The organism is Pseudokineococcus basanitobsidens (assembly GCF_037482545.1).
Classification (GTDB): Bacteria; Actinomycetota; Actinomycetes; order Actinomycetales; family Quadrisphaeraceae; genus Pseudokineococcus; species Pseudokineococcus basanitobsidens.
The window spans coordinates 1-56,086 of record NZ_JBBIAA010000013.1; the positions used below are offsets into that span (position 1 = coordinate 1).

54 protein-coding genes, 2 tRNA genes and 1 pseudogene (1 of these 57 cut by a window edge) are annotated in these 56,086 nt (G+C 76.5%); 37 read left to right on the top strand and 20 right to left on the bottom strand.

Annotated elements, in window-relative coordinates:
- Positions 1–424: 424 nt before the first annotated feature.
- A complete protein-coding gene (clpB, locus tag WDZ17_RS11345; RefSeq protein WP_422631964.1) occupies positions 425–3,193 on the top strand; it encodes an ATP-dependent chaperone ClpB in 2,769 nt (922 codons plus the stop codon).
- Between the two features lie 202 nt (positions 3,194–3,395).
- Here clpB and WDZ17_RS11350 read toward each other — a convergent pair whose 3' ends face one another.
- A complete protein-coding gene (locus WDZ17_RS11350) occupies positions 3,396–4,160 on the bottom strand; it encodes an SDR family NAD(P)-dependent oxidoreductase (RefSeq protein WP_339575270.1) in 765 nt (254 codons plus the stop codon).
- A 236-nt stretch (positions 4,161–4,396) separates the two neighbouring features.
- On the opposite strand from WDZ17_RS11350, the gene WDZ17_RS11355 reads away from it, so the two are divergent.
- Complete coding sequence (locus WDZ17_RS11355) at positions 4,397–5,185, top strand: exodeoxyribonuclease III (protein ID WP_339575271.1); 789 nt, start codon at positions 4,397–4,399, stop codon at positions 5,183–5,185.
- 181 nt (positions 5,186–5,366) lie between these two features.
- Here the strand turns inward: WDZ17_RS11355 and WDZ17_RS11360 are convergent, their stop codons facing one another.
- Positions 5,367–6,389, bottom strand: a complete 1,023-nt coding sequence (locus WDZ17_RS11360) for a DUF8548 family protein (protein ID WP_339575272.1) — start codon at positions 6,387–6,389, stop codon at positions 5,367–5,369.
- Between the two features lie 80 nt (positions 6,390–6,469).
- On the opposite strand from WDZ17_RS11360, the gene pyrE reads away from it, so the two are divergent.
- Together pyrE and WDZ17_RS11370 are read left to right on the top strand one after the other, a co-directional pair.
- Positions 6,470–7,111 carry an orotate phosphoribosyltransferase gene (pyrE, locus tag WDZ17_RS11365; protein WP_339575273.1) on the top strand — a complete coding sequence of 214 codons (642 nt, stop codon included), beginning with the start codon at positions 6,470–6,472 and terminating at the stop codon, positions 7,109–7,111.
- Positions 7,112–7,114: 3 nt separating this feature from the next.
- Positions 7,115–7,798 (top strand): ThuA domain-containing protein, encoded by a 684-nt coding sequence (locus WDZ17_RS11370; protein ID WP_339575274.1) that lies wholly within the window; start codon positions 7,115–7,117, stop codon positions 7,796–7,798.
- An 85-nt stretch (positions 7,799–7,883) separates the two neighbouring features.
- On the opposite strand, the gene WDZ17_RS11375 is transcribed toward WDZ17_RS11370, so the two are convergent.
- Together WDZ17_RS11375 and WDZ17_RS11380 are read right to left on the bottom strand one after the other, a co-directional pair.
- On the bottom strand, positions 7,884–8,615 hold the full coding sequence (locus WDZ17_RS11375) for a DUF8692 domain-containing protein (RefSeq protein WP_339575275.1): 732 nt from the start codon (positions 8,613–8,615) through the stop codon (positions 7,884–7,886).
- A gap of 151 nt (positions 8,616–8,766) precedes the next feature.
- On the bottom strand, positions 8,767–9,507 hold the full coding sequence (locus tag WDZ17_RS11380) for an HAD-IIA family hydrolase (RefSeq protein WP_422631965.1): 741 nt from the start codon (positions 9,505–9,507) through the stop codon (positions 8,767–8,769).
- Positions 9,508–9,699: 192 nt separating this feature from the next.
- On the opposite strand from WDZ17_RS11380, the gene WDZ17_RS11385 reads away from it, so the two are divergent.
- The 3 genes from WDZ17_RS11385 to fbaA all read left to right on the top strand — a co-directional run bounded on the left by WDZ17_RS11385 (position 9,700) and on the right by fbaA (position 11,627).
- On the top strand, positions 9,700–9,846 hold the full coding sequence (locus WDZ17_RS11385; protein ID WP_339575277.1) for a GPGG-motif small membrane protein: 147 nt from the start codon (positions 9,700–9,702) through the stop codon (positions 9,844–9,846).
- Position 9,847: 1 nt separating this feature from the next.
- A complete protein-coding gene (locus WDZ17_RS11390; protein WP_339575278.1) occupies positions 9,848–10,495 on the top strand; it encodes a TrmH family RNA methyltransferase in 648 nt (215 codons plus the stop codon).
- 100 nt (positions 10,496–10,595) lie between these two features.
- Complete coding sequence (gene fbaA / locus WDZ17_RS11395; protein WP_339575279.1) at positions 10,596–11,627, top strand: class II fructose-bisphosphate aldolase; 1,032 nt, start codon at positions 10,596–10,598, stop codon at positions 11,625–11,627.
- Positions 11,628–11,775: 148 nt separating this feature from the next.
- Here fbaA and WDZ17_RS11400 read toward each other — a convergent pair whose 3' ends face one another.
- A complete protein-coding gene (locus WDZ17_RS11400) occupies positions 11,776–12,165 on the bottom strand; it encodes an STAS domain-containing protein (protein WP_339575280.1) in 390 nt (129 codons plus the stop codon).
- A 125-nt stretch (positions 12,166–12,290) separates the two neighbouring features.
- Between WDZ17_RS11400 and WDZ17_RS11405 the strand changes: the two genes are divergently transcribed.
- Positions 12,291–14,570, top strand: coding sequence for a SpoIIE family protein phosphatase (locus tag WDZ17_RS11405; protein ID WP_339575281.1), 2,280 nt, complete (start codon positions 12,291–12,293; stop codon positions 14,568–14,570).
- Positions 14,571–14,641: 71 nt separating this feature from the next.
- Here the strand turns inward: WDZ17_RS11405 and WDZ17_RS11410 are convergent, their stop codons facing one another.
- A complete protein-coding gene (locus WDZ17_RS11410) occupies positions 14,642–14,998 on the bottom strand; it encodes an STAS domain-containing protein (protein WP_339575282.1) in 357 nt (118 codons plus the stop codon).
- A gap of 177 nt (positions 14,999–15,175) precedes the next feature.
- On the opposite strand from WDZ17_RS11410, the gene WDZ17_RS11415 reads away from it, so the two are divergent.
- The 9 genes from WDZ17_RS11415 (at position 15,176) to WDZ17_RS11455 (ending at position 24,995) form a co-directional block, all read left to right on the top strand.
- Positions 15,176–15,625: a DUF3151 domain-containing protein gene (locus tag WDZ17_RS11415; RefSeq protein ID WP_339575283.1), complete on the top strand. Its 450-nt coding sequence runs from the start codon at positions 15,176–15,178 to the stop codon at positions 15,623–15,625.
- A 161-nt stretch (positions 15,626–15,786) separates the two neighbouring features.
- A complete protein-coding gene (locus tag WDZ17_RS11420) occupies positions 15,787–17,073 on the top strand; it encodes an adenylosuccinate synthase (protein WP_339575284.1) in 1,287 nt (428 codons plus the stop codon).
- Between the two features lie 325 nt (positions 17,074–17,398).
- A complete protein-coding gene (locus tag WDZ17_RS11425) occupies positions 17,399–18,913 on the top strand; it encodes a hemolysin family protein (RefSeq protein WP_339575285.1) in 1,515 nt (504 codons plus the stop codon).
- On the top strand, positions 18,910–19,965 hold the full coding sequence (locus tag WDZ17_RS11430) for a hemolysin family protein (RefSeq protein ID WP_339575286.1): 1,056 nt from the start codon (positions 18,910–18,912) through the stop codon (positions 19,963–19,965). Before WDZ17_RS11425 ends, WDZ17_RS11430 begins: the two co-directional genes overlap by 4 nt.
- A 194-nt stretch (positions 19,966–20,159) precedes the next feature.
- Complete coding sequence (locus WDZ17_RS11435; protein ID WP_339575287.1) at positions 20,160–20,636, top strand: MarR family winged helix-turn-helix transcriptional regulator; 477 nt, start codon at positions 20,160–20,162, stop codon at positions 20,634–20,636.
- 141 nt (positions 20,637–20,777) lie between these two features.
- Positions 20,778–22,106 (top strand): MFS transporter, encoded by a 1,329-nt coding sequence (locus WDZ17_RS11440; RefSeq protein ID WP_339575288.1) that lies wholly within the window; start codon positions 20,778–20,780, stop codon positions 22,104–22,106.
- A gap of 231 nt (positions 22,107–22,337) precedes the next feature.
- Entirely contained in the window at positions 22,338–23,576 is a 1,239-nt protein-coding gene (gene ilvA, locus WDZ17_RS11445) for a threonine ammonia-lyase IlvA (RefSeq protein ID WP_339575289.1), read from the top strand.
- Positions 23,573–24,292, top strand: coding sequence for an HNH endonuclease family protein (locus WDZ17_RS11450; protein WP_339575290.1), 720 nt, complete (start codon positions 23,573–23,575; stop codon positions 24,290–24,292). The genes ilvA and WDZ17_RS11450 overlap by 4 nt, the downstream gene beginning before the upstream one ends.
- A gap of 187 nt (positions 24,293–24,479) precedes the next feature.
- Positions 24,480–24,995 carry an AMIN-like domain-containing (lipo)protein gene (locus WDZ17_RS11455; protein WP_422631966.1) on the top strand — a complete coding sequence of 172 codons (516 nt, stop codon included), beginning with the start codon at positions 24,480–24,482 and terminating at the stop codon, positions 24,993–24,995.
- Positions 24,996–25,053: 58 nt separating this feature from the next.
- Here WDZ17_RS11455 and WDZ17_RS11460 read toward each other — a convergent pair whose 3' ends face one another.
- The 6 genes from WDZ17_RS11460 to WDZ17_RS11485 form a co-directional block, all read right to left on the bottom strand.
- Positions 25,054–25,395, bottom strand: coding sequence for an HNH endonuclease (locus WDZ17_RS11460; protein ID WP_339575292.1), 342 nt, complete (start codon positions 25,393–25,395; stop codon positions 25,054–25,056).
- Between the two features lie 47 nt (positions 25,396–25,442).
- A complete protein-coding gene (locus WDZ17_RS11465; RefSeq protein ID WP_339575293.1) occupies positions 25,443–26,624 on the bottom strand; it encodes a glycerate kinase in 1,182 nt (393 codons plus the stop codon).
- A gap of 45 nt (positions 26,625–26,669) precedes the next feature.
- The gene (locus WDZ17_RS11470) at positions 26,670–28,169 is read right to left on the bottom strand and encodes a mannitol dehydrogenase family protein (RefSeq protein WP_339575294.1); all 1,500 of its coding nucleotides are present in this window, start codon (positions 28,167–28,169) and stop codon (positions 26,670–26,672) included.
- 106 nt (positions 28,170–28,275) lie between these two features.
- Entirely contained in the window at positions 28,276–29,190 is a 915-nt protein-coding gene (locus WDZ17_RS11475; protein WP_339575295.1) for a carbohydrate ABC transporter permease, read from the bottom strand.
- The gene (locus tag WDZ17_RS11480; protein WP_339575296.1) at positions 29,190–30,152 is read right to left on the bottom strand and encodes a carbohydrate ABC transporter permease; all 963 of its coding nucleotides are present in this window, start codon (positions 30,150–30,152) and stop codon (positions 29,190–29,192) included. Before WDZ17_RS11480 ends, WDZ17_RS11475 begins: the two co-directional genes overlap by 1 nt.
- A gap of 162 nt (positions 30,153–30,314) precedes the next feature.
- Positions 30,315–31,691 (bottom strand): ABC transporter substrate-binding protein, encoded by a 1,377-nt coding sequence (locus WDZ17_RS11485; protein ID WP_339575297.1) that lies wholly within the window; start codon positions 31,689–31,691, stop codon positions 30,315–30,317.
- Positions 31,692–31,926: 235 nt separating this feature from the next.
- Between WDZ17_RS11485 and purD the strand changes: the two genes are divergently transcribed.
- The 4 genes from purD (at position 31,927) to WDZ17_RS11505 (ending at position 36,951) form a co-directional block, all read left to right on the top strand.
- On the top strand, positions 31,927–33,300 hold the full coding sequence (gene purD, locus WDZ17_RS11490) for a phosphoribosylamine--glycine ligase (RefSeq protein ID WP_339575298.1): 1,374 nt from the start codon (positions 31,927–31,929) through the stop codon (positions 33,298–33,300).
- The gene (locus WDZ17_RS11495) at positions 33,297–34,256 is read left to right on the top strand and encodes a phosphoribosylaminoimidazolesuccinocarboxamide synthase (protein ID WP_339575299.1); all 960 of its coding nucleotides are present in this window, start codon (positions 33,297–33,299) and stop codon (positions 34,254–34,256) included. Before purD ends, WDZ17_RS11495 begins: the two co-directional genes overlap by 4 nt.
- 57 nt (positions 34,257–34,313) lie before the next feature.
- A complete protein-coding gene (locus WDZ17_RS11500; RefSeq protein WP_339575300.1) occupies positions 34,314–35,432 on the top strand; it encodes a DUF3500 domain-containing protein in 1,119 nt (372 codons plus the stop codon).
- Between the two features lie 61 nt (positions 35,433–35,493).
- Entirely contained in the window at positions 35,494–36,951 is a 1,458-nt protein-coding gene (locus WDZ17_RS11505; protein WP_339575301.1) for a dihydrolipoyl dehydrogenase family protein, read from the top strand.
- A 164-nt stretch (positions 36,952–37,115) separates the two neighbouring features.
- Here WDZ17_RS11505 and WDZ17_RS11510 read toward each other — a convergent pair whose 3' ends face one another.
- Both WDZ17_RS11510 and WDZ17_RS11515 read right to left on the bottom strand, forming a co-directional pair.
- A complete protein-coding gene (locus WDZ17_RS11510; RefSeq protein WP_339575302.1) occupies positions 37,116–37,679 on the bottom strand; it encodes a DUF1990 domain-containing protein in 564 nt (187 codons plus the stop codon).
- Positions 37,676–38,332, bottom strand: coding sequence for an MBL fold metallo-hydrolase (locus WDZ17_RS11515; protein ID WP_339575303.1), 657 nt, complete (start codon positions 38,330–38,332; stop codon positions 37,676–37,678). The genes WDZ17_RS11510 and WDZ17_RS11515 overlap by 4 nt, the downstream gene beginning before the upstream one ends.
- Positions 38,333–38,484: 152 nt before the next feature.
- Between WDZ17_RS11515 and WDZ17_RS11520 the strand changes: the two genes are divergently transcribed.
- From WDZ17_RS11520 to WDZ17_RS11540, 5 genes are all read left to right on the top strand, one after another.
- The gene (locus WDZ17_RS11520; RefSeq protein WP_339575304.1) at positions 38,485–39,129 is read left to right on the top strand and encodes a thioredoxin-like domain-containing protein; all 645 of its coding nucleotides are present in this window, start codon (positions 38,485–38,487) and stop codon (positions 39,127–39,129) included.
- Between the two features lie 2 nt (positions 39,130–39,131).
- Entirely contained in the window at positions 39,132–39,812 is a 681-nt protein-coding gene (locus WDZ17_RS11525) for a DUF305 domain-containing protein (protein WP_339575305.1), read from the top strand.
- Positions 39,813–39,975: 163 nt separating this feature from the next.
- Complete coding sequence (purS, locus tag WDZ17_RS11530; protein WP_339575306.1) at positions 39,976–40,263, top strand: phosphoribosylformylglycinamidine synthase subunit PurS; 288 nt, start codon at positions 39,976–39,978, stop codon at positions 40,261–40,263.
- Complete coding sequence (gene purQ, locus WDZ17_RS11535; RefSeq protein WP_422631967.1) at positions 40,260–40,967, top strand: phosphoribosylformylglycinamidine synthase subunit PurQ; 708 nt, start codon at positions 40,260–40,262, stop codon at positions 40,965–40,967. Before purS ends, purQ begins: the two co-directional genes overlap by 4 nt.
- A gap of 65 nt (positions 40,968–41,032) precedes the next feature.
- On the top strand, positions 41,033–42,247 hold the full coding sequence (locus WDZ17_RS11540; protein WP_339575308.1) for a glycoside hydrolase family 15 protein: 1,215 nt from the start codon (positions 41,033–41,035) through the stop codon (positions 42,245–42,247).
- 27 nt (positions 42,248–42,274) lie between these two features.
- Here WDZ17_RS11540 and WDZ17_RS11545 read toward each other — a convergent pair whose 3' ends face one another.
- The gene (locus tag WDZ17_RS11545; protein ID WP_339575309.1) at positions 42,275–43,213 is read right to left on the bottom strand and encodes a M15 family metallopeptidase; all 939 of its coding nucleotides are present in this window, start codon (positions 43,211–43,213) and stop codon (positions 42,275–42,277) included.
- Between the two features lie 159 nt (positions 43,214–43,372).
- On the opposite strand from WDZ17_RS11545, the gene purL reads away from it, so the two are divergent.
- From purL to purM, 5 genes and pseudogenes are all read left to right on the top strand, one after another.
- A complete protein-coding gene (gene purL, locus WDZ17_RS11550) occupies positions 43,373–45,730 on the top strand; it encodes a phosphoribosylformylglycinamidine synthase subunit PurL (RefSeq protein WP_339575310.1) in 2,358 nt (785 codons plus the stop codon).
- A 2-nt stretch (positions 45,731–45,732) separates the two neighbouring features.
- On the top strand, positions 45,733–46,113 hold the full coding sequence (locus tag WDZ17_RS11555) for a sterol carrier family protein (RefSeq protein ID WP_339575311.1): 381 nt from the start codon (positions 45,733–45,735) through the stop codon (positions 46,111–46,113).
- Between the two features lie 53 nt (positions 46,114–46,166).
- Positions 46,167–46,454 carry a hypothetical protein gene (locus tag WDZ17_RS11560; RefSeq protein ID WP_339575312.1) on the top strand — a complete coding sequence of 96 codons (288 nt, stop codon included), beginning with the start codon at positions 46,167–46,169 and terminating at the stop codon, positions 46,452–46,454.
- A 198-nt stretch (positions 46,455–46,652) separates the two neighbouring features.
- Positions 46,653–48,119, top strand: a pseudogene (purF, locus tag WDZ17_RS17505) (amidophosphoribosyltransferase); the annotation flags it as partial.
- Between the two features lie 222 nt (positions 48,120–48,341).
- Positions 48,342–49,460, top strand: a complete 1,119-nt coding sequence (purM, locus tag WDZ17_RS17510) for a phosphoribosylformylglycinamidine cyclo-ligase (protein ID WP_422631968.1) — start codon at positions 48,342–48,344, stop codon at positions 49,458–49,460.
- Positions 49,461–49,542: 82 nt separating this feature from the next.
- Here the strand turns inward: purM and WDZ17_RS11570 are convergent, their stop codons facing one another.
- Positions 49,543–49,737, bottom strand: a complete 195-nt coding sequence (locus WDZ17_RS11570; protein WP_339575314.1) for a DUF3073 domain-containing protein — start codon at positions 49,735–49,737, stop codon at positions 49,543–49,545.
- Between the two features lie 471 nt (positions 49,738–50,208).
- Here WDZ17_RS11570 and WDZ17_RS11575 point away from each other — a divergent pair, with 471 nt between their 5' ends.
- From WDZ17_RS11575 to WDZ17_RS11595, 5 genes are all read left to right on the top strand, one after another.
- Positions 50,209–50,418 carry a BldC family transcriptional regulator gene (locus WDZ17_RS11575; protein WP_339575315.1) on the top strand — a complete coding sequence of 70 codons (210 nt, stop codon included), beginning with the start codon at positions 50,209–50,211 and terminating at the stop codon, positions 50,416–50,418.
- A gap of 100 nt (positions 50,419–50,518) precedes the next feature.
- Positions 50,519–51,169 carry a peptide deformylase gene (gene def, locus WDZ17_RS11580; RefSeq protein ID WP_339575316.1) on the top strand — a complete coding sequence of 217 codons (651 nt, stop codon included), beginning with the start codon at positions 50,519–50,521 and terminating at the stop codon, positions 51,167–51,169.
- A gap of 149 nt (positions 51,170–51,318) precedes the next feature.
- Positions 51,319–52,695 (top strand): ATP-dependent 6-phosphofructokinase, encoded by a 1,377-nt coding sequence (locus WDZ17_RS11585; RefSeq protein WP_339575317.1) that lies wholly within the window; start codon positions 51,319–51,321, stop codon positions 52,693–52,695.
- 96 nt (positions 52,696–52,791) lie between these two features.
- Entirely contained in the window at positions 52,792–53,031 is a 240-nt protein-coding gene (locus tag WDZ17_RS11590) for an antitoxin (RefSeq protein WP_339575318.1), read from the top strand.
- A 130-nt stretch (positions 53,032–53,161) separates the two neighbouring features.
- Entirely contained in the window at positions 53,162–53,992 is an 831-nt protein-coding gene (locus WDZ17_RS11595; RefSeq protein ID WP_339575319.1) for a precorrin-6A/cobalt-precorrin-6A reductase, read from the top strand.
- Here WDZ17_RS11595 and WDZ17_RS11600 read toward each other — a convergent pair.
- Positions 53,931–54,617: a haloacid dehalogenase type II gene (locus WDZ17_RS11600; protein WP_339575320.1), complete on the bottom strand. Its 687-nt coding sequence runs from the start codon at positions 54,615–54,617 to the stop codon at positions 53,931–53,933. The genes WDZ17_RS11595 and WDZ17_RS11600 overlap by 62 nt on opposite strands.
- 2 nt (positions 54,618–54,619) lie before the next feature.
- Positions 54,620–54,952, bottom strand: coding sequence for a hypothetical protein (locus tag WDZ17_RS11605; RefSeq protein ID WP_339575321.1), 333 nt, complete (start codon positions 54,950–54,952; stop codon positions 54,620–54,622).
- 351 nt (positions 54,953–55,303) lie between these two features.
- On the opposite strand from WDZ17_RS11605, the gene WDZ17_RS11610 reads away from it, so the two are divergent.
- The gene (locus WDZ17_RS11610) at positions 55,304–55,774 is read left to right on the top strand and encodes a C40 family peptidase (protein ID WP_339575322.1); all 471 of its coding nucleotides are present in this window, start codon (positions 55,304–55,306) and stop codon (positions 55,772–55,774) included.
- Positions 55,775–55,943: 169 nt separating this feature from the next.
- Here the strand turns inward: WDZ17_RS11610 and WDZ17_RS11615 are convergent.
- Both WDZ17_RS11615 and WDZ17_RS11620 read right to left on the bottom strand, forming a co-directional pair.
- A tRNA-Phe gene (locus WDZ17_RS11615) sits at positions 55,944–56,016 on the bottom strand.
- A 60-nt stretch (positions 56,017–56,076) separates the two neighbouring features.
- Positions 56,077–56,086, bottom strand: a tRNA-Asp gene (locus WDZ17_RS11620) (it continues 67 nt past the right edge of the window).

The window sequence follows — 56,086 nt, forward strand, 5'->3', positions numbered from 1 at the left end:
CGCGCCCCCGCTTGAGGCGATGCCAGCGTCCTCACCGGATGGCTTCCGGATGAGGATCGACAGCGGCACGACCGAGCGGCTCCACCCGTCAGCGCCATCGAGCGGCGACAGCTGCGGCGGCCGGCGACGGTTACAGGCCCCGGCCCGGCCCCGGTCCCGCCTCGCACAGCAGTCTCGGGCGCCTGCTGCGCCGCTGTGGACACGAACCTGAGAACGCGGACACGACGTGGACACGAATCTGAGAAATGGACAGGTCGGCCGCGTCCCTACAAGCGCGCGGTGTCGGCGGCAGGAGCTGCTCCGGGAACAGGCGTCCCCCGGGCGAGGTTGAGCGTGGCAGACTCAAGTCTCGACGGCGGCCGGCCAGGTCGCCCGTCGCCCCGCCAGACCGCCGGTCGGACCGGCACGCACCCGGAGGTGCCCGTTGGACGCTGACTTCACGACGAGGACCCGCGAGGCGATCACCGCCGCGGTCCAGGCCGCTGCGGCGGCCGGCAACCCGCAGGTGGAGCCGGCGCACCTGCTCGTCGCCCTCACCGACGACGCCGCCGGTGTCGTCCCCGGTCTGCTCGAGGCCGTCGGCGCCCAGCCGGCGCGCGTCCGGGAGCAGGCCCGGGCCCTCGTCGCCGCGATGCCGCGGACCTCCGGGGAGACCGTGGCGCAGCCGCAGCTGTCCCGCGGTGCGCTCTCGGCCGTCCCCGTCGCCCAGCAGGAGATGCTGGCGCTCGGCGACTCCTTCGTCTCCACCGAGCACCTGCTGCTCGCCCTGGCCGCCGACGGCGGCGCCACCGGTGGGCTCCTGCGCGGGGCGGGCGCCACCCGCGACGCGCTGCTCGAGGCGCTCCCGCAGGTCCGCGGCGCCGCCAAGGTCACCTCGCCCGACCCCGAGGGCACCTACCAGGCCCTGGAGAAGTACGGCGTCGACCTCACCCAGGCGGCCCGCGACGGCCGTCTCGACCCGGTCATCGGCCGGGACGCCGAGATCCGCCGCGTCGTCCAGGTGCTGTCCCGGCGCACGAAGAACAACCCCGTGCTTATCGGCGAGCCCGGCGTCGGCAAGACCGCCGTCGTCGAGGGCCTCGCCCAGCGCATCGTGGACGGCGACGTCCCGGAGTCGCTGCGCGGCAAGCGCCTCATCAGCCTCGACCTCGCGGCGATGGTCGCCGGCGCCAAGTACCGCGGCGAGTTCGAGGAGCGCCTCAAGGCCGTCCTCGCGGAGGTGCAGGGCTCTGACGGGCAGGTCGTCACCTTCATCGACGAGCTGCACACCGTCGTCGGCGCCGGCGGTGGCTCCGAGGGTGCCATGGACGCGGGCAACATGCTGAAGCCGATGCTCGCCCGCGGCGAGCTGCGCCTCGTCGGCGCCACCACGCTGGACGAGTACCGAGAGCGGGTCGAGAAGGACCCGGCGCTCGAGCGCCGCTTCCAGCAGGTCTTCGTCGGCGAGCCCGACGTCGCCGACACCGTGACGATCTTGCGGGGCCTCAAGGAGCGGTACGAGGCGCACCACAAGGTGACCATCACCGACGGCGCCCTCGTCGCGGCGGCGCAGCTGTCCGACCGGTACATCACCGGCCGTCAGCTGCCGGACAAGGCGATCGACCTCGTCGACGAGGCCGCGTCCCGGCTGCGGATGGAGCTGGACTCCTCGCCGGTCGAGGTGGACGAGCTCAGCCGCGCCGTCGACCGCCTCGTCATGGAGGAGATGGCGCTCGCCAAGGCCGCCGAGGACGACCCGTCGGCCGCCGAGCGCCTCGAGCGGCTGCGCGCCGACCTGGCCGACCGGCGCGAGCGGCTCGCGGGCCTGTCCGCGCGCTGGGAGCGTGAGAAGAGCGGCGTGAACCGGGTCGGCGACCTCCGAGCCCGTCTCGACGCCCTGCGCGGCGACGCCGACCGCGCCGTCCGCGAGACCGACTGGGAGACGGCGTCCCGCCTGCGCTTCCAGGACGTCCCGGCCGTGGAGCGCGAGCTCGCCGAGGCCGAGGCGGGCGAGGACGTCGGGACGGGCGAGGAGCCGATGGTCGCCCAGCGCGTCGGCGCGGACGACGTCGCCGACGTCGTCGCGGCGTGGACGGGCATCCCGGCGGGCCGGCTCCTCGAGGGGGAGACGGGGAAGCTGCTGCGGATGGAGGAGGTGCTCGGCGAGCGGCTCGTCGGTCAGCGCGCCGCCGTGGAGGCGGCCTCGGACGCCGTGCGGCGCAGCCGTGCCGGCATCGGCGACCCCGACCGGCCGACCGGGTCCTTCCTGTTCCTCGGCCCGACGGGCGTCGGCAAGACCGAGCTGGCGAAGTCGCTCGCGGACTTCCTCTTCGACGACGAGCGGGCCATGGTCCGCGTCGACATGAGCGAGTACGGCGAGAAGCACTCCGTCGCACGCCTCGTCGGCGCTCCCCCCGGGTACGTCGGCTACGACCAGGGCGGTCAGCTGACCGAGGCCGTCCGACGTCGCCCGTACAGCGTCGTCCTGCTCGACGAGGTGGAGAAGGCGCACCCCGACGTCTTCGACGTGCTCCTGCAGGTCCTCGACGACGGCCGCCTCACCGACGGCCAGGGGCGCACGGTCGACTTCCGGAACGTGATCCTCGTGCTGACGAGCAACCTCGGCAGCCAGCACCTCGTGGACCCGGTGCTCGCCCCGGAGGCCAAGCGGTCCGCGGTCATGGCCGAGGTGCAGCGGGCCTTCAAGCCGGAGTTCCTCAACCGGCTCGACGAGGTCGTCGTCTTCGACGCCCTCGGCACCGAGGAGCTCGGCACCATCGTCGGCCTCGCCGTCGACCGGCTGGCCGCGCGCCTCGCCGAGCGGCGCCTGCGTCTCGAGGTGACGCCGGCGGCCCGGGACTGGCTGGCGCTGGAGGCCTACGACCCCGCCTACGGGGCCCGGCCGCTGCGCCGGCTCGTGCAGCGCGAGGTCGGCGACCGGCTGGCCCGCGCGCTGCTGGCGGGCGAGGTGGTCGGCGGGGACGTCGTGGTCGTCGACGTCGCCCCGGACGGGGCGCAGGCGTGGTCGGTGGAGCCCTCGGCCGACCGCGACCAGGTGCCGGCGCTGACGGCCGCCGGTGAGGACGGGAGGTCCGGCGCCCGGCGCGAGCCCGGTGCCGCCGGCGCGCAGGACGACCTCGGCGACGTCGTCGGCGCGCGCGGGGGGACCCCCGGCACCGCCGACGGACTCGTGCTGCGGCGCCGGCGCGGCTGACCGCACGGGCGCTCGCGGGGCGCTGCGTCCACACAAGTGTGGACACGGAGACCGGTGCCTGAGGCTGGTTGCAGAAGGCAGGGGACCCTTACTCTCGGTGCAGGGCGTCCCCCCGGGGACGCCGGGAGAGCTGACGGCCGTGGCCCGCGGGGGGGTCCACGGCCGTCGGTGCGTCGGCGGCCGGGTCGGGGCCGTCGGTGCGTCAGCTGCGGGCGGAGACGATCCTGCGGGAGGCCCAGCGCACGAGGCTCCTCGGCGCGTGCCGGGCCAGCTGCGTGGCGACGGCGTAGCGCGCCGTCGGGACCGAGAGGACGCGGCCCCGGGCGACGTCGGCCAGCGCGGCCCGCACCAGCTCGTCGACGTCCACCCAGCCGGCCTCCGGCATCCCGCCCATGTGCAGCGACGCCCGCTCGTGGAACTCGGTGCGCACGAAGCCCGGGCAGAGCGCGGTCACGGTGACGCCGGTGCCGGCGAGCTCGTTGGCGAGCCCCTCCGAGTAGGACGTCACCCATGCCTTGACGGCCGAGTAGCCGCCCAGCGCGGCGAACCCGGCGACGCTGGAGACGTTGAGGACGGCGCCGTGGCCGCGGGCGCGCATGGCCCGCCCCGCGGCGCCGCCGAGGACGAGCACGGCCCGGCACATGACGTCGAGCGCCCGCTCCTGCTCGGCGGTGTCCGGCGCCAGCAGCTTCGACGACAGGCCGAAGCCGGCGTTGTTGACGAGCAGGTCGACGGGCCGGCCGGCGTCCTCGAGGCGCTCGGCCACGCGCCGGACGTCCCCGCGGTCGGCGAGGTCGGCGCGCAGCTCCTCGACGTCCGCGCCCGTGCGGCGCAGCAACTGGGCGACGCGGGCCAGGCGCTCGGCGTCCCGGGCGACGAGGACGAGGTCGTGGCCGCGGTGGGCGAGCTCCTCGGCGAAGGCCGCCCCGATGCCGGAGGTGCCGCCCGTGACCAGTGCCGTCGCCATGGGCGCACGGTAGCGAGCGGCGCCGCGGGGTCGCGGGCGTCCTCGGGACGACCGGCCGGGACGGGTGCCGCGACGGCCGACCTCTCACGCCAAGGGGTCGCCACCGCGCGAGAAGCAGTGCGCCCGAGCCTGCCTCGACCGCCTTCTCACGTCGACGCCGGGAGCGGGCCGGGACGGCTCCCGCGAGCGGCCGCCGGGGACGTCGTCGGAGGGGTCGCCGGGTAGCGTCGCCGCCCGTGCGCATCGCCACCTGGAACGTGAACTCCGTCCGTGCCCGGGTCGACCGCGTCGTCGCCTGGCTGGAGCGCAGCGACGTCGACGTGCTGGCGGTGCAGGAGACCAAGTGCCGCGACGACCAGTTCCCCGAGGAGCCGCTGCGCGCCGCCGGCTACGAGGTCGCCCACCACGGCCTCAACCAGTGGAACGGGGTGGCCGTCCTCTCCCGGGTCGGGCTGGAGGACGTCCGCGTCGGCTTCCCCGGCCAGCCCGGGTGGGGCGAGGGCGACGAGGCCGAGGCGCGGGCACTCGGCGCGCGGTGCGGCGGCGTCGACGTCTGGAGCCTCTACGTGCCGAACGGGCGCGCCCTCGACGACCCGCACTACGCCTACAAGCTCGAGTGGCTCGCCCGGCTGCGGGACGCCGGGGCCGCCTGGCTGGCCGACGACGCCGACGCCCAGGTGGCGCTGTGCGGGGACTGGAACGTCGCCCCCACCGACGAGGACGTCTGGGACCCGGCCGTCTTCGCGACGAGCACGCACACCTCGGCGCCGGAGCGAGAGGCGTTCCGGGCCGTCGTGGACGCCGGGTACGCCGACGTCGTCCGCCCGCACACGCCCGGCCCGGGCACCTACACCTACTGGGACTACACGCAGCTGCGCTTCCCGCGCCGCGAGGGCATGCGGATCGACTTCGCGCTGTGCGCGCCCGCGCTCGCGGCGCGCGTCACCGGCGCCTCGATCGACCGGCAGGAGCGCAAGGGCAAGGGCGCCAGCGACCACGCGCCGGTCGTCGTCGAGCTGGGCTGAGCCCGCCTCCCACCGACGGCGGGCAGCTCGCCCGGCCGACCGAGGTCCACCCGCCCTGCGCGCCAGCCCCGACGCCGCCGGCACCTGCTCGACGCGGTCGACCGACACCTCCAGGAGACCGCTGGCCTGCTGCGCGCCGACCGGACGCCCGAGGTCCCGGTCGTGCGCCTGCGCGCGACGATCACGGGGGAGCGGCTGCCGAGCTGACGCCCCCGGGGGCCGTGCGCCCGCCCGGCAGGCCCCGCAGCAGCTCGCTGCGCCAGGCCAGGTGGTCCACCGCCCGGGCGGGCACCTGCGCGAGGTCGCCGGCCAGCTCCAGCAGCCGGGCGGAGACCCAGACGTCCGGCACGGTGCTCGCGCGCGGCGTCCCCGTCCCCGGGCGCCACCGCAGCTCTTGGCCGCGTCGCCAGCGGGAGACGAAGCGGCGGACGTCGTCGTCGGGCACCACGCGCTCGGCGCCGGCCAGCACGAGCAGGCGGTGCCACGAACGTCCCGAGCCCTGGCCGGGAAGGGTGCGCCACGCCGACCGGACGGCGTCCCAGCGCTCGCGGGCGGCCCGCAGCGCCGGGTCCCGCGACAGGTCCTCCGCGGCGGTCGGGAAGGTCTCCGGGTCCTGCGCCGCCGGGTCGGGCGCCGCCCGCGCGGCGTCGAGGAGGTCGAGCAGGTCACGGGCGTCGCGCAGCCCGTGGTCGCAGAGCAGCTGGGCGCCCTCGCGGGCGGCGGTGGCCTTGAGCGGTGCGTCGAGGGAGGGCAGGACGCGGTGGGAGGTCGCGCAAGCCCTCGCCCACGCCTCGTCACCCCCGGCGCCCCGGACCGCCTCGACGAGGACGTCCGCCCCGGCGTCCTCCGGGTGCTCGGCCCGGAACCGGTCGACCACGCGAGCCGTCGTCGCCGCGTCCACGCGCGGCGTCCACACCGCCTCGAGGACGGCGAGCGCCAGGGAGCGGTGCGCCTCGGGCGGGAGGAGGTCCGCCCCCGCGGCCTGCAGGCGTCGGGCGGTGGCGACGAGGGTCGGGACCAGCCAGGACGCGAGACGTCGGTCCAGGAAGTCCGGCGCCCCCGGGGGGACGTACGGCCGGTAGCGCCCGTCGTGCTCGACCGGCAGCTCGTCGTCGGGGACCGGCGGCGTCCGGGCGGTCGCCGACCCGGGCGGAGGTGGTGCTGCGGGAGGTGGTGCGGCGGCGTGGGCCGGTGCGGGATCCATGCGGGGACCGTGGCCCGCGGGCGGGTTGACGGCGGTCGCTCCCGCGAAGCCTGTGGACGGCGGCACTAGCGTGGGCGCCTGTGGACGCCGAGGATCACCCCCCTGCCGACCTGCCCCTCGACACGCTCGGCGCCGACCGCGAGCGCCTGCTGGCCCTCGTGCGCGAGACGGCGGTGGTCCACGGCCGGGTGACCCTCTCCAGCGGCGCCGAGGCGGACCACTACGTCGACCTCCGTCGCATCACCCTCCACCACGAGGCCGCGCCGCTCGTCGGGCGCGTCATGCTCGACCTCCTCGACGGCCGGGGCCTCGCCCCGGACGCCGTCGGCGGGCTGACGATGGGGGCCGACCCGGTCGCCGCCGCGATGCTGCACACCGCGGCGGCGCAGGGGCGCGCCCTCGACGCGTTCGTCGTCCGCAAGGGCGCCAAGGCCCACGGGCTCCAGCGCCAGGTCGAGGGCCCCGCCGTCGAGGGCCGGCGCGTCGTCGCGGTCGAGGACACGATGACGACCGGCGGGTCGGTGCTGACCGCCGTCGAGGCGCTGCGGGCGCACGGGGCGCAGGTGCTCGCCGTCGCGGTGCTCGTGGACCGCGACACCGGCGCCCGCGAGCGCATCGAGGCGGAGGGGCTCGACTACCTCGCCGTCTACACGAAGGACGAGCTCGGCCTGGGGGAGCCGCGGGCGGGGGAGGCCGACGAGTCCGCCCGGCCGACGGCGTAGCCGGTGCCGGCCGACCGGCGGGTCCTCGTCCTCGCGGGGCGGGGCCGGTACGAGGACCCCTGGCACGACCACGCCGCCACCTCTGCCGGGGTCGCGCGGGTCCTGGGCGACCTGGAGGGGACGGACGTCGAGGTGCGCAGCACGTTCCCCGACGCCCTGGACGACCTGGACGCGCTGGACCTGCTCGTCGTCAACAGCGGGCGGGGCCGCCCTGACCCGGCCTTCGACGGCGACGACGTCGCGTGGGCGCGACTGCACCGCCGGCTGTCGGCCCACGTCCGGGGCGGCGGGGCGGTGCTGGCCCTGCACCAGGCGGCGAGCACCTTCCCCGACAGCCCCACGTGGGCCGACGACCTCGGCGGCCGGTGGGTCCCCGGCGAGTCCTGGCACCCGCCGCTCGGCGCGATGTCGGCGAGGCCGGTGGAGGGCTCGCACCCCCTCGTCGACGGGCTGGGCGCGGTGGAGGCGGTCGACGAGCGCTACTGCGGGCTGCGCGTCACCGGGGACGTCGTCGTCACGCTCACCGTCGAGGACGACGAGGGCGGCGTGCACCCCGCCGGGTGGGTCCACGCGGCCGGCGGGCGCCGTGTCGTCTACGACGGCCTCGGGCACGACGTCCGGGCCCTCGCCTCACCGGGGCGCCGGGACCTGCTGCGGCGCGAGGCGCGCTGGCTCCTGGAGGGCTGAGCCGGCCCACCCCGTCGCGTCACCGACCGAGCGCCCCGGGACGTGGGGACGCCGGGTCGCCGAGAGACCGACGTGGCCCGGCAGGTCAGGGCACGGGGGTGACGTCGGGCTCGACGGCCCGGTCGTGCGCCGCCGCCGCGGCCGCGAGGTGCCGGCGCTGGTGGTCGGCGACGGCCCAGGCGAAGAGCGTGGCGCCGACCATCTCGCCGAGCTCCTCGAGGCTGGAGACGACGACGTACGGGGCGGTGCCGACGGAGGTCGCGTCGACCAGCCGGCCGCCGACGAGCTCGAGCCCCACCGCGCTGCCGACGTACACGGCGCCCGCCACGACGAAGGACACGGCGGTGCGCCGGGGGAGCCGCGCGAGGAAGGGCAGCATCGCGAGGACGAAGACCGCGACGACCGGGACCGCCAGGACGACCCAGGCGAAGCGCAGCCCGGTGTCCACGCCCGCGCGGTCGAGCAGCGCCGACCCCGTCTCGTGCAGCCGGCTGCCCTCGTCGACGGAGAGGTAGGCGAAGGCGACCGTCAGGACGACCCAGTGCCGGCGCCACCGGTCGCGCTCGGCGCGCGCCGTCCGGGCGACGTCGAGCAGCAGCACGGCGCAGAGCAGCAGCAGCGACGCGGAGAACCACGAGGGGACCGTCGTCTCGCGGTCGACGTCGACGACCTCCATGAGCCGCTCGTACCCGTCGAAGGGCACGCCTCCCGGCGTGGCCAGCCCCCACAGGTGGCCGAGCAGGCTGGTGAGCGCGAGGGCCACGGCGACGGGCAGCAGCAGGACGAGCAGGACGCGCGGGCGGACGGTCAGGCGCACGGCGGTTCTCCGTGCCCGCGCAGGCGCGGGCAGGTGGACGGCGGGTGAACGGGGCGTGACGCTACCCGGACCGGGTGCTCGTCGGGGCTCACGCGGGTTCGGCGTCCGGGCCGGCCGGGGCGTCGCCACCGGCGCGGCGCCCGCGGGCAGGTCACACCAGGTGCACCACGTCCGCGATGGACTCGCAGATCTGCGTGGGCCGGTACGGGTAGGACTCGACGTCCTCGCGCCGGGTCGACCCGGTGAGGACGAGCGTCGTCCGCAGCCCTGCCTCGATGCCGGCGACGACGTCGGTGTCCATCCGGTCGCCCACCATCGCCGTCGTCTCCGAGTGCGCCTCGATGCGGTTCATGGCGCTGCGGAACATCATCGGGTTCGGCTTGCCGACCACGTACGGCTCCCGCCTCGTCGCCCGGGTGATGAGCGCGGCCACGGCGCCCGTCGCGGGCAGCGGGCCCTCGGAGGAGGGGCCGGTCGGGTCGGGGTTCGTCGAGATGAAGCGGGCGCCCCCCTCGATGAGGCGGATCGCCGTCGTGATGGCGGTGAAGGAGTAGGTGCGGGTCTCGCCGAGGACGACGTAGTCCGGGGAGGTCGTCGTCATCGTGTAGCCGGCCTCGTGCACGGCGGTCGTCAGCCCCGACTCGCCGACCACGTAGGCGGACCCGCCGGGCAGCTGCTGGGCGAGGAACTCCGCCGTGGCCAGCGCGGAGGTCCAGATGCACTCCTCCGGCACGTGCAGCCCGGACGCCGCCAGCCGGGCCCGCAGGTCGCGGGGGGTGAACATCGAGTTGTTGGTGAGGACGAGGAAGCGCCGCTCCCGGTCCACGAGCCGCTGCAGGAAGTCGGCGGCCCCCGGCAGGGCCCTGCCCTCGTGCACGAGCACGCCGTCCATGTCCGACAGCCAGCACTCGACCTCGGGCTGATCGTCTGCGTCCACGCGCCGATGCTCCCGCGCCGGGGTCCGCCGCACCAGGGGGGAGGCGCGAGGTGGTCCGCCGCGCGGGGGAGCCCGCCGGGCCCTACGGTTCGGCTCGCCGCCCGACCGGGACGGCTGCCCTCCCCCTGTCCCTGGAAGGTCGTGACCATGGCCACGCTGCTCTGGATCCTCGCCGTCATCCTCGTCATCGCGGGCGTCGTCGCCCTCGTCCGCCGCCAGATCCTCTGGGGCGTCGTCCTCATCGTCGTGGGGCTGCTGGTCGGACCGGGTGGCGTCAGCCTCTTCACCGGCTGACGTGGGGCCCGACGCCGACGACGAGCGCGCTGTCGGCGTCGGCCCCTGGCCCGGGGGGCGGCCGGCCTGGCCGGACGACGACCGCTACGACCCCGAGCTGCTCGAGCACGGCGACCGCCGCAACGTCGCGGACCGGTACAGGTACTGGCTGGTCGAGGCCGTCCGCGCCGACCTCGACCGCTCCCGTGCCGGCGTCCACGTGGCCGTCGAGAACTGGCGCCACGACCTCAACATCGGCTCGGTCGCCAGGACGGCGAACGCCGTCAACGCCGGCGGCTTCCACGTGGTCGGGCACCGGCGGTGGAACCGGCGCGGCGCGATGGTCACCGACCGCTACCTGCACGTGCACCACCACGACGACGCCGCCGCGCTCGCGAGCTGGGCGGCCGCCCGGGGGATGCCCGTCCTCGGCGTCGACAACGTGTCCGGTGCCGTCCCCCTGGAGACCACCGACCTGCCCGAGCGGGTCGTGCTGCTCCTGGGCCAGGAGGGGACCGGGCTGACGGCGGGCGCCCTGGCCGTCTGCGAGGCCGTCCTCGCCATCCACCAGGCGGGGTCCACGCGGTCGGTGAACGCGGGCGCCGCGGCCGCCGTCGCGCTGCACGCCTGGGTGCGCCGCCACGTCTTCGGCCAGGTGCCAGGGGCCTGATCCCACGCGGGCGCGGGCCCCGGACGTGCGTGGAAGGATCGCCGCAGACCGCGCCAGGCCCTGCGGGCCCGGCCACCGCCGTCGTCCGAGGGAGATCACCATGCCCATCGCCAGCCCCGAGGCCTACGCGCAGATGCTCCAGCGCGCCAAGGAAGGCTCCTTCGCCTACCCGGCCATCAACGTCACGAGCAGCCAGACCCTCAACGCCGCCATCAAGGGTTTCGCCGACGCCGGCAGCGACGGCATCGTCCAGGTCAGCACCGGGGGCGCCGAGTACGCCTCCGGCCAGGGCGTGAAGGACATGGTCACCGGGGCGACGGCACTCGCCGAGTACGCCCACGTGGTGGCCGCGAAGTACGACGTCACCATCGCGCTGCACACCGACCACTGCCCGAAGGACAAGCTCGACGGCTTCGTGCGCCCCCTGCTGGCGATCAGCAAGGAGCGCGTGGACCGCGGCCAGGAGCCGCTCTTCCAGTCGCACATGTGGGACGGCTCGGCCGTGCTCCTCGACGAGAACCTGCGGATCGCGCAGGAGCTCCTGGGGCAGGCGGCGGCCGCGAAGATCGTCCTCGAGGTCGAGATCGGCGTCGTCGGCGGCGAGGAGGACGGCGTCGCGAACGACATCAACGAGCACCTCTACACGAGCGAGGACGACGCGCTCGCGACGGCCGAGGCGCTCGGCCTGGGCGAGAAGGGCCTCTACATGGCGGCCCTCACCTTCGGCAACGTCCACGGCGTCTACAAGCCGGGCAACGTGAAGCTCCGCCCGGAGATCCTCGCGCAGGCGCAGAAGGCGGTCGCCGAGAAGCACCAGCCGGACGGCGACGGCAAGCCGTTCCTGCTCGTCTTCCACGGCGGGTCCGGCTCGCTGCCCGAGGAGATCACCGAGGCCGTCGACAACGGCGTCGTGAAGATGAACATCGACACCGACACCCAGTACGCGTTCACGCGACCGGTCGCCGACCACATGCTGAAGAACTACGACGGCGTCCTCAAGGTCGACGGGGAGGTCGGCAACAAGAAGGTCTACGACCCGCGCGTCTGGGGCAAGGCCGCCGAGGCCGGCCTGTCCGCCCGCGTCGTCGAGGCGTGCGAGGGCCTGCGCAGCGCCGGGACCCACCAGGGCTGAGCGGCCGCAGGACGGACGAGGGCCCGACCGCGCCTGCGGTCGTGCCCTCGTGCGTCCTGGTCGCGCGGGTGGGGGCGCGCACGCCCCGGTACCGGCTCCGCGCGCGGCGGCCGGGCGGCCGGTGGCCGTGCGCAGTCCTGCGGCCGGGTCAGGCGGCGCTGTCGGGGCCCGGGCCGTCGTCCTCCGGCACGGAGTCGTCCACCCCCGGGTCGGCGTCGACGACGTCCAGGAGGTCCGTGATCGAGGTCACCTCGATGAGGAACTTCACGACCTCCGGCGGACGCAGGAGCACGAGCCGGCTGTGCGAGCGGGAGGCCAGGCGGGCGAGGAAGGCCACCCCCGTGGAGTCCATGAAGGTCACGTGCTGGGCGTCGACCTCGACGGGGCGCCCGGCGTCCTCGGCCTCGGCCGCGGCCTCGACGAGGTCCGGGCTGACCAGCGCGTCGATCTCCCCCGACAGCACGATCCGCGTCTTGGAACGACCCATGATGACGTGGACGGAACCGGCGTCGGCGCCGTCGTCGTCCGCCGTCCTCACACCCGAGAGCGGGGGTGCCCCGGTGTTACCGTCGCCCGACATCGAGACCCTCCGACCCGCTCTCCCGGTGGTGCCGCAGTGCCATGCCGCGGAACGACGGTCACGCTAGACGATCGGAGCCGCGCGTGGTCAACCCGGTGCCCGGGTGCGAGGCCGAGGGGGGCGAGCCGCAGGGTGGCGGGGCCGCGGCGGCGGCCGTCGCGGCGGCGGGGGCGGACGTCCCCGTCCTCGTCAGCGACCCGACGCAGGCGGGCGACCCCGTCGTCTGGGTCAACGCGGCGCTCGCCCGGGCGACGGGTCGCGCTCCCGAGGAGGTCCTCGGCCGCAGCTGGTCCTCGCTGCTGAGCGAGGAGGACGCGCCGGACGCCCTCGCCGAGCTGGGTCGCCGCCTCGCCGCCCGCGAGACCGGCCGCGCGGTGGTCCGCGGCGTCCGCCGGGACGGCCGTGCGGCGTGGGACGAGCTGGTGGTGACGCCCGTCCCCGACGGGCGCGGGCAGACGCGCCACCACGTCGGCGTCCTGCTCGACGTGACCGCCCGCGTGCAGGCCGAGCGTGCCGGCGAGACCGCCCGGGCCCGGCTCGCCGTCCTCGACGACGTCGCGGGGGCGCTCGCGGTGCTGGAGCCGACGGCCGCCGCCGGCCGGCTCGTGGACGTCCTCGTCCGGTCCGTGCCGTGGGCGGCGGTCGTGCTCGCCCGGGGGGACCTGCACCTCGCCGCCGCCTCCTCCGGCGCGGCGCCCGCGACCGGCCCCGACCACCCGGGCCGGCCCCGGCGGCCGGCCCTCCCGCTGCCCGCCCTCCCGCTGCCGGCCCTTCCGATGCCGACCGCCCTCCCGCCGGCCGGGTCGGGCGAGCACGCCGACCCGCTGGTCGGGCTGCTGCTCGGGCGGCGTCGCGACCCCGTCGGCGTCGTCCTGCGGGCGCCGCGGGCAGGCCCGGAGGAAGGCCCGGAGGAGGGAAGGGAGGAAGGCCCGGAGGAAGGCAGGGAGGAAGGCCCGGAGGACGACGCGGAGGACGACGCGGCCCCGTCGACGGTGAGCGGCTGGCTCGCCGACGTCCTCGTCGCCGCGGGCGTCGGGAGCGACGCCGCCGGTGCCGGGGCGGCCCTGGCCGTCCCCGTGGCCGGGGGCGACGCCGTCCTCGGCCTGCTGGTCCTCGGCGACCCCGCGCCGACGGAGGGGCCGTCGGGGGGCGCCGGGACTGTCGACGCGCCGGGGCTCGACCACGGGCTGGCCGTGGAGGTGGCGCGCCGGCTGGGGCTCGCGCTCGACGTGGCGGGAGGGCACGAGCAGCAGCGCCTTCTCGTCGAGACCCTCCAGCGGGCGATGCTCCCCGAGCTGCCCTCGGTGCCCGGTCTCGACGTGTGGTCCCACCACCTGCCGGGACCGGGGCCGGACGACGGGCTCGCCCGCGTGGGCGGTGACTGGTTCGACGTCCTGCAGCCGGGCGGCCAGGGCTCCGGGGTGGTCGGCGTCGTCGTCGGCGACGTGGTGGGGCACGACGTCGAGGCGGCCGCGGCCATGGGGCAGCTGCGCTCGGTCGTGCGCGCGTCCGCGCACGGGCAGGAGGAGCCGGGGACCGTCCTGGCCCGGGTCGACCAGCTCGTCACCGGCATGCGCGTCCGTCGCGCGGCCAACCTCGTGTACGCCCGGCTGGAGGACCTCGGCGACGGCACCTGGGAGATGGCCTGGTCGCGGGCCGGGCACCTGCCGCCGGTGCTCGTGCAGGCGGGCCGGGCGCGGCTGCTGGAGGGCGGCGCCGGCGTCCTCGTCGGGGTCGGTGACCGGCCCCGGCCCACCGGCCTCGTGGAGCTCGGCCCGGGCGACGCCGTGGTCCTGTGCACCGACGGGCTGCTGGGCCGCCGCACGCGTCCGCCGCAGGAGGGCCTCGCCGCGCTCCTCGCCGCGTGCACGGAGGTCGCTGGCACCGACGCCGCCGGGACGGGCGAGCACCTGCTGGAGGTCCTCGGCGACGCCCCCGAGGACGACCTGGCGCTGCTCGTGGTGCGCGTGCCCGGCGGCGTCCCCCGCCCCGGGCCGCGCCGCCGCCGCTGGCAGCTGCCCGGCGAGGCCTCCTCGGTGGCCCGGGCCCGGCGTCGCGCGGCCGCGGTCGGCGCGCTCTGGGGCCTGCCGAGCACGGCGCAGGCCGAGCTCGTGGTCTCCGAGCTCGTGGCCAACGCCGTCCTGCACGGCTGGGGCACCGTCGGGCTGCGCCTCGCCCACGACGACGAGGGCCTTCTCGTGGAGGTGGACGACTCCAACCCGGCACCCCCCGGTGCCGACCCGGGCCGCCGCGAGGAGCCCGGCGGCTACGGGCTGCACGTCGTGCAGCGCCTGTCGCAGTGGGGCTGGCGCCACGGGCCGACCGGCAAGACGGTCTGGGCGCGGCTGCCGGACGCCGGCTGAGGAGGCGCCCGGGCTGCCCTGCTCCAAGGCGCCCGGGCTGCCCTGCTCCGGGCCGTCAGGCACCGGGGCCGTCAGCGTCCGGAGCGTGCCCACGGGCCGGGCGCCTCGTCCGGCGCGCAGCGGTGGTCGGCGTCGACGCGGAACAGGTCGAGCGCGCCGCACACCTCGAGGACGTAGCGCGTGCGGTCGTCGGCGCCGCGCAGCGACGTCACGCCGCCGCGGCGGCCCGTGACGTCCGCCAGGGAGATGAGGAAGGCGGCACCGGTCGAGTCCAGGAAGGTGGTGCGGCAGAGGTCGACGACCAGGAGCTGGCGTCGCAGGCCGCTGACGCGCGCGACGAGCCCGGGGAACTCCTGGCGGTCCGACAGGTCGAGGTCGCCCTCGACCACGAGCACCGCCGTGGTGGGTGTCGTGGACAGCTCGATCACGCCTGCTCCTGCGTCACGCCGTCACCCTGCTCCTGCGCCACGCCGTCACCGGGACCACGCCGCCACGGTATCCGCGGCGCTCGTCACCCTTCCTCTCCGCCTTCCCCGTCGGGGGCGGCGCGGACGTCCCGGCCGACGGCGCGGGCGCACCGGTGGGGCTGCGCCACACTGGCGGGCATGAGCGTCCCGACGCCCCCCGCCCGAGACGGCCGCGACCTGCTCGGCGGTCCGCCCGCCACGCAGCTGCCCGACGACCTGGAGGGCCCCGCCGCCGCCGCCCTCGAGCGTGGCCAGGACGCCGCCGAGGTCGCCGCGCGCACCCCGGCGGCGAGCCTGCCGTGGGCCGTGCTGGCCGAGGACGCCCTCTCCGACGGCGAGGTCGTGCCGGCGTACGCCTACGCCCGCACCGGGTACCACCGGGGCCTGGACGCCCTGCGCCGCGCCGGGTGGCGCGGCTCGGGCCCGGTCCCGTACGCGCACCCGGCGAACCGGGGCTTCCTGCGCGCCCTCGCCGCGCTCGCCCGCGCCAGCGCCGCCGTCGGCGAGGCCGACGAGGCCGACCGCTGCACCCGCTTCCTCGCCGACTGCGACGGGCAGGCGCCGGCCCTGCTGCTCCCGCAGGCCTGAGCCGGGCCGGCGGTCCCGGGTCGCAGGCCGCAGGTCGCCGGCGCGGCACGGCCACCGGGGCGGGCCCGCGGTAGCCTCGCCGACCGTCGCGGGGCACGTGCCCGCCGGCGCCGCCCCACCCGTCCGACGAGCCGGCCCACCGGCAGAGGAGCTGCTGCCCCATGCCCGCCATCGTGCTGCTCGGGGCCCAGTGGGGCGACGAGGGGAAGGGCAAGGCGACCGACCAGCTCGGGGAGCGCCTGGACTACGTCGTCAAGTTCAACGGCGGCAACAACGCCGGGCACACCGTCGTCGTCGGCGGCGAGACGTACGCCCTGCACCTGCTCCCCAGCGGGATCCTCACGCCCGGGGTCACGCCGGTGATCGGCAACGGCGTCGTCGTCGACCTCTCCGTGCTCTTCGAGGAGATCGACGCGCTGGAGGCCCGCGGCGTGGACGCCGGGAAGCTGCTCGTCAGCTCCAGCGCGCACCTCATCCCGTCGTACAACCGGGTCCTCGACCGCGTCACGGAGCGCTTCCTCGGCTCGCGCAAGATCGGGACGACGGGCCGCGGCATCGGCCCGACGTACGCGGACAAGATGTCGCGCGTCGGGCTGCGGGTGGAGGACGTCTTCGACGCGAGCATCCTGCGGCAGAAGGTCGAGGCCGCGCTCGACCTCAAGAACCAGGTGCTCGTCAAGGTCTACAACCGGCGCGCCGTCGAGGTCGACGAGGTCGTCGACGAGCTCCTCGGCTACGCGGACCGCCTGCGTCCGATGGTCGCCGACACCGGCCTGCTGCTCCACGAGGCCCTCGACCGCGGCGAGACGGTGCTGCTCGAGGCGGGCCAGGCGACGATGCTCGACGTCGACCACGGCACCTACCCCTTCGTCACCTCCTCCAGCGCGACCGCCGGGGGCGCCTGCACGGGGTCCGGCATCCCGCCGACCCGCGTCTCCCGCGTCGTCGCCGTCGTGAAGGCGTACACGACGCGCGTGGGGGAGGGACCCTTCCCGACCGAGCTCTCCGGCCCCGAGGGCGACGCCCTGCGCGAGGCCGGCGCCGAGTTCGGGACGACGACCGGCCGTCCGCGCCGCTGCGGCTGGTACGACGCCCCGGTCGCCCGGTACGCCGCCCGGGTGAACGGCGTCACCGACTTCGTCCTCACCAAGCTCGACGTGCTCGGCGGCCTGGAGCGCATCCCCGTCTGCACCGGCTACGAGGTCGAGGGGCGCACGCTGGACGAGCTCCCCGCCACGCAGACCGACCTCCACCACGCCCGCCCCGTGCTCACCGAGCTCGAGGGCTGGGAGGAGGACATCTCCGGCGCCCGCACGTGGGAGGACCTCCCGCCCGCGGCGCAGCGGTACGTGGAGGCGCTCGAGGAGATGTCGGGCGCCCGGATCTCGGTCGTCGGCGTCGGCCCGGGCCGCGAGGAGTCCGTCGTCCGGCACGACCTCCTGGGCTGAGCCCGCCCGCCGGGCCCGACGCCCTCCTCGGACGAGACCCGACGCCCTCCTCGGGGGACCGGACGCTCCCGCCCCGCCCGCGTGGCCCCACACTGGTGGTCCCCGCGCGCACGCCCGGGGAGCACCGGCGAGGAGAGGAGACCATGAGCGCCGCACCTGCCGACGCTCGGGACAGTACGGACGGGGAGGGCTCCAGACGCGCGTCCGTCGCGCGAGCGGCCCCCTCCCCGCGGTCCGCCACCGAGGAGTCCTCCTCGTGGCCACGGACCCGCCGCGTCCCGGCACCCGCAGCACCGCCCGCCCGTGACCGCACCGGGGGGCGCGCGTGATCGTCGCGGACCTCGCCCTGATCCTGCTGGCCGTCGCGCTGGTCGTGGCCTGCGGGGCCTTCGTGGCCGCCGAGTTCTCCCTCGTCACCGTCAACCGCAGCGCCGTCGAGCGCGCCGCCGCCGACGGCGAGCCGGGCGCCGAGGGCGTCCTGCGCTCGCTGCGCACGCTCTCGACCCAGCTCTCCGGCGCCCAGCTCGGCATCACGGTGACGAACCTCGCCATCGGCTTCCTGGCCCGGCCGGCGATCGCGGACGTCGTCGACGCGCCGCTCGCCGCGGTCGGTCTCGGCGAGGCCGCGGCGCAGGGCGTCGCCACCGTGGTGGCGCTGCTCGTCGCCACGGTGCTCACGATGCTCTTCGGCGAGCTCGTCCCCAAGAACCTCGCCATCGCCCAGCCGATGCGGACGGCACGCCTCGTCAGCGGCTTCCAGCGCGGCTTCACCCGGGCGACCGGCCCGGTGATCCGGCTGTGCAACGGGTCGGCCAACGCGATCCTGCGGCTGCTCGGCTTCGAGCCGCAGGAGGAGCTCGCCTCGGCGCGCTCGCCCGAGGAGCTCGCGGGCCTCGTCCGGCACTCGGCGGACAAGGGCATGCTCGCCGCGGACACGGCCGACCTCGTCCAGCGGTCGCTCGCCTTCGGCGACCGCCGGGCCCGCGACGTCATGACGCCCCGCGGGCTCATGACGACCGCCGACCTCGACGACACGGTCGCCGAGGTGCTCCACGAGGCGGCGGGGACGGGGCACTCGCGCTTCCCCGTCCTCGACGAGGAGCACGACGAGGCCGTCGGCGTCGTCCACGTGCGCCAGGCCCTGGCCGTGGCCTTCCCGGAGCGCGGGACGACCACGGTGCGCGAGGTCATGACGGACGCCACGCACGTGCCGGACACCGTCCCCCTCGACGCGCTGCTCGACCAGCTGCGCGCCGACGGGCTCCAGATGGCGGTGGTCGTCGACGAGTTCGGCGACGTCGCGGGCCTCGTGACGCTGGAGGACCTCGTCGAGGAGCTCGTCGGAGAGGTGCGCGACGAGCACGACCCCGACGAGCAGCCGTCACCGCCGGACGCCGACGGGCGCTGGCACCTGCCCGGGAACCTGCGCCCGGACGAGGCGAGCGAGCTGCTCGGCGCGGCGGTGCCCGAGCACGAGGACTACGACACCCTGGGCGGCCTCGTGATGCTGCACCTCGAGCGCCTGCCGGCGGTCGGGGACCGCGTCGTCGTCCACGCCGACGAGCCGCCGGGCCGACCGCCCAAGGACGTGGCGCTGACGGTCGCCGCCCTCGACGGGCACCGGGTCGAGACCGTCGCGGTGGAGCTCCTCGTGCCGGAGGAGCCGGACGGCGACGAGCCCGACGCGCCGGACGACGGCGACGACGTGCGCGACCGCGACGTCCGCGGCGACGGCGACGGCGGCGGCGAGGAGCCGGCGGCGGGTGCTCCCGTGGGGGCCGTGCCGCGGGACGGGGACTCGTCCGACGACGGACGCCGCGACGAGGAGGGGCACCGATGAGCGACTGGCTGGGCCTGGCCCTCACCGCGGTGCTGCTGGCGCTGAACGCCTTCTTCGTCGGCGCCGAGTTCGCCCTCATCTCCGCGCGGAGGACGATGGTGGAGCCGCGCGCGGCCGAGGGGTCGCGCGCCGCCCGCACCACGCTGCACGCCATGGAGAACGTGTCGCTGATGATGGCCGGTGCCCAGCTGGGCATCACCATCTGCTCGCTGCTCCTCGGCGCGCTGTCCGAGCCCGCCATCGCCCACCTGATCGAGGTGCCGTTCGAGGCGCTCGGCGTCCCCGAGGCGCTGCTGCACCCGGTCGCCTTCGCCATCGCGCTGGGTCTCGTGACGCTCCTGCACGTCGTCCTCGGCGAGATGGTGCCGAAGAACATCGCGCTGGCCGGCCCGGACCGGGCGGCGCTCGTGCTCGCCCCGCCGCTCGTGCTCGTGGTGCGGGTGCTGCTCCCCGTCATCTGGCTGCTCAACCGGATGGCCAACCTGCTGCTGCGCGTCGTCGGCGTGCAGGCCAAGGACGAGGTCACGAGCGTGTTCACCCGCGACGAGGTGGCGGGGCTCGTCACCGAGTCGCGCCAGGGCGGGCTGCTCGACGCCCGCGAGGGCGAGCTCCTCCTGGAGGCGCTGGAGTTCGACGAGCACGACGTCTCCTCGGTGATGATCCCGCTCGCGGACGTGACGTCGCTGCCCGTCGGCGTCACCCCGGCGCAGGCCGAGGAGACGGCCGTCCGCGGCTTCTCGAGGTTCCCGCTCCAGGGCGCCGACGGGGCGCTGCACGGCTACGTCCACGTCAAGGACCTGCTGGAGACCGACGCGGACCGGCGGGAGCAGCCGATCGACCCGGCCGGGGTCCGCCCCCTCCCGGAGGTCCCCGCCGGCGCCGCCCTGCGGGCCGTCCTCGAGACGATGCAGGACGACGGCGCCCATCTCGCCGCCGTGCGGGGGCCCGGCGGCGACGTCGTCGGCATCGTCACGCTCGAGGACGTGCTCTCCGAGCTCGTGGGGCAGATCCGCGACGACTCCCGACGTCAGGCGGTCGCGGCCGCGCGCTGACGCCGGGACGGCCGGAGCCCGGGGAGCGACGAGCCCGGGGGACGACGAGCCCGGGTCGGACGAGGCAGGGGGCGGACGAGGCAGGGGCGGGGCTCGGGGTGACCCGGGTGCCGCCCCTCGTCCGTCCCGGGGCGCGCTGCTTCCTCGGAGGGCCCCGGCGTGACATGCATAGCCTTCCTATGTAACCTGGTCGGGTGCCTGAGCGAACGACCGCGATCCCCGGACCGCCGGGGGCCGAGGGAGGCGTCCAGGACCTCGGGGTCGCCCTGCTCGTCAGCGCCGCCCGGTTCACCCGCTGGGCCGGGCGCGCGGCGGACGCGCCCATGCCGCAGGCGCTGTGGCGGGCGCTGTCCCAGCTGGAGGAGCTGGGGCCGCTGCGCGTCAGCGCGCTGGCGGCGCTGGACCGGACGTCCCAGCCGACGGCGACGGCCCTCGTCGCCCGCCTCGTCGAGCACGGCTGGGCGGTGCGGGCGCCAGACCCCGAGGACGGCCGCGCCGTCCTCGTCGACGTGAGCGACGCCGGTCGCCGGCAGCTGCACGAGCAGCGCGCCGCCGCGGCGCGCGCCCTGGCCCCGAGCCTGGGCTCGCTGGCCGCCGACGAGCGCGCCGACCTGGCCCGCGGGGTCGCCGTCCTCGACCGGCTCGTCGCCCGCGAGGCGCCGGCGGGCTGAGCCCGCCGTCCCCCACCCGCCCGCCGCGCCCGACCACCGCACCGACCACCCGCTCCACGACTCACCCGACGACCACGACGAGACCCCGACGACCGCGCCCGTCCGCGACGTCGCCGCCGGGTCCCGCACCGAGGGAGACCTATGGCCCCGCTACGCCCCGCCCGTCCCGACACCGCCGGCCGCGGGGACGTCCCCGCTCCTGCCGGGGCCGCTGCGCCCGCCGCGGGCGACGACGGCCCGTCGAGCCTGCTGCAGCAGCCGCGCGCCGTGTGGGCCGTCGCCTTCGCGTGCGTCATCGCGTTCATGGGGATCGGGCTCGTCGACCCGATCCTCAAGCCGATCGGCGAGGAGCTCGACGCCTCGCCGTCGCAGGTCTCGCTGCTCTTCACGAGCTACATGGCGGTCACCGGTCTCGCGATGCTCGTCACCGGCGTCATCTCCAGCCGGGTGGGGCCCAAGAAGACGCTGCTCGGCGGGCTCGCGCTCATCGTCGTCTTCAGCGCCCTCGCCGGGTCGTCCGGCTCGATCGGGGAGATCGTCGGCTTCCGCGCCGGCTGGGGCCTCGGGAACGCGCTCTTCATCGCGACGGCGCTCGCGACCATCGTCGGCGCGGCCAGCGGCGGTGTCGCCGGGGCGATCGTCCTCTACGAGGCCGCCCTCGGGGTGGGCATCGCGACCGGGCCCCTCGTCGGCGGGCTGCTCGGCGGGGTGTCGTGGCGCGGGCCGTTCTTCGGCGTCGCCGTCCTCATGGCCGTGGCCTTCGCCGCCATCGCCGTCTTCCTGCCCGAGGTGCCGAAGCCCGCCCGGGCGACGACCCCGCTCGACCCCTTCCGGGCGCTGCGGCACCGCGGCCTGCTGGCGATGGCCGTCACCGCGCTGCTCTACAACGTCGGGTTCTTCACCCTGCTCGCCTACACCCCGTTCCCGCTGGACCTCGGCATCTACGCCGTCGGGGGCATCTTCTTCGGCTGGGGCGTGTGCCTGGCGCTCAGCTCGGTCTTCCTCGCCCCCTGGCTGCAGCGGCGTGTCGGGACCCTGCCGGGCGTCGTGCTCGCGCTGGTGCTCTTCGCGGCCGACCTCGTGGTCATGGCGCTCTTCACCGACTCGAAGGCCGTGCTCGCCGCGTGCGTCGTCGTGGCCGGCGTCTTCCTCGGGATCAACAACACGCTGGTGACCGAGGGCGTGATGCTCGTGTCCACCGCCGAGCGCTCCACGGCGTCGGCCGCCTACAGCTTCGTCCGCTTCGGCGGCGGCGCCGTCGCGCCGTGGCTCGCCGGGCGGCTCGGGGAGAGCATCAGCCCGCACGTGCCCTTCTGGGTCGGCGCGGGCGCCGTCCTGCTCGGCGTCGTCGTGCTCGTCGGGAGCCGTCGCCACCTCGGCCGGCTGGCCGGCGGGGGCGGGCACGGCGAGGCGCCGACGAGCCACGGACGCACCGAGGTCGCCGCCGTCAGCGCGGGCGAGGCGAGCTGAGGACCGGGAGCCCGTCGCCGGCGCGGTGACCGCTCGGCGGACGGACCCTCGTGGCGGCGGGCCGCGCGCCTAGCATCCCGGGGCCGCGGCGCCGTCGCACCGCGGGTCGCGCCCGGGCGAGAGGGCGGGCGAGGCCCCACGAGCGAGGAGGTCGTCATCGACGTCCCAGCGAGCACGACCGCCGTCCCTGCCTCGAGCACGGCGGCCGGCCCGGCCGCCGACCTGCCCCCGGTGACCGCCGACCGCGTCGAGGAGGCCGCCCGGCGCCTGGCCGGCGTCGTCGCCCGCACCCCGCTGCACCGCTCGGCGCGGCTGTCGGCGGCCACGGGGGCGCAGGTGCACCTCAAGCGCGAGGACCAGACGTCCGTCCGCTCGTACAAGGTCCGTGGGGCCTACAACCTGATCGCCCAGCTCTCGGACGAGGAGCTCGCCCGCGGTGTCGTGTGCGCGAGCGCCGGCAACCACGGGCAGGGCGTCGCCGCCGCCTGCCGGGAGCTCGGGGTCCGTGGGCGCGTGCTGCTCCCGCGCACCACGCCGCGGCAGAAGCGGGACCGGATCGCCGCGCTGGGGGGCGCGTCCGTCGAGGTCGTCGTCGTCGGGGACGTCTACGACGACGCGGTCGCGGCGACGCGCGAGGAGGCCGGGCGCACCGGCGCCGTCGTCGTCCCGGCCTTCGACGACCCGCGGACGGTGGCGGGTCAGGGCACCGTCGCCGTCGAGCTCGTCGAGCAGCTCGGGCGGGCGCCGGACGTGCTCGTCGTCCCCGTCGGCGGCGGCGGGCTGCTCGCCGGCACCGCCACGTGGCTGCGCGAGCGGCACCCGGGGACGCGCCTGGTCGGCGTGGAGCCCGCGGGCGCGGCGTCGATGGCGGCGGCCCTGGCGGCGGGGCGCCCCGTGCCGCTCGTCGACGTCGAGACCTTCGTCGACGGCGCGGCCGTCCGCACCGCCGGCCTCGTGACGCTGCCGCTGGTGCGGGACAGCGGCGCGGAGCTGGTCTCGGTCCCCGAGGGGCGCGTCTGCACGGAGATGCTGTCGCTGTACCAGGTGGACGGGATCATCGCCGAGCCGGCGGGGGCGCTGGCGAGCGCGGCGCTGGGCCAGAGCCTGGTCGTCGAGCCGGGTCAGGACGTCGTGTGCGTGCTCTCCGGCGGCAACAACGACGTGAGCCGGTACGGCGAGGTGCTCGAGCGCTCCCTCGTCCACGAGGGCCTCAAGCACTACTTCCTCGTCCAGCTCGCCCAGGAGCCCGGCGCGCTGCGTGCCTTCCTCGACGGGGTGCTCGGGCCGGACGACGACATCACCCGGTTCGAGTACCTCAAGCGCAACAACCGCGAGACGGGGCCGGCGCTCATCGGCGTCGAGGTCGCGCGCCCGGACGACCTGCCGCCGCTGCTGCGGCGGATGGCCGGGTCGGGGCTCGACGTGGAGCGCCTCGAGCCGGGCAGCCAGGTCTTCCAGTACCTGCTGTGAGGCCTGCTGCGGGACCTGCCGCACCACCAGCCGCGGGAGGAGGTGCGGTCGGCCGCGGCGGCCCCCGGCGCCTGGCCGTCCTCGTCGCGGCCTCGGCGGCGCTCGTGGTCGGCTGCTCGCCGGCGCCCACGGCGGGGGCGGGCACCGCCTCCGCCGCCCTGGACGAGCTCGACGTCCGCCCCGCCGCGAGCGCCGGGGGCTACGACCGTGACCTCTTCGGCGACGGGTGGGTCGACGTCGACGGCGACGGGTGCCGCACGCGCGAGCAGGTCCTGCGGCGCGACCTCCGGGAGGTGCAGGTGCGTCCCGGGACCGGCGGCTGCGTCGTCGAGAGCGGCGTCCTGCTGGACCCGTACACCGGCGTCGTCGTCGACTTCCGCCGCGGCGAGCGGACGAGCGAGGAGGTCCAGGTGGACCACGTCGTCGCCCTGGCCGCCGCGTGGCGCACGGGCGCGGCGGGATGGGACCGTGCGACGCGCGAGGACTTCGCCAACGACCTGGTCAACCTGCTCGCCGTGGACGGGGACGCCAACCAGGACAAGGGGTCTCAGGACGCCGCGGCCTGGCTGCCGGCGCGGGAGGCGGCCCGGTGCCCGTACGCGGCCCGGCAGGTGGCGGTCAAGGTGGCCTACGGCCTCTGGGTCACCGAGGCCGAGCACGACGCCCTGGCCGACGTGCTGGCGGGGTGCCCGGACGAGCCACTGCCCACCCGCTGAGCCGGCGTCGTCGCTGCGCCGGTCGGGTGAACGCCCCACGCGGGAGCGGACGCGTCACTACAGTCCGGCTCCCGGCGTGCCGACGTGGCGGCGCCGCAGCGAGGGGGGCGTCGTGGGGGCAGCAGCGGTGGTCGAGGTCGGGACCCGGGGGACGGGCCGGGTGGTCCGGGCAGCCGCGGCGCTCGCGATGGCGGCGGGTCTGCTCGCCGCCCCGGCGGCCGCGGGAGCGGCGGACGCCGAGGCCGCCTCGTGCGCGACGGCGTGGGGCTCCACGCCGGAGGGGACGCTCGGCATCGCTCCCGGCCAGGTGACGTCGGTGCGCTCGGGACGGCACGCCTGCTTCGACCGCGTCGTCGTCGACGTGCGGGGACGCTCGGGCGGGTTCTACGTGCGCTACGTCGACGCCGTGACGCAGGACGGCAGCGGCGACCCCGTCCCCCTGCGGGGCGGCGCGCGGCTGCTCGTCGTCGTCGGGGCCCCGTCCTACGACGACGACTACCGGCCGACGTACGCGCCCGCGGACGCCACCGAGCTCGTCGACACCCGCGGGGCGCGGACGCTGCGGCAGGTCGCCTCCGCCGGCAGCTTCGAGGGTCAGACGACGCTGGGGATCGGGGTGCGTGCCCGGCTCCCCTTCCGCACCTCCACCATCAGCGACGGCAGGACCACCCGCCTCGTCGTGGACGTCGCCCACCGCTGGTGAGTGCTCGTCCGTCGGCTCGGGCGGGCGCCTGACGCGCACCGACGAGCCACCCCGCAGGTCAGCGGAGCCGCCGGAGCCGGCGCACCTGCGCCTGGACCGCCTCGCGGGCGCGCCGCTGCCCCCCGCGTTGGGCGACGGCGGCCTCGAGGTCGCCGAGGACGGCGAGCAGGTGGTCGACGTCCGGTTCCCAGCCGCGGCCGCGGCACTCGCGGACCCAGTCGGCCGCGCCGGCGTGGCCCCGCTGCCCGTTGCACCTCCGGCACGCGGCGACCTCGTTCTCCAGCCAGGACGGGCCGCCGCGCACCCGAGGGACGAGGTGGTCCGTCGTCGGTACGACGAGGTCCGAGAAGGGCCTCCGGCACCAGACGCACGCCCCGCCCTCCCGCTGCACCGCCCGCACGAGGCGCGCGGGGCGGGGCTCGGCGCGCGCGTCGTCCGCCGGCGAGGTCAGGACGGGACCGTCCCGGTCGCCCTGCCGGAGCCGCCCGTCCGGCGGGCCAGCCGCGTGACCCGCTCCGCGAGGTCGGCCAGCAGGGCGGCGGCGCCGGTCTGCAGGTCGTCGAGCGTCGCCGCGCCCGGGGCGATGCTGAACGCGGCGTCGACGCCGGCGGCGGCGAGCTCGGCCGGAGGGACGGCGACCCGTCCGGCGAGCACGACGACGGGCGCTGCGGCGCAGGCCGGCTCGGCGCGCACGGCCCGCGCGACGCCGTCGACGACCTTGCCCTGCAGCGACTGGGGGTCGCAGGAGCCCTCACCGGTGACGACGAGGTCGGCGCCGGCTGCGAGCGCCTGCGGCAGACCGGCCTCGGCGAGCACGAGCGGTGCGCCGGGCTCCAGGGAGGCGCCGAGCACCGCGACGACCGTCGCGGGCGCCCCGCCGGCGGCGCCGCAGCCGGGCCGGTCGGCGACGGCGACCCCGGTCGCCTCCTCGAGCACGGAGGCCAGCCGGCCCAGCCCTGCCTCGAGCGCCGCGACGTCCTCGGGCGTCGCCCCCTTCTGCGGCCCGTAGACGGCCGCGGCCCCGCGCGGGCCGAGCAGCGGGTTCGTGACGTCGCAGGCCAGGCGCCAGCGCGCCGCCCGTGCCCGGGGGTGCAGGTCGGTGAGGTCGAGCCGGGCGAGCCGGGCGAGCGCCCCGCCCCCCGGCGGGAGCTCCTCGCCGTCCGCGTCGAGGAACCGGGCGCCGAGGCCGGCGAGCAGCCCCGCGCCGCCGTCCGTCGTCGCGCTGCCGCCCAGGCACAGGACGACCTCCTGCGCGCCGGCGTCGAGCGCCGCGGCGAGCAGCGCGCCCGTCCCCAGGGTCGAGGCCTCCCGCGGCCGGGCGGGGGCGTCCTGCACACCGGGGAGACCGCTGGCGGCGGCGACCTCCACGACCGCCGTCGAGCCGTCGGCCGAGAGCCCCCACGCGGCCTCGCACCGGCGTCCCAGCGCGTCCGTCGTCGTCTGCTCCCGCAGCCGCGTGCCCCAGGCGTCGGCGAGGCAGGCCGCCGTCCCCTCGCCGCCGTCCGCCACCGGCAGGACGACGACGTCCGCCCCCGGGGCGGCGGCGCGCACGCCCGCCGCCACCGCCTCGCCCGCCTCCCGTGTCGTCAGCGACCCCTTGAAGGAGTCCACCGCCACGACGACGCGCACGGGTGGACCCTACGGAGCCGGCGCGGGCCGTGCCGGGGCCCCGGCTCAGCCGCGGCCGGCCGCCATGTGCTCCTCGAGCGTCGCCCGGGCCCCCTTCTCGTGCAGGGACGCGAGCGCCTCGCGGTACGGCGTCGTGAAGGCCTCCTGCTCGGCGAGGTCGCCGAAGAGGTCCTCGTCGCGCAGGAAGGCGAGGTCGTCGCCCTCGAGCTGGGCCTTCGCCGCCGCCGTCCGCCCCTCGGCGTCCGCGTCGACGACCTCGATCGCCTCGCCCTGCTCGTCGACGCCCTCCGCGTACCGGGCCCACGCCGCGACGACCAGCGCCGAGTGCCGCACGGACCGGCCCGCGGCGAGGTCGTCGCGCACCACCGGCAGCAGCCAGGTCGGGATGCGGTTGCTCGAGTCGGCGCAGAGCCGCGCGAGGGTGTCCCGCACCTCGGGGTTGGCGAAGCGCTCGACGAGCCCGGGCTTGTAGGCGTCGAGGTCCACCCCCGGGACGGGCTGCAGCGTCGGCGTCGCCTCCTCGTCCATGTAGGCGAGGAGGAAGTCCGCGAAGAGCTGGTCCGAGCAGACCTCGTGCGCGTAGCGGAGGCCGGAGAGGTAGCCCAGGTAGCACAGCGCCTGGTGGCTCGCGTTGAGCAGCCGGAGCTTCATCATCTCGTAGGGGTGCACGTCGTCGACGACCTGGACGCCCACCTCCTCGAGCGGCGGCCGGCCGGAGGCGAAGCGGTCCTCGAGCACCCACTGGACGAAGGGCTCGCTGACCACGGGCCAGGCGTCCTCGACGCCGAAGCGCTCCGTGACGGCCGCACGGTCGGCGTCCGTCGTGACGGGCGTGATGCGGTCGACCATGGAGTTGGGGAAGGGCACCTCCGCCTCGAGCCAGTCGGCGAGGTCCCCGCCCGTCCGCTGCTCCCGCTCGCGGGCGTAGGCGGTGATCATCTTGTGCGCCACGTCGCCGTTGCCGGCGATGTTGTCGCAGGACATCACGGTGAAGGCGGGCACGCCGCGCTCCCGGCGTCGGCGCAGCGCCTCCGTGACGAAGCCGAAGGTCGTCACCGGTGCGGACTCCCCGGCCAGGTCCTGCTGGAGCTTCGGGTCCCGGGTGTCGAGCTCGCCGGTGACCGGGTGCACGTGGTAGCCGCCCTCGGTGACCGTGAGGGAGACGATCCGGGTGGCCGGGTCGGCCATCTTCTCCAGCACGGCCTCGGGGTCGGCGGGCGCGAAGAGGTAGTCGACGATCGACCCGACCACGCGGGGCTCGTACGTGCCGTCCGGGTGCTTGAGGACGAGCGTGTACAGGTGGTCCTGGTCGGCCATGATCCCGGCCATCTTCTCGTCGGCGGGCAGGACGCCGACGCCGCAGATGCCCCAGTCGAGCGCCTTCCCCGCGTCCATGAGGCGGTCCAGGAACATCGCCTGGTGCGCGCGGTGGAAGCCCCCGACGCCGAAGTGGACGATCCCCGTCGTCACGGCCGCGCGGTCGTAGGTCGGCACGGGCAGCGACGGGTCCAGCGAGGTCAGCGTCGCGGCGGACAGGGCGGTCATCGAGGTCCTCCGAGGTGGGGAGCGGTGGTGGGAGCAGCACGGCCCGGCGCCCCAGGGGCACCGGGCCGTGCGGTCGGTCAGCGGGGCTCGGTCGGCGCGGGAGCCGTCACTTGACGGCGCCCAGGGACAGGCCCTGGACGAGCTTGTCCTGCGCGGCGAAGCCGGCGATGAGGACGGGCAGCGACACGATCGTCGCCGCGGCGGAGACCTGCGCGAGGAACAGCCCCTGGCTCGTCACGAAGCTCGTGAGGAACACGGGCGCCGTCCCGGCCACGACGGCCGTCAGCGAGCGGGCCAGCAGCAGCTCCTGCCAGCTGAAGATGAAGCAGATCAGCGCGGTGGCGGCGATGCCCGGCATCGCGACCGGGGCGACGACGCTGCGCAGCGTCCGGATGAGCCCCGCCCCGTCCAGCTGCGCCGCCTCGAGCATCTCGACGGGCACCTCGGCGAGGAACGACCGCATCATCCACACGGCGATCGGCAGGTTCATCGCCGTGTAGAGGATGATGAGCAGCCCGATCTGGTCGATCGCGCCGGACCAGATCGCGAACAGGTACAGCGGGAGCACGGCGGCGACGATCGGCAGGAAGCGCGTCGAGAGCAGGAAGAACAGGACGTCCGACCACTTCTTGATCGGCCGGATCGACAGGGCGTACGCCGCGGGGATCGCCAGCACGAGGACCACGACGGTCGAGACGACCGAGGCCGTCGCGGAGTTGATCAGCGAGGGCCAGGCGTTGGCGTTGCTGAAGAAGCTCCGGTAGCCGTCCAGCGTGAGCGGCGCGAAGAGGGACGGCGGGTTGGTGGCGGCGTCCACCTCGCTGTGGAACGAGGTGAGCACCATCCACAGCGCGGGGACGGCGAAGAGCAGGCCGACGACCCAGGCGACGATGCCCCAGAAGGGGTTGGGCCGGCTGAGGGGGGAGTTCTTGCGGTACTCCTGGCGCGCCGGCGCCGCGTCGGCCTCGGCGGCGGTCGCCGCCGGGCTGACCTCCTGCCGGGTCCTCTCGGTGGAAGCCATCAGCTGTCCTCCTTCAGCAGCGACGAGACCGAGCGCAGGGCGAAGGTCGCCACGATGATCGTGCCGATGACGACGATGACGCCCTGGGCGGCGGCGAGGCCGTAGTCCTGCCGCACGAAGAAGGTCTGGTAGATGGTGTACGGCAGGTTGGCGGTGCCGAGGGCGCCGGACGTCATGGTGAAGACGTAGTCGAAGTTCTGGACGATGAAGATGGCGCCGAGCGTCGCGCCGAGCTCGATGTAGCGGCGCAGGTGCGGCAGCGTGATGTAGCGGAACGCCTGGACGGCGCTCGCGCCGTCCACCTTGGCGGCCTCGAACGCCTCGCCCGGCCGGCTCTGCAGACCGGCCAGCAGGATCAGCATCATGAACGGCGTCCACTGCCAGATCAGCGCCACCTCGATGGACGCGAGGGGGAACTGCGTCAGCCACGCCACCTGCGGCGGGTTGTCGCTGCCGAAGAGGCTCCACACCCAGGTGAGGACGCCGTTGATGAAGCCGTAGCTGGGGTTGAGCATCGCGTGCTTCCACAGCAGCGCCGCGGCGACCGGGACGATGAGGAACGGCGCGATCATCAGCGTGCGGACGATGCCCCGGCCGAGGAACGTGCGGTCAAGCAGCAGTGCGATGGCCAGCCCGAGGAGCAGGCTCACGCCCACGACGACGACCGTGAGGATCACCGTCGTGATGACCGACGACCGCAGCTCGGCGTCCGAGAAGACCTCGGCGTAGTTGCCGAAGCCGGCGAAGCCCCGCTCGTTGGGGCGCAACGCCTCCCAGCTCATGAACGAGATGACGATCGTCGAGACGAACGGGAGCTGGGTGACGATGATGACGAAGACCAGCGCGGGCAGCAGCGGTGCGCGGCGCGTCCACCCGGCCTTGCGCGACGCCGTGCGCTGCTGCTGCGGTGCCGGGTCCTGCAGGACGGTCCGCTGCTCCGCGGTCGTCTCGCTGGCGCTCATGGGCTCTCCTGGGGTGGGAGGGAAGGGCGGCGACGAGAGCTCTCCGCCAGGAGCGCCCCCGTGCCCCCCGGTCGGCGGGGCTGGGGCCGGCCCCGCCGCGGAGGCGGGGCCGGCCCTCGTCATGACCCGAGGGTCATCCGTTCACGACTGCCGAGCGAGCGCTCAGCCGTCCTCCTTGTAGCGGTCGCCGACCGCCTGCGCCTGCTCCTGGCCCTGGTCCAGGGTCTCCTGCACCGACCCCTGGCCGGCGATGTTCGAGCTGATGTTCTCCGAGATGCCGGTGGCGAGGTCGGCGAACTCCGGGATGGCGACGAACTGGATGCCGGGCGCCGGCCGGGGCTGCACGCCCGGGTCGTTGGGGTCGGCCGACGAGATGGCCTGCTCGGTCGCCTCGGCGAAGGGGCCGGCCACGTCCAGGTAGTCCTGGTTCTCGTAGGTCGAGCTGCGCTTGCCGGCCGGCACGCGGGACCAGCCGAGCTGGTCGCCGACCAGCTCCTCGTACTCCTGGCTGGAGGCCCAGGAGATGAACTCCCACGCCGCGTCCTGCTTCTCCGACGCCGCCTGCACGCCCCAGGCCCAGCTGTACAGCCAGCCGGAGGAGTCCGTCTCCACGACGGGAGCCGGTGCGTAGCCGATCTTCCCGGCGACGGGCGAGCCGTCCGCCTCGAGCGAGCCGGCCGCCGAGGTCGCGTCGTACCACATGGCCGTGCCGCCCTGCGTCATGGCGTTGAGGCACTCGGTGAAGCCGGCCTGCGCCGCGCCCGCCTCGCCGTGCTGCTGCACGAGGTCGACGTAGAACTGCGTGGCCTCGACGAACTCGGGCGAGTTCACCTGGGCGTCCCAGTTCTCGTCCCACCAGGTCCCGCCGAAGGTGTTGACGACGGTGGTGAGGGGCGCGAAGACCTGGCCCCAGCCCGGGAGGCCGCGCAGGCAGATGCCGCGGGTGCCGCTGGGGTCGTCGATCTGCGCCGCCAGGTCGGCGACCTCCTGCCACGTCGGGTTCTCCGGCATGGTCAGCCCGGCGGCGTCGAACAGGTCCGTGCGGTACATCAGGAAGGACGACTCGCCGTAGAAGGGCTCGGCGTAGATCTCGCCGTCGACGGTCAGCCCGTCGGCGATGGGCTGGAGGATGTCGCTCTGGTCGAAGTCCGCGTCGTCGTTCGCGTACTGGGTGAGGGGCGCGAGCCACTCGTTGGTCGCGTAGAACGGGACCTCGTAGTTGCTGATGGTGGCCACGTCGTACTGGCCGGCCTGCGCCGCGAAGTCCTGCGCGATCTGGGCGCGGACGTCGTTCTCGGGCTGGACCGTGAAGTTGACCTGGATGCCGGTGTCGGCGGTGAAGTTGTCCGCCGTCAGCTGCTGCAGGTCCTCCATCTGCGGGTTGTTCACCATGATGACGCTGATGCTCTGGGCGTCGCCGTCCTCGCCACCACCGCCGCCACCGCCACCTCCGCCGCCGGCACCGCCGCACGCCGAGGTGGCGAGGGCGACCGTCGTGAGGGTGGCGAGGGCGAGGGGGGCACGTCGTCGTGCGGTCATGCGGGCGTGTCCTTCCGGAGAACCGTGAGTGGTCGTCGCCTCGCCGGTGAGGCACTCCCTCGTGCCGGCGTCGCGTCGGGAGGCGGCGCGCTGCCGCGCCGCCTGCGGCAGAAGGAGACAGGGGCCGGGGCCCGGGTGTCAAGGACTTCTCTCGATTGTGACCGAAGCCCGCTCAGATGAGCGGGCGTCCGCGTCGGCGTGACCGCCGTCCCGGGTGGCCCCTACGCTCGCCGCCGTGCGCGTCCTCGTGGTCGGGTCCGGTGCTCGCGAGCACGCCCTCGCCGTCGCCCTCGCCGGTGACGAGGACGTCGAGGAGGTGCTCGTCGGGCCGGGCGGTCCCGGCCTCGCGGACGTGGCCGAGGTGGTCCCGCTCGACCCGCTCGACGGCACCGCCGTCGCCGCCCTGGCGAGCGCTCGCGGCGTCGACCTCGTGGTCGTGGGCCCCGAGGCGCCGCTCGTCGCCGGGGTGGCGGACGCCGTGCGGGCGGCCGGGGTGGACTGCCTGGGCCCCTCGGCGGCCGCCGCGCGGCTCGAGGGCAGCAAGGCCTTCGCCAAGGAGGTCATGGCCTCCGCCGGCGTCCCGACGGCGAGGGCGCACGTCTGCACGGACGCGGCCCAGGTGGCCGCCGCCCTCGACGCCTTCGGCGCGCCGCACGTCGTCAAGGACGACGGTCTCGCGGGCGGCAAGGGCGTCGTCGTCACGCCGGACCGGGACGAGGCGCTGGCCCACGCACGGGCCTGCCTGGACGGCCGCCCCGGGACGGGGGCGCACGCGGTGGTCGTGGAGGAGTTCCTCGACGGGCCCGAGGTCTCCCTGTTCGTGCTCTGCGACGGCCGGGACGTGCTCCCCCTGGCGCCCGCGCAGGACGCGAAGCGGCTCCTCGACGGCGACCGGGGCCCGAACACCGGTGGCATGGGCGCCTACTCGCCGTTGCCGTGGGCGCCCGAGGGCCTCGTGCGCGAGGTGGTGGAGCGGGTGGCGCAGCCGGTCGTCGACGAGATGGCGCGCCGCGGCACGCCCTTCTCGGGGGTCCTCTACTGCGGGCTGGCGCTGACGTCCCGGGGCGTGCGGGTCGTCGAGTTCAACGCCCGCTTCGGCGACCCCGAGACGCAGGTCGTCCTGCCCCGGCTGCGCACGCCGCTCGGCGCGGTCCTGCGGGCGGCCGCCACCGGCCGGCTGCGCGAGCTCGAGCCGCTCACCTGGTCGCCCGACGCCGCGGTGGCCGTCGTGCTCGCGGCGCCGGGGTACCCCGGGGACCCACGCAGCGGCGGCGCGGTCACCGGGGTCGAGGCCGCTGCGGCGGTCCCGGGCGCCCGGGTCCTGCACGCGGGCACGGCGCGCGGGCCGGACGGCGGCCTCGTCGCCGCCGGCGGGCGGGTGCTCTCGGTCGTGGGCACGGGGGGCTCGCTCGCGCAGGCACGCGCCTGCGCCCACGCCGCGCTCGCCGAGGTCCGGCTCGACGGCGGGCAGCACCGCGGCGACATCGCCGCGGCCGCCGTCGCCCAGGACGCCGCCGACCCGGGCCCCGCCGACCCGGGCCCCGTCGACCCGGGCCCCGTCGACCCGGGCCCCGTCGACCAGGGCCCCGTCGACCGGGCTCGCGCATGAGCGCCGCCGCGGGCGGTGCCCCGGAGCTGCCCGGCTGGCGGCACGTGCGCTCGGGCAAGGTCCGCGACCTCTACGAGCCGTCCGCGGGCGCGCCGGGGGAGGGCGACCTGCTGGTCGTCGCCAGCGACCGCGTCAGCGCCTTCGACCACGTGCTCCCCACCCCCGTCCCCGACAAGGGCGCCGTGCTGACCGCCCTGAGCCTGTGGTGGTTCGAGCGCCTGGCGGACGCCGGGCTCGGCGTGCCCGACCACGTGCTGTCGGCCGTCGTCGGCCCTCCGGACGCCTCCAGCGGCGTGCCGGCCGAGGCGGCCGGCCGCGCGGTCCGCTGCCGGCGCCTGGACATGCTCCCGGTGGAGTGCGTGGCGCGCGGCTACCTCACCGGCTCGGGGCTCGCGGACTACCGCGCCACGGGGGCCGTCTGCGGCGTCGAGCTGCCCGACGGGCTCGAGGACGGCTCACGGCTGCAGGCGCCGGTCTTCACCCCGGCCACGAAGGCCGAGGTGGGCCACGACGAGAACGTGAGCCTCGCCGTCGTCGCCGAGCAGCTCGGCCCCGTGCTCGCCGAGCGGGTGCGCGAGGTGACGCTCCGCCTGTACGCGATCGGCGAGGAGATCGCCCGGGGGCGTGGTGTCCTGCTCGCCGACACGAAGATCGAGCTCGGCCTCCCGCCCGGGGTGGCGGCGTCCTCGCCCGAGGCGCCGGGGGCGCTCGTGCTCGGGGACGAGGTGCTGACGCCCGACTCCGCGCGCTTCTGGGACGCCGCCTCGTGGGCGCCCGGCCGCACCCAGCCGAGCTTCGACAAGCAGTACGTCCGGGACTGGCTGCGCTCGGACGCCTCCGGCTGGGACCGGTCGTCCGACGCGCCCCCGCCCCCGCTCCCGGACGACGTCGTCGAGGCCACCCGCGGCCGGTACGTCGAGGCGTACGAGCGGATCACCGGGCGCACCTGGGCCTGACCCCCCGGTCCGTCGTCCCCGGTCGCCCGAGCGGCGCGGCCGGGCGACGGTGTGGCCATGAGCAGCGCGGCCCACCCGGCCCGGGCGACCGGACCGACCACCGGACCGACCACCGGATCGACCACCGGATCGACCACCGGGCCGCCGCCGGACCCGACGACGGCGGCCGCCTGCGCCGGGGCCGCCCGCGACCTGCTCGCGGCGCTGGACCCCGAGCAGCGCGACCTGCTCGCCCGCCCGCTCGACGACCCCGACCGACGGCGGTGGACGTACGTCGACGGGCGCCACCCCGGTCTCGTCCTGGGCGACCTCCGGGGGGCGGCGCAGGAGGCCGCGCTGGCCCTGCTGGCGAGCGCCGGTGACGCGCGTCCGGGCGGCTCTGGGGTCGTGCGCGGCGCCGTCGAGCTCGAACGGGTCCGGCAGGACCTCGCCGCCGAGCACGTCGCGGCGGGCACCCCGCTCGACCCGCCGTCGCTGGAGGGGCGGGTCGACCGCGACCCGTACGCCCTGAGGCTGGAGGGCCGGCCCGGGGACGCCGCCTGGGGCTGGCGCGTCAGCGGCCACCACCTCGCCGTGCACGTCGCCCTCGTCGACGAGCGCGTGCACGTGACACCGCACTTCGTCGGCGCCCAGCCCGCCGTCGTGCCGCGCGGCCCGCGCGACGGGTGGCGGCTGCTGGGCCCGGAGGAGGACCTCGCCCGCGACGTCCTCGCCGCCCTGGACGGCGACCGGCTCGCGGTCGCGCGCCCCTCCGGCGTCGCCCCCGCCGACGTGCTGACCGGCGCCGACCCGGTGGCCGACCCGGTGGCGCTCCCGGCCGGGCTCGCGCACCGCGACATGCCGCCGCCGGCGCGGGCCTCGCTCGAGGCGCTGCTGGCGCGCTACCTGTCCAGGGCGCCGGCCGCCTACGCCGCCGCGTGCTGGGAGGAGCTCGTGGCCGACGACCTCGGCGCGGTGGAGATGACGTGGCTCGGGTCCCTCGCCCGCGGCGAGGGGTACTACTACGCCGTCCGGGCGCCGAGCCTGCTCCTCGAGCTGGACTGCACCCAGCACGGCGCCGACCACGTGCACTCGGTCTGGCGGCACCTGCGGGACGACTTCGGCGGCGACCTGCTGCGCGACCACCTGCGCTCGGACCACGCCGAGGGCCGCAGCCGCGCTCACCCGCACGGGTAGGGCCCCACCACGGGCGGGCCGACGAGGTGCCGCGACGGCCACGCTCGGGCAGGGTCGGGGCATGAGCGAGAGCACCCAGCAGGCGGCAGCGGACGAGCGCGAGGTCGACGTCGTCGTGATCGGGGGCGGGTCGACGGGGGAGAACGTGGCCGACCGGGCGCACCGGGGCGGGCTGGAGCAGGTGGTCCTCGTCGAGGACGAGCTCGTCGGCGGCGAGTGCTCGTACTGGGCGTGCATGCCCAGCAAGGCGTTGCTGCGGCCGACGGCGGCCCTCGCCGCGGCCCGACGCGTGCCCGGTGCGGCCGCCGCGGCGGACGGCGAGCTCGACGTCGCCGCCGTCCTGACGCGCCGCACGTCCTTCACGAGCGACTGGGACGACTCCAGCCAGGTGCAGTGGGTCGAGGGCGCCGGCTTGGAGCTCCTGCGCGGGCGTGCCCGACTGGACGGGCCGCGCCGGGTCGTCGTCACGGCGTCCGACGGCACGACGACGACGCTCGTCGCCCGGCACGGCGTCGTCGCGGCCGTGGGGTCGACGCCCTCGGAGCCGCCGATCGACGGCCTCGACGGGGTCCCGCACTGGACGAGCCGGGAGGCGACCTCGGCCACGTCCGTGCCCCCGCGGCTGCTCGTCCTCGGCGCCGGGGTCGTCGGCAGCGAGATGGCCACGGCCTACCGGCGCCTCGGGGCGGAGGTCACCCTCGTCGCCGGCTCCGCGGTGCTCTCGGCGTTCGAGCCGCGGGCCGGCGAGCTCGTCGCCGACGCGCTGCGCGCCGAGGGCGCCGAGGTCGTCACCGGGTCCCGCGCCACCGCCGTCGAGCGTGACGGCGACGACGGCGAGGTCCGCCTCACCCTCGACGACGGGCGGGTCCTCGTCGGGGACGAGCTGCTCGTCGCCACCGGCCGGAAGCCCCGGACCGGCGACCTGGGCCTGGAGACGGTCGGGCTGGAGGCCGGGCAGGCCCTGGACATCGACGCCTCGGGTCTCGTCGCGGGTGTCGACGGGCGGTGGTTCTACGCGGCGGGCGACGTCACGGGCCTCGCGCCGCTCACCCACATGGGCAAGTACGCCGCCCGCGCCGTCGGCGACGTGCTCGCGGCCCGGGCCCGCGGCGAGGCGACGGACGAGCCCGCGCCGTGGACCCCGTACGCGACGACGGCGCTGCGCCAGGCCGTCCCGCAGGTCGTCTTCACCGACCCCGAGGTCACGTCGGTCGGGATGACGGCGCAGCAGGCCCGCGACGCCGGGATCGACGTCCGCGCGGTCGAGCTGGACCTCTCCGTCGCCGGCTCGGCGCTGCAGGCCGACGGGTACACCGGCTGGGCGAGCCTCGTCGTCGACGAGGACCGGCACGTCCTCGTCGGCGCGACCTTCGTCGGCCAGGACGTCGCCGAGCTCCTGCACTCGGCGACGGTCGCCGTGGTCGGCGAGGTCCCGCTGGAGCGGCTCTGGCACGCCGTGCCCAGCTACCCGACGATCAGCGAGGTCTGGCTCCGCCTGCTGGAGTCCTACGGGCTCTGACCCGGTCCGCCGCTGACGGCCCGCCCCGGCCGGGGCGGGNGGAGCGGCTCTGGCACGCCGTGCCCAGCTACCCGACGATCAGCGAGGTCTGGCTCCGCCTGCTGGAGTCCTACGGGCTCTGACCCGGTCCGCCGCTGACGGCCCGCCCCGGCCGGGGCGGGCCGTCAGCGCGCGAGCAGCCGCCCGGCGCGCAGGTACCGCGCGACGGCCACCCGCTGGACGAGGCGGGCCAGCGGGCTCACGAGCCGCGCGGGCGCCCAGGCGAGCCGGGAGCGCGAGGTGACCGTGAGGACGACGGCGTCGTCGGCGCGGTGCTCCACGAGGAACGTCTCCTCCCCCTCCTCGGGGTGCGGCCGCAGCGCGACGTAGGTGAAGCCGGCGCGGCGGGGCTCGTCGACGACCTCGCCCACGCGGCACAGCGCCACGAGCAGGCCCCCCGGCCCGACCGTCTGGCGGACGAGGACGTCCGGCGCCGCCCGCGGCGTCGCGGTCGGGACGTGGACGCCGGCCAGCCGCTGCACGTCCCACCCCAGCAGCCCGGCGCGGGCGCGCGCGAAGGCCCGGCCGCCGTGCCCGACGACCCGGCTGACGTGCGTGCGCTGCCACCCCGGCCCCCAGCCCGGGTGGACGTCGTCCCCGAGCCCGTCCCCGAGCCCGTCCCCGAGCCCGTCACCGGACCCGTCCTCGAGCCCCTCGTCGCCGCGGTCGGCGGCCGTGCCCTCGCTCACGCGGTCGGCACCTCGGTGGCGCCCGCGCCGGCCAGGTCGAGCACCTGCGTCCGCCCCGGCCCGAGGGCGTCCACCTGCCGCAGGTACACCGCCCGACCGGGGGCGGAGACGATCGCGTCGTGGACCGGCACGACGAGCCGCGGCGCCACCGCCCGGACGAAGGCCACGGTCTCGCGCAGCGACGTCCACGGCGCCGTCAGCGGCAGGGCGAGGACGTCGACGTCCTCGGGCGTCTCGGCGTAGGCGTCGCCGGGGTGGAAGAGGACGGGCTCGCCGTCGCCGCCGAGGACCACCCCGACGTTCCCGACGCGCGGCACGTCCTCGTGGATGAGCGCGTGCTCGCCGCCGACGGCCCGCAGCGTCAGGCCGGCGACCTCCGTCGTCGTCCCCGGCGCGAGGGCGTCCGCGCCCCAGCGGTCGTCCTGCGCCGTCTGCGGCTCGAAGAGCAGCCGGGCGCCGGGGTTCGCGTCCCGCAGGGCCTCGAAGCGGCCCTCCGCCGGGTCGAGGTGGTCGGGGTGGGCGTGCGTGACGACGACGGCGTCGAGGTCGCGCAGCCCCTCCCAGCCGGGCGTGAAGGCGCCCGGGTCGAGCAGGACGCGGGCGCCCCCCGCCTCGACGAGCAGGGTCGAGTGGCCGAGGTGGGTCAGGCGCATGCCGCCAGCGTGGCACCGGAGCCGGCGTCCGGCTCCGCCGGGGCCCGACGGGGCGGGGGCGCCGCGCCCGCACGGGGCGCCCCCGGTCCCGGTGCGACCATGGGGGCCGGACGAGCCGGCCGTCCCCCGCGGCCGACGACACGAGGAGACCCGTGGCCCAGCAGCCCAGCCCCCGACGCGAGCGCGCCGCGCGCGCGGCCGAGCTCCGCGAGCAGCAGCAGCGCCGCGACCGCCGGCAGCGCCGCCTCGTGGTCGGCGTCACGGCCGGCGTCGTCGTGGCCCTGGCCGTCGCCGTGACCGTCGTCATCACGCTCACGCGGGACGACCGCGCCGCGGAGCAGGCCGCGCTCGCGGCGCCGGTGGACGGCGTCCGGACCTTCGAGGACCTCGCGCGCGACCACGTGGCCGGAGAGGTCGACTACGCGCAGACGCCGCCGGTGGGCGGCGAGCACGACGCCGTGTGGCAGGACTGCGGCGTCTACGACCGGCCGCTGGTCGACGAGCACGCCGTCCACGCGCTGGAGCACGGCGCGGTCTGGATCACCTACGACCCGTCGCTGCCGGCGGAGCAGGTGGACGAGCTCGTCGCCGCGGCCGAGCCGTACGACTACACGCTCGTCAGCCCCTACGAGGGCCTGCCGAGCCCGGTCGTCCTGTCCGCGTGGGGCGTCCAGCTCGCCGTCGACGACGCCGCGGACGAGCGGGTCGCCCCCTTCCTCAGCCAGTACGTCCAGGGGGAGCAGACGCCCGAGCCCGGGGCGCCGTGCACCGGCGGCACGAGCGCGACGGCGTCCTGAGCGTGCTCGCCGACCGGACGACGCGCGTCGTCCTCGTCGCCGGCGGCGCGCTGTCGGCCGGGCTGCTGCTGGTCCTGGGGGTGCTGCTCGGGCTCCACTGGGGCCCGGCGCGCGACGTCCCGGCGGCCGGCTCGGTGGACGCCGGGTTCGCCCTCGACATGCAGGCGCACCACCGCCAGGCCGTGGAGATGTCGTCGCTCGTCCTCGACCGCACCGACGACGAGGCCGTGCGCACCCTCGCCCGGGACATCCAGCTGACGCAGCAGCAGCAGGCCGGCCAGATGTACGGCTGGCTGGAGCAGTGGGGACTCGGCCAGGGACGGACCGAGCCGGTGATGGGCTGGATGGTCGGGGCGGACGTCGCGGGGGGCGTGGCCGGGCACCACACGGCCGAGGTGCCCGCCGACGGCCTGGGCTCCGTGGCCGCCATGCCGGGGATGGCGAGCGACGCGCAGATGGCGGCGCTCGCGGCGGCCGACGGGGAGGGGGCGGAGCGGCTCTACCTCCAGCTGATGGCGACCCACCACGTCGCGGGGGTCGAGATGGCGCAGGTCGCCGCCGCCGAGGCGTCGGACCCGCAGGTGCGCCACCTCGCGGGGGCGATGGCCCGGGGGCAGCGGTCCGAGCTCACGGTGCTCCGCGACCTGCTCGCCGAGCGCGGAGGTCCGGTCGAGGGCGTCTGACCCCGGCGGGGCTCCGGGCCGGGGTGCCGGCTTTCCCCCTCTCCCGACGTCGGCGACGACGTCCGGCTGTGGCGGGAGGAGCCGACGTCGGCGACGACGTCGGGCTGTCGCGGCTCCGAGGCGCACATCAGCGCTGGTCGCCGGCCCCGGTAACGTCCGCGGCATGGGTCGCGTCGTCGTCGAGGTCATGCCGAAGCCCGAGATCCTGGACCCGCAGGGCAAGGCCGTCGCCGGCGCCCTGCCGCGTCTGGGCTTCGGGGGGTTCACGGGCGTCCGCCAGGGCAAGCGCTTCGAGCTGGAGGTCGACGGCGAGGTGACGCCCGAGGTGCTCGAGGAGGCCGCGCGCGCGGCCGAGGTGCTGCTGTCCAACCCCGTCATCGAGGACGTCGTCCGCGTCGCGCCGGTCGAGGCCGACGCCGCGACGACCACGCTCGCCGGCGGGAGCGCCTGATGGCCCGCGTGGGCGTCGTCACCTTCCCCGGCTCGCTCGACGACGGCGACGCCGCCCGCGCCGTCCGCCTCGCCGGGGGCGAGCCGGTGCGCCTCTGGCACGGCGACGCGGACCTGCGCGGGGTCGACGCGGTCGTCCTGCCCGGGGGCTTCTCCTACGGCGACTACCTGCGGTGCGGCGCCATCGCCCGGTTCGCCCCGGTGATGGAGCCCCTCGTCGACGCCGCCCGCGGCGGCCTGCCCGTCCTCGGCATCTGCAACGGCTTCCAGGTGCTCTGCGAGGCGCACCTGCTGCCGGGCGCCCTCGTGCGCAACGACCACCGGACGTTCCGGTGCACCGACCAGCGGCTGCGCGTCGAGAACGCGGGCACCGCGTGGACGCACGAGTACGAGACCGGCGAGGAGGTCGTCGTCCCGCTGAAGAACGGCGAGGGCGGCTACCTCGCCGACGAGCGGACGCTCGACGAGCTCGAGGCGGAGGGACGGGTCGTGCTGCGCTACGTCGTCCCGGACGGCGGGCGCAACCCCAACGGGAGCGCCCGCGACATCGCCGGGGTGACGAACGCGGCGGGGACCGTCGTCGGGCTCATGCCGCACCCCGAGCACGCCGTCGAGGCGGGGTTCGGACCGGACCCGCGGACGGGGACCGCCGGCACCGACGGCCTGCGCCTCTTCTCCTCCGCGCTGCGCCGCCTCGTGGCCTGACCCCTCCGGGGCACCGGTCGCCGCGGGGCGGACCGCGCGGGCGGGCCGCTGCGTAGCCTGCGGAGGTGCCGCCCCGCCGACGAGGTCCCCGCGCCCGCCGGCTCGTCGCGGCCGCGGTGGGTCTCGGGCTCCTCGCCGGCTGCGCCCCGACGCGGGCGGCGCCCGTCCCGGTCGCGACCGGGGGGCTCCTCAACGACGAGAGCTGGCATGACCACGCAGCCGTCCCCGGCGGCCGGACGCCCCCCGGCCTCGTCCCCGGGGCCGACGGCCCCTTCGCGGACATGGGCGCCGACGCCCTGCTGGACCTCCGGCGCCTCACCCAGGACGACGGCGCGACGCTCGCCGGGCCGGTCGGCATCTGGCGGTACTCCTGGCCGCGGGACGCCGCCTTCGCCGCCGCGGCCCTCGCCGTCACCGGCCACGACGACGAGGCGGCGCGGGTGCTCGGGTTCATGCAGGACGCCCAGTCGCCCGACGGGTCCTTCGAGGCCCGCTACACCCTCGACGGCGCCGGGCCGCCGGACGACCGGCCCCGGCAGGACGACGGCGCCGGGTGGCTGCTGTGGTCGGCGGACGTCGCGACGCGGTGCCCCGCCGGCACGCCGGTGCAGGCCCTGCGCCCGCTCGTCGTGCGCGGCACCGACCACCTGCTCGCGCTGACCGACGGCGGGCGCCGGCTGCCGCCGCCGTCGCCGGACTACTGGGAGGTCGAGGAGTCCCGGACGACGCTGGGCTCGGCGGCGCCCGTGCTCGCCGGCCTGCAGGCGGGGCAGCGGCTGCTGGGGCGCCTCGGCGAGGTCGAGCGCGCGCAGGCGGCCGGCGCGGCCGCCGACCGGCTGGAGCTGGAGGTCGCGGCGGCCTTCGCGCCCCGGGGCTACCAGCGCTACGCCACCGGCGGGGGCCACGACGCGGCCACCGCGATGCTGCTGCCGCCCTTCGTCGAGGGGGGTGACGTCGACGGCGTCCGCGCAGCGCTCGAGGACTACGCGACGACGGCGCTGCGCCCGGCGGGAGGCCTCGCCCCCGGCGCGGGGTGGAAGCAGGACGGCACGTCGTGGACGCCCGAGGTGGCCCTCGTGGCGCTCGCCTCGGCGCACGTGGGGGACGAGGCGGGCGCGCGGCGCTGGCTCGCGTGGCTGGACGCGCACCGCACGGGGTGGGGAAGCCTGCCGGAGAAGGTCCGTGCCGACGGCAGCCCCGCCGGACCGGCACCGCTGGGCTGGACCGCCGCCGGCGTCGTCCTCACCCTCGCGGAGCTGGACGACGCACCGCGCTGCTGACACGGGGCCCCGCGGGCGGTGCGGACGTCAGACCGGCCGCGGACGGAAGCCCCAGTGCCAGGGCTCCCCGGGCACGGTCTCGGCGAAGCCGTAGCGGCCCGCGTTGTCCCGCATCCAGGACTGCGCGCGGCCGTCGAGCTGCAGGTCCACGGCCATGCCCCAGCCGTGGCTGCTCGTGCCCGGGGCGGCGGCCAGGCCGCCCTGGCTGCGCAGGCCCTTGCGGGCGGCCATGTCGACCTGGTCGGTGTACGAGCGGTAGCTGTCGTTGACGCCGAGGCGCACGCCGTCGGCCCGCGCGGCGGCGCTCATCCGGTCGAACGCCGCAGCAGCCGGCGCCCACAGGCGCTCGCCGGAGCCGGCGCCACCGATCTCCACGAGCTGCTTCTCGGGCACCTTCCCGTTGCCGTAGGCCTTGAGGTCGAGCGGCACGCCCTTCGCGTCGACCGTCCCCGCACCGGGGACGGGGGCGGCGACGGGAGCGCTCGCGGGCGTCGGGGCGGCGACGCCGCGGACCGCGGCGGCTCCGGTCGTGGCGGCCGCCGCGGTGGCGGGGGCGGACCGGTCACCGGCGAGCGAGGCGAGCAGCTGGGCCAGGCCGTCGGCGGACAGCGACGTCGTGGTCGTGGTCGTGTACGCGGGCTCCGCGGTGGTACCCGTCGCGGGGGTTCCCGTCACGGGGGGGCTCGTCGCGGGGAGGCCCGCCGGTGCCGCGGTGCCGCCGAGCAGCGCCGCGAGCGGGTCGGGGGCGCCGGTCGTCGAGGCGGTCGTGGTCGCCGCGCCCCCCAGCTGCTGCGCCAGGACGTCGGAGAAGGCGGACGACGTCCCGGCGCCCGAGGCCCCGGCCGGCGAGCCGCTCGTGGACGCCGACGACACGGACGACGCCGTGACGAGACCGCCCGGGGACAGCGCCGCCACCTGGGACTGCAGGCTCGCCATGCGCGCGGTGATGCCGCTGATGCCCTCCACCCCCCGGTCCTCGGCAGGTCCGGCCTCCGACCTGAGCGCTGCGGGACCTGTCGTGGACGAGGTGGCAGCACCTCCCTCCGTTCTTGCGCGCCGAGAGGCGGCCACCTGCGCCGGTCGCTCGGCGGTCGCCCGCGTCCCCGCGCTCGGTAACCTGCCCGCATGGCGCAGCCGACCTCGACCGACGCCCCCGGGAGCCCCTCCTCGAGCCGGTCGAGCGGCGGCTCCGGGACGCCGGTCACCGGCCTCGACACCGTCGCCCGGGCGGGCGCGACGCCCGACGTCGCCCAGCCGTGGCGCGAGCTCGGCCTCCGCGAGGAGGAGTACGGGCGCATCCGCGAGATCCTCGGCCGCCGCCCCACCTCCGCCGAGCTGGCCATGTACTCCGTCATGTGGAGCGAGCACTGCTCCTACAAGTCCTCCAAGGTGCACCTGCGCCAGTTCGGCGAGAAGACCACCGAGGCCATGCGCGAGCACCTCATGGTCGGCATCGGCGAGAACGCCGGCGTCGTCGACGTCGGCGACGGCTGGGCCGTCACCTTCAAGGTGGAGAGCCACAACCACCCGAGCTTCGTCGAGCCGCACCAGGGCGCGGCCACGGGCGTCGGCGGCATCGTCCGCGACATCCTCGCGATGGGGGCCCGCCCGGTCGCGGTGATGGACCAGCTGCGCTTCGGCGCGGTCGACCACCCCGACACCGCGCGCGTCGTCCACGGCGTCGTCGCCGGGGTCGGCGGCTACGGCAACTGCCTGGGGCTGCCCAACGTCGGCGGCGAGGTCGTCTTCGACACCGTCTACCAGGGCAACCCGCTCGTCAACGCGCTCGCCGTCGGCGTCATGCGGCACGAGGACCTCCACCTCGCCAACGCCACCGGCGCCGGCAACAAGGTCGTCCTCTTCGGCGCCCGCACCGGTGGCGACGGCATCGGCGGCGTGTCCGTGCTGGCCTCGGAGACCTTCGACGCCACGGGCCCGGCCAAGCGCCCGAGCGTCCAGGTGGGCGACCCCTTCGCCGAGAAGGTGCTCATCGAGTGCTGCCTCGAGCTGTTCGGCGCCGGCCTCGTCGAGGGCATCCAGGACCTCGGCGGGGCCGGCCTGTCCTGCGCGACCTCCGAGCTCGCGAGCGCCGGCGACGGCGGCATGCACGTCGAGCTCGACACCGTGCTCCTGCGCGACCCCTCGCTCAGCTGCGAGGAGATCCTCATGAGCGAGAGCCAGGAGCGGATGATGGCCGTCGTCCGCCCCGAGCACCTCGACCGGTTCCTGGAGGTCGTGCGGCGCTGGGACGTCGAGACGAGCGTCGTCGGCGAGGTCACGGGGACGGGCCGGCTCGTCATCACGTGGCGGGGCGAGGTCGTCGTCGACGTGCCGCCGCGCACCGTCGCCCACGACGGCCCCGTCTACGAGCGTCCCTACGCCCGCCCGTCGTGGCAGGACGCGCTGCAGGCCGACACCGCGGCCGCCCTGCCGCGCCCGACGTCGGGGGAGGAGCTGCGGGCGACGCTCCTGCGCCTCGTCGCCTCGCCGAACCTCGCCGACAAGGGCTGGGTCACCGACCAGTACGACCGCTACGTGCTCGGCAACACCGCGCTCGCGACGCCCGACGACGCCGGCGTGGTCCGCGTCGACGAGGCCACCGGGCTCGGCGTCGCGGTCTCCACGGACGCCAACGGCCGCTACGGCTACCTCGACCCCTACGCGGGCGCGCAGCTGGCGCTCGCGGAGGCCTACCGCAACGTCGCGACCGTCGGGGCGCGCCCGCTCGCCGTCACCGACTGCCTCAACTTCGGCAGCCCCGAGGACCCCGACGTCATGTGGCAGCTCCAGCAGGCGGTCACGGGCCTCGCGGACGCGTGCCAGGTCCTCGGCGTGCCCGTCACCGGGGGCAACGTCTCGCTCTACAACTCGACGGCGGACGTGCCCATCCACCCGACGCCCGTCGTCGGCGTGCTCGGTGTGCTCGACGACGTCGCCCGCCGCACGCCGTCCGGGTGGCGTGCGCCGGGGCAGGCGCTGTACCTGCTCGGCGCCACGCGGCTCGAGCTCGACGGCTCCGCGTGGGCGGAGGTCGAGCACGGCCACCTCGGGGGCCGGCCCCCGGCGGTGGACCTCGAGGCGGAGCGCCTGCTCGCCGACGTCCTCGTCAACGCGAGCCGGGACGGCCTCGTCGACGCGGCCCACGACCTGTCCGAGGGCGGGCTCGCGCAGGCGCTCGTGGAGGGGTGCCTGCGCTACGGCGTCGGCGCGCGGGTGTGGCTCGACGAGCTGCGCGAGCGCGACGGCGTCGACGCCGCGACGGCGCTGTTCAGCGAGTCGACGGCGCGCGTGCTCGTCTCCGTGCCGCGCTCGGAGGAGGTGCGCTTCACCGACGTCTGCGCCGCGCGCCGGCAGCCGGCGCTGCGGGTGGGGGTCGTCGACGAGGCGGGTGGCGCCCTGGACGTGCAGGGCCTGCTCTCCGTGCCGGTCGAGGAGCTGCGCGCCGTCTCGACCGCCACCCTGCGCGAGGCCTTCGGGGGCTGAGCGTGCCCGCCCGCCGTCGCATCCCCGCCGCGCGGGCCGCCGGCGCCGTGCGCGCCTGGGCCGCCGACCCCGCGGCCGCGGACCGCGGCGCGACGGCGCTCGCGGTCCGGGGGTCGCTGGAGGAGCTCGCCGAGCGCGTGCCCGGGAACAGCGTCGAGGTGCGGGTCCCGCCGTTCGGGGTGGCGCAGTGCGTCGAGGGCCCGCGGCACACCCGGGGGACGCCGCCCAACGTCGTCGAGACGGACGCGGCCACGTGGCTCGGCCTGGTCACGGGGGCGCTCGGCTGGGACGAGGCCGTCCGCAGCGGTCTCGTCTCCGCGAGCGGGCTGCGTGCCGTGCTGGGCGAGCACCTGCCGCTGTGGCGGCTCACCGACCGCTCCTGACCGCTCCTGACCGGGCTCCCGGGCCGGCGGGGCCCGCGGGTAGCGTCGAGCGCGTGAGCGAGGAGGAGACGCCGGCCGGACGTCCGGCGCCGACCGCCGAGGAGCTCGCCGGCGCCGAGCGCGTCCGGTACCGCCGACGTCCGCGCTACCGCGTGCTCGTGGGGCTGGGCCTCCTCGTGGGCGCGGTCGTCGCCGCGGTCCTCACGACCACGGCGGTCGACACGCAGACCTACTCCCGTGCGGCGGTCTTCGGCTACCTGCTCGCCCTGCTCGGCCTCGTCGGCGGCCTGCTGGGCGGGCTCGTCGGCGTCGTGCTGGAGCGCCGGGGCCGACGGCGCTGAGGGCCCGCCGCAGGGACAGGAGGTCCGCCGTCCGAGGAGTCGGAGGCGTGCGGTGCGTGCGGTGCGCGGAGACGTCGGCCGCGGCGCCGCGTGGCACCGCGGCAGACCGGTGAGGTCGAGGCGGGGAACGCCACCGCGTCCGTGCGGGACGGGTGCGAGGCGTCCGGGCGGCGTCGCCCCCTGTGCCACCATGACGCCGTGCCCGGTGGCGACGGACGGCTGACCCACGACCTGATGCCCGGCGAGAGGGGGCCGCAGGACGCCTGCGGGGTCTTCGGCGTCTGGGCCCCCGACGAGGACGTCGCCCGTCTGACGTACTTCGGCCTCTACGCGCTGCAGCACCGCGGCCAGGAGTCGGCGGGGATCGCGGTGAGCACGGGCACCCAGCTGCTCGTCTACAAGGACATGGGCCTCGTGTCCCAGGTGTTCGACGAGCCGGCGCTGCGGGCGCTGCAGGGACGCCTGGCCATCGGCCACACCCGCTACTCGACGACGGGGGCGAGCCGCTGGGAGAACGCCCAGCCGACGCTCGGGGCCACCGCCACGGGGACGGTCGCCCTCGGCCACAACGGCAACCTGACGAACAGCCACGCGCTGCGCGAGATGGTCGCCGAGATGGGGGGTGCCCGCGGCGAGACCGCCGGCAGCGGCGAGCTCGCCCGCGGCAACACGACGGACACCGCGCTGGTCACGGCGCTGCTGGCCGGCCACCCGGACCGGACCCTCGAGGCGACCGCGGCCGAGGTGCTCCCTCTCCTGGAGGGCGCCTTCAGCCTCGTCTTCATGGACGAGCGCACCCTCTACGCCGCGCGGGACCGGCACGGCATCCGGCCCCTCGTCCTCGGCCGCCTGGAGCGGGGCTGGGTCGTGGCGAGCGAGACGGCGGCACTCGACATCGTGGGCGCCAGTCTCGTCCGGGAGGTCGAGCCCGGGGAGCTCGTCGCCGTCGACGCCGACGGGCTGCGCAGCACCCGCTTCGCCGAGGCGGCGCCCAAGGGGTGCGTCTTCGAGTACGTCTACCTGGCGCGGCCCGACACGACGATCTCCGGCCGCGTCGTCCACGCGGCCCGGGTCGAGATGGGGCGTCGGCTGGCGGCCGAGCACCCGGTCGAGGCCGACCTCGTCATCCCGACCCCGGAGTCGGGGACGCCCGCCGCCATCGGGTACGCCGAGGCCTCGGGCATCCCCTACGGCCAGGGCCTCGTCAAGAACGGCTACGTGGGGCGGACCTTCATCCAGCCCGACCAGACCATCCGGCAGCTCGGGATCCGGCTGAAGCTCAACCCCCTGCGCGACGTCATCCGCGGCCGGCGGCTGGTCGTCGTCGACGACTCGATCGTGCGCGGCAACACCCAGCGGGCGCTGGTGCGGATGCTGCGCGAGGCGGGTGCGGCGGAGGTGCACGTGCGGATCTCCTCGCCGCCGGTGACGTGGCCCTGCTTCTACGGCATCGACTTCGCCAGCCGCGCCGAGCTGGTCGCCGCCGGCCTCGGCGTCGAGGAGATCCGCAGCAGCATCGGGGCGGACAGCCTCGGGTACATCTCGCACGACGCGATGGTGGAGGCGACGCAGCAGCCCGCCGACCGGCTCTGCTCGGCCTGCTTCACCGGCGAGTACCCCGTCGCCCTGCCCGACGCCCACCGCCTCGGCAAGCACCAGCTGGAGCTCGGCCTCACCGGGCTCCAGGAGGACGCGGTGACGGGCTCGGGGGGGGGGGGGGGAAGGGGAGNAGTACCCCGTCGCCCTGCCCGACGCCCACCGCCTCGGCAAGCACCAGCTGGAGCTCGGCCTCACCGGGCTCCAGGAGGACGCGGTGACGGGCTCGGCGACGGCGGCCCCGAGCGGCGCCGTGAAGGACGCCGCGGGCGCCGTCGCCGGGTCGGCGCGGTGAGCGGGGCCGCTCCCGCCGCCGGGACGACGTACGCGGCGGCCGGCGTCGACGTCGAGGCGGGCGACCGCGCCGTCGCGCTCATGCGGGCGGCGGTCGCGCGCACGCACGGCCCCGAGGTGCGCGGGGGGATCGGCGGGTTCGCCGGCCTCTACGACGCGAGCGCCCTCACCGGCATGCGCCGCCCGCTGCTGGTGAGCAGCACCGACGGCGTCGGCACGAAGATCGCGGTGGCCCGGGCGATGGACGTCCACGACACCGTCGGCGTCGACCTCGTCGCGATGGTCGTGGACGACCTCGTCGTCTGCGGCGCCCGGCCGCTCTTCATGACCGACTACGTCGCCTGCGGCTCGGTGGTGCCCGAGCGGGTCGCCGACCTCGTCCGGGGCGTCGCCCGCGGGTGCGAGGAGACCGGCACGGCCCTCGTCGGCGGCGAGACCGCCGAGCACCCCGGGCTGATGGCGCCCGACGAGTACGACCTCGCCGGGGCGGCGACCGGGGTGGTCGAGGCCGACGACGTGCTGGGGCCGGACCGCGTGCGCGAGGGCGACGTCGTCGTCGCGATGGCCAGCTCGGGGCTGCACAGCAACGGCTTCTCGCTCGTGCGCAGGGTCGTCGCCGACGCCGGCTGGGGTCTCGAGCGCCACGTCGACGAGCTCGGCCGCACGCTCGGGGAGGAGCTCCTGGAGCCGACCCGGCTGTACGCGCGGCCGTGCCTGGACCTGGCCGCCGCCCTCGGCGGCGGCCTGCACGCGCTGAGCCACGTGACGGGCGGCGGTCTGGCGGCGAACCTGGGCCGGGTGCTGCCCGTCGGGCTCCAGGCGGTGGTGGACCGCTCCACCTGGGCGCCGCCGCCCGTCGTCGGCCTCGTCGCCCGTCTCGGTCGCGTGCCCACGGGCGACCTCGAGCGGACGCTCAACATGGGCGTGGGGATGGTCGCCGTCGTCGCGCCGGAGGACGCCGACCGCACGGTGGGCCACCTGGCGGGCTCGGGCACCCCCGCCTGGGTGCTGGGCCACGTGACCTCCGACGACGGCCGTCGCGGCGACGACGTGACCGCCGGGGCGAAGGGCGTCGACGGCGGGAGCGTCCGCACGACCGGCACGCAGAAGCGCTGACCCTCCCGTCGCCGGGGTGGTCAGCGCATCCGCTCGTCGGTGCCGGCGCCGCCCGGGTGGGCGTCGCCGCGAGGACCGTCGCTCAGCGGGAGGAGCCGGAGGCCCAGCCGTCGTAGCCGTCGTCCTCCTCGTCGGGGCGCTCGGGCTCCGGCGGTCGGTACGGCGAGCCCGGGTGCCCGAGCTCGCGCTCGAGGGACTTGTAGTCCGTCTCCGGGCTGTAGTACTTGAGCTGGCGAGCGACCTTGGTCTGCTTCGCCTTCTGACGGCCGCGCCCCATGGCGTCGACCCCCTCTGAACGTCGTGCCGGGGCAGGCCGTCGCGACGGCGGCCCCGGGGCCTGGTCATCTCTGCGTGGTCGCAACGCTACATGGCCGTCGAGGCTTCCGGCCACGCCGGTGGCGCGCTCGAGGCCGGGCCGCCGGTGTCACCCGGACGGCGCCCCCCTCACCCGGACGGCGCCCCCTCACCCGGACGGGGACGCCTCACCCGGACGGCTCACCGCGGGGGGTCCTCCCCGTGGTGACACCCCGAGGCGAGGTCACCCACGGTGACAGGCGTCGACCCGTGAGCGACGAGAAGGGCCGATGCGGCTACTCGCGGTGACGCCGATGACCGAGGATGACGAACACCCAGGAGGTAGTCATTACGGACTATGGAGACTCCCAGGGAGAGCCTCCACACTCGACGCGATCGATCCGCTGACGCCGACGAGACACGCCGGCGACGGGTCGCCGAACAGGAGGACCCCATGACCGTGCGTACCGACGAGGTCGAGTCGCTGCTCACCCCCGCCGAGGTCGCGGCCCTCTTCCGCGTGGACCCCAAGACGGTCACGCGCTGGGCCAAGGCCGGCAAGCTCTCCTCGATCCGCACGCTGGGCGGTCACCGCCGCTACCGCGAGGCCGAGGTCCGGTCGCTGCTCGAGGGCGTGCCGCAGCAGCGCACCACCGAGAGCTGACGGCCGGCGCCGGGTGGCCCCGGTCCTCGAACCCCGCAGGACGGGTCCCGACGGACCCGTCCTGCGCCGCGTCGGGACCACGACCGCCGTGCTGCCGCCGGTGGTTAGCATCGGCGTCCGCGCGTCCGGCACCGCCGTCGACGCCGGACGAGCCGTCGAGGAGGGGTCCGTGGCGCCCGAGCAGGAGCAGCCGTCCGCACCGCAGGCCGGCGCCGGCGGGTCGTCGGGCGGGGGCCTCGTCGGCCGCGTCCGTCCGATCGTGCTGGACGGCGACCCGGTGCTGCACCGGCCGTGCGCGCCCGTCACCCGGTTCGACGACGAGCTCGCCCAGCTCGAGGCGGACATGGTCGTGAGCATGCACGCCGCCGACGGCGTGGGCCTGGCCGCCAACCAGATCGGCGTCGACGCCCGCATCTTCGTCATGGACTGCCCCGGGGCGAGCGGCGAGCGGGTCGTCGCGACCGTGGTCAACCCGGTGCTCCGGCTCCCGGGCGTCTTCGCCCGCCGGCGGACGGACGACGAGGGGTGCCTGTCCATCCCCGGCGAGTCCGCGCCGGTCGAGCGCCTGACCACCGCCGTCGTCACGGGCGTGGACGTCCGCGGCGAGCCCGTGCGCGTCTCGGCCGACGGTCTCGCCGCCGTCTGCCTGCAGCACGAGACCGACCACCTCGAGGGCCGCCTCTACGTCGACACCCTCGACGCCGACCTGCGCGCCGAGGTGCTGGTCGCCGCGGGGCTCGACCCGCGCTGACGCGGCCGACGGTCCCGCCCTCGCGCAGGGCCGGTCCGACGGGGCCGGTCCGACGGGGTGGTCCGACGGGGGTGGTCGGGCCGGACGCCCCCGTGCGCGAGGATGGCGGACCGTCAGGCACGCGAGGAGACGGCGAGAGGCAGCACGGCATGGCGCTGAGCGACGGCGAGCTCGACTTCGGGGTCCAGACGCTGGGGAAGCGGACGGTCCCCTCGCCGCTGGCCCCCCTCCTGGAGGCCCGCCGCACGAGCCACCACGCCGTCGAGGAGGGGGACCGGATCCTCTTCGACGACACCCTGTCCTCCTTCGAGCGGCGCGAGGACGGGCACCTGCCCAGCCTGGAGGCCGCCGGGCCGCGGCGAAAGCTCTTCTTCGACCCCTCCAAGACCCGCGTCGGCATCGTCACGTGCGGGGGGCTGTGCCCCGGCATCAACAACGTCATCCGCGCCCTCGTGTCCGAGCTGACGACGCACTACGGCGTGCGCCGCATCCACGGCTTCCGCAACGGCTACCAGGGCTTCATCCCGGAGTACGCGCACGACGTCGTCGACCTCACGGTGGAGTCCGTCGACGGCATCGCGGCCCTGGGCGGGACGATCCTCGGCAGCTCGCGGGGGCAGCAGGACATCGGGCAGGTCGTCGACTGCCTGGAGCGGATGGGCATCAGCGTCCTGTTCGTCATCGGCGGCGACGGCTCGATGCGGGGCGCCCAGCGGATCGCCGCGGAGATCGCGCGTCGTGAGCGGCCCATCGGCGTCGTGGGCGTGCCGAAGACCATCGACAACGACATCCCGTTCCTGGACCAGAGCTTCGGCTTCCAGACCGCCTTCTCGGAGGCCACGCGCTCGATCCGCAGCGCCAAGGTGGAGGCCCGTTCCGCCCCCGGCGGCGTCAGCGTGGTCAAGCTCATGGGCCGGCACTCGGGCTTCATCGCCTGCTACGCCGCGCTGGCCCAGAACGACGCGGACTTCGTGCTCATCCCCGAGGTGCCCTTCGTCCTCGACGGCCCCGGAGGGTTCCTCGAGTGCCTGCGCCAGCGCGTCGAGCGCCAGGGGCACGCGCTCGTCGTCGCCGCCGAGGGCGCCGGGCAGGAGCTGTTCACCGAGGCGGACGCCGAGGGCGGGCTCGTGGACGCCTCCGGCAACAAGAGGCTGCAGGACGTGGGCCGCCTGCTGCGGCAGCGCATCACGGAGGACTTCGCGGCGCACGGGCGCGAGCTCAACCTCCGCTACATCGACCCCAGCTACGTGATCCGCAGCGTCCCCGCCAACCCCTACGACAGCGTCTACTGCACGCGGCTCGCGCACGCCGCCGTGCACGCCGCGATGGCCGGGCGCACGAACATGGTCGTGGGCCGCTGGCGCAGGCGCTTCGTGCACATCCCCATCGAGCTCGCGGTGAGCAACCGCAACCGCGTCGACCCGAACGGCGACCTGTGGTGGTCCGTCCTCGAGGCCACCGGCCAGCCGGTGAGCTTCGGCGAGGGCTCCGAGGCCATCGAGGTCCCCGCCTTCGGCGGGCAGTAGGTCCACCCGGCGGGCACGCCCGGCCGGGTCCACGCGTCGAGACAGCGGGGGTCGGCACCGGCCGGCCCGCGACGACAGCACCACCGAGGAGGAACCGTGGCCCTGAACATCGGACGGCTCGTCGGCAAGGCCCGCCGCTACGCCAGCCAGAACCCGGACAAGGTCGGCTCCGGGCTGGACCGGGTCGGCGACGCGGTCAACCGCCGGACCGGCGGGAAGCACGCGTCCGCCGTCACGAAGGCCAAGGACGCGGCCTCGAAGGCCCTCGGCACGCACGGCCGCCAGGGGCGCGACGGCCGTGGCGACGTCGAGGGCGGCGGCGCGCCCCGGCGCTGACGCGGGACCTCCCGCGGCGGCGTCGGACGGGGCGGGGCACCCGCGGCCCGGTGCGGCGCACGCCGGTCGTCATCGCATCGTTGCCCGCCGGCCGGGGGAGCGCCGCGTCCCGTGCCCCACGATGGGGGACGTGGAGCACCTCGACGTCGGGCACGTCCTCGTGCTCGGCGGGACGACCGAGGCCAGGGCGCTCGCCCAGGAGCTCGTCGACCTGCCGGGCGTGCGGCTGACGACCTCGCTCCCGGTCTCCCGGGACGTCCCGGTCGACCCTCCCGGCGAGGTCCACCGCGGCGGTTTCGGCGGTCCCACGGGGCTGGCCGCGTGGCTGGCGGCCCACGACGTCCGGGTCGTCGTGGACGCGACCTCGCCCTTCGCCGGGCGCATCACCGCGGCGGCGGTGCAGGCCTGCGCCGCCGCGGACGTCCCTCTCGTCGTGCTCGAGCGGCCGGCGTGGGTCCCGCAGCCGGGCGACGACTGGCGGCCGGTGGCGGACCTGGCCGCCGCGGCAGCGGTCCTGGCGACCGGTCCCTGGGACAGGGCCCTCGTCGCGGCAGGGGCGAGAGACCTCGGGCCCCTCGCCCGGCTGGAACGTCCGCGGATGGTGCTGCGGGTGCCGCGCCTGCCCGAGCCGCCGCTGCCGCCGGGGTGCGAGGTCGTCCTGCGTCGCCGCGCCGCGGACGTCGACGGCGAGCGGTCGGTCCTGCGGGAGCGGCGCGTCGACGTCGTCGTCACCACGGACAGCGGCGGGCCCGGCGGTGCCGCCGTGCTCGTGGCGGCCCGGGAGCTGGGGCTGCCCGTCGTCGTCGTCCAGCGCCCCGCGCCGCCGTCCCGACCCGGCGGCGGGCCGACGCCGCGGGCGGCCTCGGCGGCGGAGGCGTCGGCGTGGGTCCAGGAGGCCCTCAGCGCCGCAGCTGCGTCGCCAGGTCCACCAGGGAGCTCGCCACGAGGTCCGCGGGCGTGAGGTGCGTCGGGAAGGCGCGGGTGCGGGCGCGGTCGAGCCAGGCCGTCCGCAGGCCGGCGCGGGCGGCGCCGTCGACGTCCCAGGGGTGCACCGCGACGAGCAGCGCACGCCCCGGGGCGACGTCGCAGGAGCCCAGCGCGTGCCGGTAGGCCGAGGCGGCCGGCTTCCACGCGCCGGCGGGGCCGTCCTCGACGGAGAGCAGGCGCTCGACGACGTCACGGACGCCGGCCCGACGGAGCAGGTCGTCGGCGACCTGGGGACCACCGTTGCTCAGCGTCGCCAGGCGGAGGCCCGAGGCCGCCAGCGCACGCAGCCCGGGGGCCACGTCCGGGTGCGGGGGCGACGACCGCAGGGCCGACATGCCGGCCTCGACGACGGCGTCGGCGTCGTCGACCTCCAGCCCGGCCAGGAGCGAGCGCAGGCCGCCCTCGGCGACCCGGGCGAAGGGGGCGGCTGCTCCCGCGACCGTCAGCGCGAACCCGTCCCTCAGCACGCCGGAGAACCAGGTGGCCGCGAGCGACCGCGGTGCCCCGGCGTCCGCGAGCGCGTCGGCGAGGGGGGCGGTGTCGGAGAGCGTCTCGTTGACGTCGAGGAGCACGAGGTCGACGTCGGCGAGGGCGGGCACCGTCACAGGCTCCCCCACCGGCGCGAGCCCGGGACGCCCGGGGGCAGCCGGCGCCGGATCGCGCGGGAGGCGTCACGGGCGCCGCGGAGCGTGACCCTGAGCGCGCGGCGGCGCAGCGAGGTGGTGACGACGACGGGGCCGGGGGCCGGCCCGCCCCACCCCGTGCCGCCGCGCCCCGCCCCGCCCGGTCCGCGGCCGTGGGCGGCGTCGACCTCGGCGAGGGCGGCGAGGTAGGCGTCGGCGGAGCCGCCGAGGTCGGGGTGGTGCCGCCGGGCCGCGCGCCGTCGTGCGGCGCGCCAGGCCGCCTCGTCGGGGTCGGTGCCGGAGGCGTCCACCCCTCCAGTGTGCGGCCGGCCCGCGGGTGCGGGGGACGCCGGCCTCGGCGTCCGGGACGGGGAACTGAGCCGGGGGGCTATCTCGATCCGGTAAAGGTCTGGCACACTCCCGCCGACGCACCAGTCGAAGACCCCGCCAGGAGGCGGGGCAGCCGCGCGGACGCCGAACCCTGCCACCGGACGCGGCTCGCATCGCACCAGGAGAACGGCAGGGGCGGAGGACCCAGCTCGGCGGACCCGTGCGCGCAGCAGCGGACGGGTCCTCGGGGTGAAGCCACGCACGTGGCCGGGCAGCTGTGGAGCCCGAACCCGACAGGTCATCCCTCGCAGGCGGTACCCGGAGGCTCAGCCATGTCCAGCACCGTCCTGCGCACGCCCGTGCGCCTGCTCGTCGTCCTGCTCGCCTCGGTCGCGCTCCTCGCGGGGCTCTCGACCGGTCCGGCCGCCCCCGCCGCCGAGGCCGCCTCCAGCACCGGGTCGAAGGCCGTCGCCGCCGCCGCCACCCGGGCGGGCATGCCCTACGTCTGGGGCGCCACCGGCCCCCGGAGCTTCGACTGCTCGGGCCTGACCCAGTGGTCCTTCAAGCAGGCCGGCAAGAGCCTGCCCCGCACCGCCGCGCAGCAGCGCAGCGCCGTGCGGCGAGTCCTCACCAGGGACGCTCGCGTGGGCGACCTGATCTTCTTCCACAACTCGAGCGGGCACGTGTACCACGTCGGCATCTACGCGGGGAACCGGCAGCTCTGGGACGCGCCGAAGCCGGGCCGAGTCGTGAGCAAGCGCACGATCTGGACGAAGTCCGGTCTCAGCTGGGGCCGGGTCTGAGGTCTGAGGCGTCTGCTGCCGCCGGCGGCCTCCGCAGGAGCGCACCACCCGTCACGGGTGGCGCGCTCCTGCGCGCGGAGACGTCGGCAGCCGCGAGGCTGCGGCGCCGCGCCTGAAGAGCACGGACGGGCGGCCACCCCGAGGGGTGACCGCCCGTCCGTCGTGCCGGTGGCCAGAGGCGGGATCGAACCGCCGACCTTTCGATTTTCAGTCGAATGCTCTACCAGCTGAGCTATCTGGCCCTGCACCAGCCCCGCTGCCCCCGCGACGGGTGCTCGTGGGGCGTGGTGCTCCGGGACTGCTGGCGACCCC

Bases quoted from the DNA above. Each gene is read 5' to 3' on its own strand.
- WDZ17_RS11350 (WP_339575270.1), bottom strand. From the start codon at position 4,160: ATGGCGACGGCACTGGTCACGGGCGGCACCTCCGGCATCGGGGCGGCC.
- WDZ17_RS11360 (WP_339575272.1), bottom strand. From the start codon at position 6,389: ATGGATCCCGCACCGGCCCACGCCGCCGCACCACCTCCCGCAGCACCA.
- WDZ17_RS11380 (WP_422631965.1), bottom strand. From the start codon at position 9,507: ATGGACGGCGTGCTCGTGCACGAGGGCAGGGCCCTGCCGGGGGCCGCC.
- WDZ17_RS11385 (WP_339575277.1), top strand. From the start codon at position 9,700: ATGGCCACGCTGCTCTGGATCCTCGCCGTCATCCTCGTCATCGCGGGC.
- fbaA (WP_339575279.1), top strand. From the start codon at position 10,596: ATGCCCATCGCCAGCCCCGAGGCCTACGCGCAGATGCTCCAGCGCGCC.
- WDZ17_RS11415 (WP_339575283.1), top strand. From the start codon at position 15,176: ATGAGCGTCCCGACGCCCCCCGCCCGAGACGGCCGCGACCTGCTCGGC.
- WDZ17_RS11420 (WP_339575284.1), top strand. From the start codon at position 15,787: ATGCCCGCCATCGTGCTGCTCGGGGCCCAGTGGGGCGACGAGGGGAAG.
- WDZ17_RS11430 (WP_339575286.1), top strand. From the start codon at position 18,910: ATGAGCGACTGGCTGGGCCTGGCCCTCACCGCGGTGCTGCTGGCGCTG.
- WDZ17_RS11440 (WP_339575288.1), top strand. From the start codon at position 20,778: ATGGCCCCGCTACGCCCCGCCCGTCCCGACACCGCCGGCCGCGGGGAC.
- WDZ17_RS11455 (WP_422631966.1), top strand. From the start codon at position 24,480: ATGGCGGCGGGTCTGCTCGCCGCCCCGGCGGCCGCGGGAGCGGCGGAC.
- WDZ17_RS11470 (WP_339575294.1), bottom strand. From the start codon at position 28,169: ATGACCGCCCTGTCCGCCGCGACGCTGACCTCGCTGGACCCGTCGCTG.
- WDZ17_RS11475 (WP_339575295.1), bottom strand. From the start codon at position 29,190: ATGGCTTCCACCGAGAGGACCCGGCAGGAGGTCAGCCCGGCGGCGACC.
- WDZ17_RS11480 (WP_339575296.1), bottom strand. From the start codon at position 30,152: ATGAGCGCCAGCGAGACGACCGCGGAGCAGCGGACCGTCCTGCAGGAC.
- WDZ17_RS11485 (WP_339575297.1), bottom strand. From the start codon at position 31,691: ATGACCGCACGACGACGTGCCCCCCTCGCCCTCGCCACCCTCACGACG.
- WDZ17_RS11495 (WP_339575299.1), top strand. From the start codon at position 33,297: ATGAGCGCCGCCGCGGGCGGTGCCCCGGAGCTGCCCGGCTGGCGGCAC.
- WDZ17_RS11500 (WP_339575300.1), top strand. From the start codon at position 34,314: ATGAGCAGCGCGGCCCACCCGGCCCGGGCGACCGGACCGACCACCGGA.
- WDZ17_RS11505 (WP_339575301.1), top strand. From the start codon at position 35,494: ATGAGCGAGAGCACCCAGCAGGCGGCAGCGGACGAGCGCGAGGTCGAC.
- WDZ17_RS11515 (WP_339575303.1), bottom strand. From the start codon at position 38,332: ATGCGCCTGACCCACCTCGGCCACTCGACCCTGCTCGTCGAGGCGGGG.
- purS (WP_339575306.1), top strand. From the start codon at position 39,976: ATGGGTCGCGTCGTCGTCGAGGTCATGCCGAAGCCCGAGATCCTGGAC.
- purL (WP_339575310.1), top strand. From the start codon at position 43,373: ATGGCGCAGCCGACCTCGACCGACGCCCCCGGGAGCCCCTCCTCGAGC.
- WDZ17_RS11570 (WP_339575314.1), bottom strand. From the start codon at position 49,737: ATGGGGCGCGGCCGTCAGAAGGCGAAGCAGACCAAGGTCGCTCGCCAG.
- WDZ17_RS11575 (WP_339575315.1), top strand. From the start codon at position 50,209: ATGACCGTGCGTACCGACGAGGTCGAGTCGCTGCTCACCCCCGCCGAG.
- WDZ17_RS11585 (WP_339575317.1), top strand. From the start codon at position 51,319: ATGGCGCTGAGCGACGGCGAGCTCGACTTCGGGGTCCAGACGCTGGGG.
- WDZ17_RS11610 (WP_339575322.1), top strand. From the start codon at position 55,304: ATGTCCAGCACCGTCCTGCGCACGCCCGTGCGCCTGCTCGTCGTCCTG.